General features: G+C 37.0%; 41 protein-coding genes. 15 read left to right on the top strand and 26 right to left on the bottom strand.

The window, feature by feature from the left end:
- Nucleotides 1-35: 35 nt before the first annotated feature.
- The 4 genes from IQ247_RS13355 to IQ247_RS13340 all read right to left on the bottom strand — a co-directional run bounded on the left by IQ247_RS13355 (nt 36) and on the right by IQ247_RS13340 (nt 4,170).
- Complete coding sequence (locus IQ247_RS13355; protein ID WP_193920709.1) at nt 36-845, bottom strand: metallophosphoesterase family protein; 810 nt, start codon at nt 843-845, stop codon at nt 36-38.
- Nucleotides 842-1,753 (bottom strand): GTP-binding protein, encoded by a 912-nt coding sequence (locus IQ247_RS32560; protein WP_228059717.1) that lies wholly within the window; start codon nt 1,751-1,753, stop codon nt 842-844. Before IQ247_RS32560 ends, IQ247_RS13355 begins: the two co-directional genes overlap by 4 nt.
- A gap of 259 nt (nt 1,754-2,012) precedes the next feature.
- Nucleotides 2,013-3,311 carry a class I SAM-dependent methyltransferase gene (locus tag IQ247_RS13345; protein ID WP_193920707.1) on the bottom strand — a complete coding sequence of 433 codons (1,299 nt, stop codon included), beginning with the start codon at nt 3,309-3,311 and terminating at the stop codon, nt 2,013-2,015.
- A gap of 40 nt (nt 3,312-3,351) precedes the next feature.
- On the bottom strand, nt 3,352-4,170 hold the full coding sequence (locus IQ247_RS13340; RefSeq protein WP_193920705.1) for an acyl-CoA desaturase: 819 nt from the start codon (nt 4,168-4,170) through the stop codon (nt 3,352-3,354).
- 1,049 nt (nt 4,171-5,219) lie between these two features.
- Here IQ247_RS13340 and IQ247_RS13335 point away from each other — a divergent pair.
- The 3 genes from IQ247_RS13335 (at nt 5,220) to IQ247_RS13325 (ending at nt 6,433) form a co-directional block, all read left to right on the top strand.
- Nucleotides 5,220-5,468: a hypothetical protein gene (locus IQ247_RS13335; RefSeq protein ID WP_193920703.1), complete on the top strand. Its 249-nt coding sequence runs from the start codon at nt 5,220-5,222 to the stop codon at nt 5,466-5,468.
- Nucleotides 5,437-5,709, top strand: a complete 273-nt coding sequence (locus IQ247_RS13330; protein WP_193920701.1) for a hypothetical protein — start codon at nt 5,437-5,439, stop codon at nt 5,707-5,709. The genes IQ247_RS13335 and IQ247_RS13330 overlap by 32 nt, the downstream gene beginning before the upstream one ends.
- A 94-nt stretch (nt 5,710-5,803) precedes the next feature.
- On the top strand, nt 5,804-6,433 hold the full coding sequence (locus IQ247_RS13325; RefSeq protein ID WP_193920699.1) for a metal-independent carbonic anhydrase: 630 nt from the start codon (nt 5,804-5,806) through the stop codon (nt 6,431-6,433).
- 141 nt (nt 6,434-6,574) lie between these two features.
- Here IQ247_RS13325 and IQ247_RS13320 read toward each other — a convergent pair whose 3' ends face one another.
- The gene (locus IQ247_RS13320) at nt 6,575-8,050 is read right to left on the bottom strand and encodes an iron uptake porin (protein ID WP_193920697.1); all 1,476 of its coding nucleotides are present in this window, start codon (nt 8,048-8,050) and stop codon (nt 6,575-6,577) included.
- 371 nt (nt 8,051-8,421) lie between these two features.
- Nucleotides 8,422-9,459, bottom strand: a complete 1,038-nt coding sequence (locus tag IQ247_RS13315; protein WP_193920695.1) for a metal ABC transporter solute-binding protein, Zn/Mn family — start codon at nt 9,457-9,459, stop codon at nt 8,422-8,424.
- 483 nt (nt 9,460-9,942) lie between these two features.
- Between IQ247_RS13315 and IQ247_RS13310 the strand changes: the two genes are divergently transcribed.
- Nucleotides 9,943-11,184, top strand: coding sequence for an FAD-dependent oxidoreductase (locus tag IQ247_RS13310; RefSeq protein ID WP_193920693.1), 1,242 nt, complete (start codon nt 9,943-9,945; stop codon nt 11,182-11,184).
- A 259-nt stretch (nt 11,185-11,443) separates the two neighbouring features.
- Here the strand turns inward: IQ247_RS13310 and IQ247_RS13305 are convergent, their stop codons facing one another.
- Complete coding sequence (locus IQ247_RS13305; RefSeq protein ID WP_193920691.1) at nt 11,444-12,517, bottom strand: WD40 repeat domain-containing protein; 1,074 nt, start codon at nt 12,515-12,517, stop codon at nt 11,444-11,446.
- 335 nt (nt 12,518-12,852) lie between these two features.
- A complete protein-coding gene (locus tag IQ247_RS13300; RefSeq protein ID WP_193920689.1) occupies nt 12,853-14,256 on the bottom strand; it encodes an energy transducer TonB in 1,404 nt (467 codons plus the stop codon).
- A 421-nt stretch (nt 14,257-14,677) separates the two neighbouring features.
- Between IQ247_RS13300 and IQ247_RS13295 the strand changes: the two genes are divergently transcribed.
- The 3 genes from IQ247_RS13295 (at nt 14,678) to IQ247_RS13285 (ending at nt 16,990) form a co-directional block, all read left to right on the top strand.
- A complete protein-coding gene (locus IQ247_RS13295) occupies nt 14,678-15,328 on the top strand; it encodes a MotA/TolQ/ExbB proton channel family protein (RefSeq protein WP_193920687.1) in 651 nt (216 codons plus the stop codon).
- Complete coding sequence (locus IQ247_RS13290; protein WP_193920686.1) at nt 15,315-15,719, top strand: ExbD/TolR family protein; 405 nt, start codon at nt 15,315-15,317, stop codon at nt 15,717-15,719. The genes IQ247_RS13295 and IQ247_RS13290 overlap by 14 nt, the downstream gene beginning before the upstream one ends.
- A 269-nt stretch (nt 15,720-15,988) precedes the next feature.
- Nucleotides 15,989-16,990, top strand: coding sequence for a FecCD family ABC transporter permease (locus tag IQ247_RS13285; protein WP_193920685.1), 1,002 nt, complete (start codon nt 15,989-15,991; stop codon nt 16,988-16,990).
- Between the two features lie 149 nt (nt 16,991-17,139).
- Here IQ247_RS13285 and IQ247_RS13280 read toward each other — a convergent pair whose 3' ends face one another.
- The 10 genes from IQ247_RS13280 to IQ247_RS13235 all read right to left on the bottom strand — a co-directional run bounded on the left by IQ247_RS13280 (nt 17,140) and on the right by IQ247_RS13235 (nt 25,840).
- Nucleotides 17,140-17,382, bottom strand: a complete 243-nt coding sequence (locus IQ247_RS13280) for a hypothetical protein (RefSeq protein ID WP_193920684.1) — start codon at nt 17,380-17,382, stop codon at nt 17,140-17,142.
- Between the two features lie 23 nt (nt 17,383-17,405).
- Nucleotides 17,406-18,359 (bottom strand): ferredoxin family protein, encoded by a 954-nt coding sequence (locus tag IQ247_RS13275; protein ID WP_193920683.1) that lies wholly within the window; start codon nt 18,357-18,359, stop codon nt 17,406-17,408.
- A 27-nt stretch (nt 18,360-18,386) separates the two neighbouring features.
- A complete protein-coding gene (locus tag IQ247_RS13270; RefSeq protein WP_193920682.1) occupies nt 18,387-19,682 on the bottom strand; it encodes an MFS transporter in 1,296 nt (431 codons plus the stop codon).
- Nucleotides 19,683-19,721: 39 nt separating this feature from the next.
- On the bottom strand, nt 19,722-20,513 hold the full coding sequence (locus tag IQ247_RS13265) for a TonB-dependent receptor domain-containing protein (RefSeq protein ID WP_322745500.1): 792 nt from the start codon (nt 20,511-20,513) through the stop codon (nt 19,722-19,724).
- A gap of 159 nt (nt 20,514-20,672) precedes the next feature.
- Entirely contained in the window at nt 20,673-21,662 is a 990-nt protein-coding gene (locus tag IQ247_RS13260) for a helix-turn-helix transcriptional regulator (protein WP_193920681.1), read from the bottom strand.
- A 235-nt stretch (nt 21,663-21,897) separates the two neighbouring features.
- Nucleotides 21,898-22,710 carry an ABC transporter ATP-binding protein gene (locus tag IQ247_RS13255; RefSeq protein ID WP_193920680.1) on the bottom strand — a complete coding sequence of 271 codons (813 nt, stop codon included), beginning with the start codon at nt 22,708-22,710 and terminating at the stop codon, nt 21,898-21,900.
- 135 nt (nt 22,711-22,845) lie between these two features.
- Nucleotides 22,846-23,892, bottom strand: coding sequence for a FecCD family ABC transporter permease (locus IQ247_RS13250; RefSeq protein WP_193920679.1), 1,047 nt, complete (start codon nt 23,890-23,892; stop codon nt 22,846-22,848).
- Nucleotides 23,893-24,101: 209 nt separating this feature from the next.
- On the bottom strand, nt 24,102-24,590 hold the full coding sequence (locus IQ247_RS13245) for a DUF2753 family protein (RefSeq protein WP_511023007.1): 489 nt from the start codon (nt 24,588-24,590) through the stop codon (nt 24,102-24,104).
- 172 nt (nt 24,591-24,762) lie between these two features.
- Entirely contained in the window at nt 24,763-24,963 is a 201-nt protein-coding gene (locus IQ247_RS13240; protein WP_228059716.1) for a helix-turn-helix domain-containing protein, read from the bottom strand.
- Nucleotides 24,964-25,129: 166 nt separating this feature from the next.
- Entirely contained in the window at nt 25,130-25,840 is a 711-nt protein-coding gene (locus IQ247_RS13235) for a histidine phosphatase family protein (protein ID WP_322745499.1), read from the bottom strand.
- Between the two features lie 238 nt (nt 25,841-26,078).
- Between IQ247_RS13235 and IQ247_RS13230 the strand changes: the two genes are divergently transcribed.
- Nucleotides 26,079-26,258 (top strand): hypothetical protein, encoded by a 180-nt coding sequence (locus IQ247_RS13230; protein WP_193920670.1) that lies wholly within the window; start codon nt 26,079-26,081, stop codon nt 26,256-26,258.
- 382 nt (nt 26,259-26,640) lie between these two features.
- On the opposite strand, the gene IQ247_RS13225 is transcribed toward IQ247_RS13230, so the two are convergent.
- Both IQ247_RS13225 and IQ247_RS13220 read right to left on the bottom strand, forming a co-directional pair.
- Nucleotides 26,641-27,579, bottom strand: coding sequence for an ABC transporter substrate-binding protein (locus IQ247_RS13225; RefSeq protein WP_228059715.1), 939 nt, complete (start codon nt 27,577-27,579; stop codon nt 26,641-26,643).
- Nucleotides 27,580-27,823: 244 nt separating this feature from the next.
- Nucleotides 27,824-30,148, bottom strand: a complete 2,325-nt coding sequence (locus tag IQ247_RS13220) for a TonB-dependent hemoglobin/transferrin/lactoferrin family receptor (protein WP_193920668.1) — start codon at nt 30,146-30,148, stop codon at nt 27,824-27,826.
- A gap of 954 nt (nt 30,149-31,102) precedes the next feature.
- Here IQ247_RS13220 and IQ247_RS13215 point away from each other — a divergent pair.
- The 4 genes from IQ247_RS13215 to IQ247_RS13200 all read left to right on the top strand — a co-directional run bounded on the left by IQ247_RS13215 (nt 31,103) and on the right by IQ247_RS13200 (nt 34,912).
- Entirely contained in the window at nt 31,103-31,912 is an 810-nt protein-coding gene (locus IQ247_RS13215) for a bacteriorhodopsin-like (protein ID WP_193920665.1), read from the top strand.
- Between the two features lie 531 nt (nt 31,913-32,443).
- A complete protein-coding gene (locus IQ247_RS13210; RefSeq protein WP_193920663.1) occupies nt 32,444-32,818 on the top strand; it encodes a FeoA family protein in 375 nt (124 codons plus the stop codon).
- Nucleotides 32,819-33,077: 259 nt separating this feature from the next.
- Nucleotides 33,078-34,088, top strand: coding sequence for a FecCD family ABC transporter permease (locus IQ247_RS13205; protein ID WP_193920661.1), 1,011 nt, complete (start codon nt 33,078-33,080; stop codon nt 34,086-34,088).
- Nucleotides 34,089-34,135: 47 nt separating this feature from the next.
- Nucleotides 34,136-34,912: an ABC transporter ATP-binding protein gene (locus IQ247_RS13200; protein ID WP_193920659.1), complete on the top strand. Its 777-nt coding sequence runs from the start codon at nt 34,136-34,138 to the stop codon at nt 34,910-34,912.
- 121 nt (nt 34,913-35,033) lie between these two features.
- On the opposite strand, the gene IQ247_RS13195 is transcribed toward IQ247_RS13200, so the two are convergent.
- Nucleotides 35,034-35,240, bottom strand: coding sequence for a hypothetical protein (locus IQ247_RS13195; RefSeq protein WP_193920657.1), 207 nt, complete (start codon nt 35,238-35,240; stop codon nt 35,034-35,036).
- A 418-nt stretch (nt 35,241-35,658) separates the two neighbouring features.
- Nucleotides 35,659-36,018 (bottom strand): hypothetical protein, encoded by a 360-nt coding sequence (locus tag IQ247_RS13190; RefSeq protein ID WP_193920655.1) that lies wholly within the window; start codon nt 36,016-36,018, stop codon nt 35,659-35,661.
- Nucleotides 36,019-36,807: 789 nt separating this feature from the next.
- Here IQ247_RS13190 and IQ247_RS13185 point away from each other — a divergent pair.
- Nucleotides 36,808-38,688, top strand: a complete 1,881-nt coding sequence (locus tag IQ247_RS13185) for a hypothetical protein (RefSeq protein ID WP_193920653.1) — start codon at nt 36,808-36,810, stop codon at nt 38,686-38,688.
- A 639-nt stretch (nt 38,689-39,327) separates the two neighbouring features.
- A complete protein-coding gene (locus tag IQ247_RS13180; RefSeq protein WP_193920651.1) occupies nt 39,328-42,411 on the top strand; it encodes a hypothetical protein in 3,084 nt (1,027 codons plus the stop codon).
- A gap of 510 nt (nt 42,412-42,921) precedes the next feature.
- On the opposite strand, the gene speD is transcribed toward IQ247_RS13180, so the two are convergent.
- The 3 genes from speD to IQ247_RS13165 all read right to left on the bottom strand — a co-directional run bounded on the left by speD (nt 42,922) and on the right by IQ247_RS13165 (nt 47,588).
- Entirely contained in the window at nt 42,922-43,359 is a 438-nt protein-coding gene (gene speD / locus IQ247_RS13175; RefSeq protein WP_193920648.1) for an adenosylmethionine decarboxylase, read from the bottom strand.
- A gap of 154 nt (nt 43,360-43,513) precedes the next feature.
- Nucleotides 43,514-45,682, bottom strand: coding sequence for a serine/threonine-protein kinase (locus IQ247_RS13170; RefSeq protein ID WP_193920646.1), 2,169 nt, complete (start codon nt 45,680-45,682; stop codon nt 43,514-43,516).
- A gap of 217 nt (nt 45,683-45,899) precedes the next feature.
- Nucleotides 45,900-47,588, bottom strand: a complete 1,689-nt coding sequence (locus IQ247_RS13165; RefSeq protein ID WP_228059714.1) for a serine/threonine-protein kinase — start codon at nt 47,586-47,588, stop codon at nt 45,900-45,902.
- A gap of 243 nt (nt 47,589-47,831) precedes the next feature.
- Between IQ247_RS13165 and IQ247_RS13160 the strand changes: the two genes are divergently transcribed.
- Nucleotides 47,832-49,382: a phenylacetate--CoA ligase family protein gene (locus IQ247_RS13160; RefSeq protein ID WP_193920642.1), complete on the top strand. Its 1,551-nt coding sequence runs from the start codon at nt 47,832-47,834 to the stop codon at nt 49,380-49,382.
- A gap of 68 nt (nt 49,383-49,450) precedes the next feature.
- On the opposite strand, the gene petJ is transcribed toward IQ247_RS13160, so the two are convergent.
- Nucleotides 49,451-49,780, bottom strand: a complete 330-nt coding sequence (gene petJ, locus IQ247_RS13155) for a cytochrome c6 PetJ (protein ID WP_193920640.1) — start codon at nt 49,778-49,780, stop codon at nt 49,451-49,453.
- Nucleotides 49,781-49,903: the final 123 nt, after the last annotated feature.

Here is a 49,903-nt window from a genome sequence, read left to right as displayed (position 1 = left end):
CTCCCCTTGTCTCCCCATCTCCCCATCCCTTTCAATCACCGAGTACAAACATGAGTTGGATCATCTGCACGTTCTGCAAATTCTATACCACGTGATAAACGCCAAGCAAAGATAGCTGGTAATCCTTTTTCAATAATTGCTGCACAGGTTTTTTGAAAATCGTAAGCAACTTCTCGCAACATTACTTCCTGATTATCAGTGTCATAAATTACATAAGTTGCATTAGGTCTCCCATGCCTTGGTTCTCCCACAGAACCTGCATTAATAATCTTTTTCAAGCTTGCTGTAAAGCTCTTTTCTTCAGATAAATTTTTGCTTTCGACTCGAACTTTTAACTGTCCCGAATCTAAATTACGGAAATAAGGTGCATGAGTATGACCGCAAAAAAGCACATCTGCACCTGATGAAATTACTCGTTCTAATGCCACAAATGCATCGAGTTCTGGTAATAAATATTCATGATTGCTGTGGGGACTACCGTGAACAAAAGCCAAATTATCTTCTTGAAGAATATGAGGTAATTGAGCTAAAAAATCACGATTTTCTGGTGTTATTTGCTTGTTAGTCCATTCATGGGCAATAATACCGCGTTTTTCTGCTAATAAAGAAGGATAACTACAATCACAAGCATTTAAACCTTCAACCACATCTTCATCCCAACAACCACCGCAGGTAGGAATTTGCAAAGAACGAATTTTTTCCACTACTTGATTAGGATAAGGACCATATCCAACCAAATCCCCTAAACAAAAGATTTTTTCCGCAAAATGTTGCTCTATATCTAATAAAACAGCATCCAAAGCCGTAATATTGCCGTGAATACATGAAATAACTGCTATTTTCATACCTGCATTCCCTCTAATAACATCTGTTTAACTTGTTGCTGGAACTGCTTAACTAGTAAATCTGATAAAAAACAATCAGATAAAGTTTGCTTGAGGGTAACTTCATCCAAACTTTCTCCCAGTACTTCAATACCACTAAAACGCTGTGGTCTACCTTCCAAATGACGAGGTAAATTTAATTCTAAAAAACCGGCTTGAGGTATACCCGCAACAAAATCACAGTAAATACTTCTACCATCATTAACATCAAAAATTGCCTTAGCACGGCTAACATTACCATAAGCACCATGAGTTAATTCATACCAAAACTCTTCTAAACTATCTTCATCAATCACCTGAGTATCAGTTCCAACTCTCCATAAATGGTTAGATGAATCGCTTTTATTCCTATTCCGGTCTAAAATGACTAATCTCTCTTTACCTCTTTCCTCCGTGTTCTCAGCGTCTCTGCGGTTTTTATTTTCTCCCTGGAGGGAGACGCTGCACGAACGGTAATTTTCTAAAGGCAAGGGAATAATCGGTACTCCCGAAATAACCTCATCAGCCCAAGCGTGATATTCAGAATCTTTGAGATGCGGTGGTAAAACAGCTACAGTACGGTAAGATAAATCATTTAATATTGCCGATAAACTTCCTAAATCCAAGTAAAAACCCAATTCTATATAAACTACTTTTGCTTCGGGTATTCGTTTGAGTAATTCAACTTCTTGAGTGTCGCTGAAAACCTGTATTCCCGGAAAATCGGCAGTCATTCGGTTTTTATCAATAGAAACGTTACCAGTACCCGGACTGAAATAAATAATATTATCATCATCCACAGATTTTGTATCTTGGATTTGCTGATGAATCCAAGCAGTTTTTCCCGAACCCGCAGGACCAGCAACAACCTTAATTAAAGGTACAGTCATAGAAATTTCATCGAAGTTTAAAAACCATAAGTTACTCCGCTAATTGTAACTTATATGTGAATGATAATCGTTTTCAGCTTATTTGGGAATGACTCTTATAGAAGTCGGGTTTTTCTGAGAATTTCGTGGGTATTAGAGATATTTGTCGTAAAAACCCGACTTCTTGCCCCAGGTTTTGATAGAAGTCGGGTTTTTCTGAGAATTTCGTGGGTATTAGAAATATTTGTCGTAAAAAACCCGACTTCTTACCCCCATTTGATCAGAATTTTGTGAATGTTAAAGGAAAGTCCAACTGCCATTGCTTACCTTTATAAAATAATAATTGATAAACGTGTAGACTACCGTATCTAAAAGAAACTTCAGAAGATTGGAGGTAAAGATACCACATACGCAAGAATCGCTCATCATAGGTTGTCCCTAATGATTTAATAGTCTCTCGATTTTGGGTAAAATTTTCCGCCCAGTGCTTTAGGGTTTCTGCGTAATGAGGCTTGAGATTCTCGCAATGAGCAACTGATAATTTTGCAGCCCAAAGTTCTTGCGTCAATTCGTGAAGCTGGGGTAAATAGCCACCAGGGAAAATATATTTAGCAACCCAAGCACCAAGTCGTTCTTTACTTTGGGTGGCAATTGTATGTAATAGACCTACCCCATTGGGAGTTAACAATTCTGATGCTTTGTGCATGAACGTGGCGAAACTGTCTTTACCGACGTGTTCAAACATACCGATGCTGACAAATTTATCGTATTGCCCTTGTATCTCTCGGTAATCTTTAATAACGATATTTATTTTATCACTAAGACCTTTTTCGGCAATTCTTTCTTTAGCCAACGCTGCTTGCTCTAAACTTAAAGTGATACCAGTTCCGGAAATACCGTAATTTTCAGCAGCATAAATCAGCATTCCACCCCATCCACAACCAATATCAATCAGTGATTCTCCCGGTTGCAGCGCTAATTTTTGACAAATTAATTCGTACTTCTGAAGCTGCATCTGCTCTAGGGAATCAGTTTCTCGAAGCCGATAACCACAGGAATAAGTCATGGTTGGATCGAGAAAAAGCTGATATAAATCGTTTCCTAAGTCGTAGTGATGCTGTACGTTTTTGCGACTATTTTGAATTGTAGTGGGGACTGTTCGTAAACGTTGAGTTATTACTTTGACCAACAATGGAATTGTTACCCGTTGGCTAGCTTTCGAGTAGATGTTATTACGAAAAAACAAGCCAATGAGTTCAGCGAGGTTATCGTTTTCCTCATCCCACCAACCATCCATGTAAGCTTCACAAAACCCAAGAGCGCCAAATGCCAAAATCCGGTCATAGGTATGAGGATTATGAATACGAAGACTCAGAGCTGGTGATAAATCTTCCCTACCAAAATGGAACACCATACCTTCAGGGTTGGTAACAGTAAGATTTCCCTCTTGAATAAAGCTAAAAAGTTGGTAGAGATAACGCTCTCCACTGGGTAAGCGAGAAATGCGATCGCTCCAATTTTGGCTTGAAGGGGTAATGATTTCTCGATTTTCTCGATTTGGCGCTTGGGTTTGAGTCATATCTTGAGCTTCCTTATAATTTTACTAAGTTTGCTTTAGACTACTTCTGCACAACTTTGACATTAGTTGCCAATCCGAGGAATTGTAGTAATCTAATGGTCATCCAAGTCACATCAATTTCCCACCATTGCAAACCATGACGGGCTGAATATTGAAAAGCATGATGATTATTATGCCAACCTTCGCCAAAAGTCAAGAAAGCAACCCACCAACAGTTAGTAGAGCGGTCTTTTGAATCATGACTACGATAGCCGATCATATGACAAGCACTATTCACGAACATAGTAGAGTGAAGTCCGACAAATAAACGTACAAAGATTCCCCAAATGACAAAAGACCATCCACCGATAAAATAGAGGATAACCCCTAAAGCAACTTGCAACTCGATGTAATATCTGTGACAAAAACGATAAAATGGGTCATCGGCAATGTCCTTAGTAAGACGGGGAAGTTCAGTTCTCATCGGCACCGAATGCATTAACCAACTGATGTGACTCCACCAAAAACCCTGGGTAGAATTATGAGGGTCTTTTTCCTGATCGGAATACAAATGATGCGCCCTGTGATATCCAACCCACCCAAGTACACCTCCCTGAAGAGCCAAAGTACCGCACAAAATCAAAAAATACTCCAGCCATTTAGGAGTTTGTAAACTGCGATGGGTAGCCAAACGATGAAAACCAAAAGAAATTCCCAAACCGATGGTTATCCAGTGTAAAAACACTGCCACCCCTAGAGCAGCCCAACTAAATGTATGGGGTAAAAATACTAACAATACTGCTAAATGCAATATACAAGTAAAAATAATTACTTTTGGTCTCGGAGAAGCTGGATTAAATTGAGATACATTGCTAGTCATAATTTTATTGAATTTTAACTTTACACTGGATTGGATTTGTTGCGGTTTTCATTTTAATCATGTCACCATCACTTGATGTTTTTAGGAAAGTTACCAGAAAACTTACCCCAGAATCATCTCCATTTGAGGATTATAACTATCAATCGCTTGTAAGATACTATTAATTGTTTGCTGTGCGACCATCCATTTATGTAAATAAGCTGAAAGTTGTTTTAATTTAAAAGTGGATATTACAGCATATTTATAGAATGTCAGGTACATTTCCACAAAAGTTTAATAAATTGATCGGTGCAATGGTATTGACTACGAACAGGATGAAAATGTTCACGAGGTAAATGAAGTTTCTTGATTTGACAACAAAACAGCCCCAAATCTCAGCTTTGTAATCAATTAGTCAAAAATATAACGGTAATAACTCCCCTAAATCTTCATCAAGATGAGTAGCCTTGAGTACCAGTAGTACAGTATCGTGAGGGGAGCAACTGCTCGATCGGAACGGTAAAAAATACCTGGGGTATCAATAAAACTATATTTATCATATTTGTAAGTATCAAAAATCACAGTCAAACCGCGAAAGTTAGACATTGATATAACTTGCAATTAAACAGCAAAAATCATCGCCTTTCTTAGGACTTGACTCGATCAATATATTCGATCGCGCAAAATTCCGAGTCGCAACGGCAGCAGTACGAAACAGATCACCGAACAAGGCAAAAGTAAAAAATAAAAAGGCAAAAGTAAAGAAAAATAAAAATGGTTTAAGCACCATTATTTATTTATGGAACGAAGTAAAAACATTTGTTTCGAGACACGTAGTGCCTTCAAACAATACGTCCTTATCAAATCCCCTTAATTTATTTATGGGGATTATCTTTTTACTTTTTACTTTTTAAGGGGTTCTGTAATCCCGGCAGTTTGTACTTGACAATCAGCTAAATATTTACCCCAAATCGCCAAAGCAACGGCTCGTCGCAATTCAAAAACTGATTCCCCCCAACTACGCTAAGGTTGAACGCAATCAAATTCAACAGTTCCCCAAAGGCACGAGTATGTTGACCGTGTACTTAGGATTGAAAGAGAGTCCGCAACAACTGGGCTTTAAGGGAGAAAATCACTGGATTTACACTACCTATGACCATAACGCGATCGCCCAAGATTCTCCCATCCCTGTTGACAAATCACCGAAATTTTACTATCTCTCATTTCCATCACTAAAAGACCCATTAGCACAGGGTCATACAGCAGAAATTATTGTCCATGTTGAGTATGATTTCTTCTCTAAGGGTAGAACACTTTGACGCTAGCGATCGCGGTGCTGTCTATGGCATTCCTTGCATTTTACAACGGCTGGATCAATCCTGGATAGGGGCTAGAACACCGATTAAGAATCTATACCTAACGGGAGCCGATGATGGCTGGAGTGAAAACAGCAGGTATTTTAAATGGAGGGTTTGGCTTTTATGGCAACGATTATGGGAGAGTCAGCTGTACCAAGACGCTCTGAAACAGCAACAGATTTTTTGTCTAATTAAACACTAATCAGATAATCATTTTTTATCTATATGGATATTATTTGAAATCATAATTTGTGCCACAATAAATAAGTAGACATTTTTTTTATTAATATCTTCTTATGAATCTCTTCAAACGCAGCATTTCAGTGTTGTTTGTTGCAGCTACAGTTATCTCTGGTGCTGTTGTGGTATCCAAAATATCTGTTGCAGACTTCCAGGAGAAAATCACGACTGAGAAAAATCAAAAAGTGGCATTTGTCAATAGAACAATTACTGAGAGCGAAGTGTTAGCTGCTCAAAAAGCTTGGGGAGATGCATTGGTAGCTATTTCTACAACCCATGATACAAAAGGTAAAGCAGCTGCTAAAGCCTTAGCTGGAAAGGTAATTGACGATGCTTACGGATATCAATTTGGTCCAGTGCTTTTTAAGCCAACACTTTCAGCTGCTCCGCAGACATTCCGTACCACCCGTGCAGGAGCTTTGTCATACTTTGTGGGTGACAATGCCAATTTCCCTACGGATAAAGGTTTTGCGTTGAAAAGCTGGCGCAAAGTAGAGATTCAAAATGCAGCAGTTTTTATCAATGGTAACACGGCTACTACCATGGGAAATGTGATGATAACTGACAAACAGGGTAAAACTACCACAGTGGACAAAACTTGGAAGTTTCTCAAGGACGATAATGGTAAGCTGCGTATTGTTCTACACCATTCGTCATTGCCTTATACAGTAAACAATAAACAGTAAACAGTTATCAGTTAACAATTAACCTTTAAAATTTAGGTTAATTCAACATAATCACAGAAGTCGGGTTTTTAAAATATAAATATCGCTAAAGAAAACAATCATAAAAACCCGACTTCTTAACCTGTTCCCTATTCCCTACTACTAGAAAGTAAAGGTAGTTCTAAGAGTACCAATTACCGCATCATCATTGCTACTATCGTTACCGGGTGCAGTTACCCAGATAACTCCTGGGGTAATGCTGATATTGTCATTGACTCTGTACTGATAAAATCCTTCGATGTGATAGGAGGTATCTTCGGCTTCATCTAAACCATCAATGCTTGAACTAGTCACTTTAGGGTTCATCCCAAAAATCACTCCAGCGACATTACCTTTTTTACCTAAATCGGGTAATCCTAAAGTCACAGCCCAATTCCAAATCTCTGCATCACCACTTGAAGTCAAGCTACGAGTATTTGTATAACCTCCCCAGCCTCCTAGGATAAAGTTATCGCTCAAACCGAGTGTTGCTTGAACACCGTAAGAATCGCTCTTATAAGCTGTCTCTAGTTCTACACCTTGAGCATCTATACCTTGATTATAAGCATTGATATAGGTAAGACCAACTTTAAAACGCTTGCTGGGTTCAAAGGTAAGTTGTGCTAAAGCACCGTAAGGACCATTAAATATACCATTTCCTGGACTCGGATCATTATTACTACTAGCTAAATAGCTCAAACTCAACGACAAACTATCCCCAAACGCTTGGGTAATTCCCAATCCAGAACCATCCATTTGGTAATAAATGGGGTTACGAGTCCCAAACTTAGATAAAGCGCCTTCGGCACCATCACCATCGAATTGGTTCACCGTATCTACCACATCATCCGCTGCACCTGCATTCGCGATCGCGATGACGTTGGTTGATTTAGTTAGAGGGAAACTATACCATAATGCGTCTAAATAAGCATTTGTATCATCATCACCAGCAAAAGCTAAAGGTACTTCGGTATCGGGAATATTATTAGCTTGAATACGGGTATAGAGAGTATCTTTACCACTAAAACTGGTAACAAAATTAATCCGCGCTCTTGTACCTAAAGTAGTGTTGTTGTCTGTTGAATTACCTTCAAAAGCATCAGTTACGGCTATAACTACTTCTCCCTCTAATTTGGAAGTTGTAGAGAATTGATTAGCTTCTAATTGAGCAGTTTTCGCTTCGACTGCATCTACTCTACCGCGTAATGTCGCCAATTCAGGAGAAAATTCTGATTGCAATCTTTTAATGGTTTCTAAATCTTCATTGCTAGTATTGCTTGTTGCTACAGCAATTAGTTCGTTAACTCGATCTAAACAAGCATTCAAACCCGCAGCAAATTCATACCTAGTTAATGCTCGATTACCGCGAAAAGTACCATTAGGATATCCTGCAATACAGCCGTAACGTTCTACTAAAGATTGTAATGCTTGAAATGCCCAATCTGTAGGTTGTACGTCAGAAAATTGAGATACAGAAGTAACTTGTCCTAATGCTTCTTCTTGAATTTCAGTTTCTGCAATAGCAGTGTTGTTAATGAATAACGATGTTGCAAAAACGACGGGACTAACTAGTAGAAACTTCCACAAATTTTTCTTCATGATGCTTAATTCTCTCCTCACACGTAAATTTAGATAAATCAAAAATACAGATATGTAGATGTTACGGGAGATGCTCAGGCACCTTTTTTTATCCCTGATATTTATCGACTACTGATTACGGATAAACTAGATATCGGAAACGGAAACGGAAACGAAATACACCCCAAACTTCAAAAATAAACAACCGGATTTCTAAACATTAACTAAATATTGAGTAAAGTAATTTTACTCAAAATGTAGCTTTCATGTGTTATAAATTACTAACAAATCCGGTTTTTTATGGCATACAAGGCATGACAAAAAAGTTACTAATACCATAACCATAAGTTAATCAGACTTATTATTAACTACTTAGCTTCCACTGTCAATTATTATTTCTGGAAAGCGGTATATTGACCTCCCAAACCTTCCACAATAGCTTTAGTATTAGCAATTAGCTTTTTTTGATAAGTATCAGCATCTGTTCCCGGTTCACCTAAACCATCAGCATATAATTTTTCCGGAGAAACTTTCACATTCGCTTCTTGAGCAACTCTTTCAATCAGTTTAGAACTATGAGTACTTTCAGCAAAAATTGTCGGTACGTTCTCTTGCTTAATTTGTTTTACTAGTTCAGCTATTCTGGCTGCTGTTGGTTCTGCTTCAGTACTCAAACCTTCGATAGCACCTTCGTACTCAATATTATATGCCTGAGTATAATAATTTAAAGCATCGTGGGTGGTAACTAATTTACGCTGATTCTCAGGTATTGTAGCTATAGTTTTTTGAATCCAGCTATCGATTTGTTTGATTTCGCCGGTCACTTTTTCCGCATTCGTTGCATACAATTGAGCATTATCGGGAGAAACTTTTTCTAAATTACTACGAATCGCTTCTACCATTTGAACGCCATTTTGAGGATTATGCCATACATGGGGGTCTGGCGCTTTTTCTTCAGAATGTTTTTCTTCTCCCTCATGTTCCTTGTGTTCATGATCGTGTGCTTCCCCAATAATTGGCTTGGGTACTGCAACTTCATGAACTGCTACTTTCGGGGCTGTATTACTACTCGCTTCAACTAATTTGATGATACTCGGTTCAAAATCATAACCACCATACAAAACTAACTTAGCCTGTTCAATTGCTTTACGGTCATCGGGTTTGGGCTGATATGTGTGGGGATCTGAACCTGCATCCACCAAGCACTTCAAATCAACTGTTTCAGCAGCTACTTGTTTGGTTAAGTCACAAAGTACGCTCGTAGTCGCTACAACTAGGGGACGTTCTCCCGTTGCTGTACTGCTGGTGTTCACCGCAGAATCATTTTCCGTTCCAGAGTTGGAATTAACTTGCTCGTTGCCACCACAGCTAATTATACCGACAGCTAAAGTTAATGCCGCAATTGCATTAAGAGGTAATTTTCTAAACATAACTTTTGACAATAGCACAGTAAAATGATAATCGTTATCATACAACAGCTATTGGACTATGTGAAGTAAGTTTTTAACATCGAATAATTATCATTATCATACAGGAAAAATTAATTTTTATCATAGTCATAGTCAAGGATGTGATATCAATATTTACCCATGTCAGAGCCGGACACACGCTCGCCGCACGCCCCCCAAGATGAGCGTCTGGGCGGCAGTTGCTACAACGGCTGTGTTCCCCGACGCGAGTTGTTCATGGGGGAAAACCCCAAGACCACACTCGCTCCGCAATGCACTGCCTCGGCTATACAAGCAAAGTTCACCGTTAAAGTAGGCGAAGTTATACAGTATAAACTATCACTTTACTATTGAAATATTAGTAATTTTCTATTACCCATTACCAATTACCATTTTTCCTAGATTCAGGGACACTTTTCTAAAATCAAATGCTATGATGATAACGATTATCATTGTAAAAAATGTATGGAAAGTAATCCACCACACCTTTTGAAGAAAATCGACTTAGCGATTATTGGTGCTGGACCTCATGCTTTGACTTTGGTTGCTCATTTACTACAAAAAAGGCAAAAAATCCATTCCAAAATTGCGGTGTTTGATGCTAGTGGGAAATGGATGAATCAGTGGGAGCATCAATTTGCTGCATTAGAAATAGCGCATTTACGTTCTCCAGCAGTTCACCATCCAGATCCGAATCCTTTCGCATTACGTAAGTTTGCTGAGTCTCGCGGAAATGAATTTTACCCTCCCTACGATTTACCGGGAACTCGGTTATTTAACGATTTTTGTGAGGATGTAATTCGTCGTTGCGATTTAGAGAATATAGTTATAGGTGAAAAAGTAACTCGAATTCAACCATTGCGTAATCCCTTGTTGTCGCGGTTTCGTTTATGGTTGGGTTCAGGGGAATCAATCCTAGCGCGTCGGGTGGTGTTAGCAACTGGTAGTAGTCAATTACAAATACCAGATTGGGTAAATCAGATAAATACAAAATATCCCGAAGATAAGCTAATTCATTCTCATCTGATAGATTTACGGAAATTATATTTAGCTGGTGAAAGAATATTGATTATTGGTGGAGGATTAACCAGCGGACATTTAGCAGTAGGTGCGATATCTCGTGGAGCAGAAGTGCAGATATCCATACGACGACAATTGCAGGAAAAGATATTTGATGCAGATGCTGGTTGGTTAGGACCGAAATATCTCAAAGGATTTTTTGCGGAATCAAATTTTGAACAACGTTTTCAAATGATTCAACAAGCACGTAACGGTGGTTCGATGACACCTGCAATGGGAATCAAGCTGCGACAACAAGTGCGTCATGGTAAGCTGAAAATTCAGGAAAATATTCAAGTAGTTAAGGCTGAATGGACGGATAATCATTGGTTGGTGAAATTTACTGATGGAAGCGAATATGAATGCGATCGCATTTGCTTATCTACCGGAACCCGTTTTGATGTCAATTGCGAACCTTTATTAGAAGAAATTGGCAATTCATATCCAATTCCTGTGGTGAACGGTTTACCTGTTTTAGATAGTAATTTACAGTGGAAAGGTTGCTCATTATTTATTATGGGTGGTTTAGCGGCTTTACAGGTTGGACCCACAGCCCGAAATTTATCGGGTGCAAGAATGGCTAGTGAGAAAATGCTCAAAGCAATTATTAAATCTAATGTTGTTCAAAGTCAAGCGAAGTCAGCGTAAGCAGTTGATGGTTGATAGTTGATAGTTGATAGTTGATGGTTGATGGTGGTTAGTTGATGGTTGATGGTGGTTAGTTGATGGTTGATGGTTGATGGTTGATGGTGGTTAGTTGATAGTTGATGGTTTATGGTTGATGGTTGATGGTTGATGGTTGATGGTTGATGGTTGATGGTTGATGGTTGATGGTGGTTAGTTGATAACTGATAACTGTTAACTGTTCACTGTTAACTGATAACTGTTCGTTGGAGAAATTTAATTTTCAAGAAAAACCAAGCCCACGACTAGCTTTAGACCAAATTATGACTTCTCCATTTTGACCTCCAGCAGCAATTTTACTTGCTTGGGGATGCCATGCAACACAAGAAAAGCCGTTATTAGCACCTTGGAGAACGATTGATAGTTTCTTGGCTTTCTTCCATAAACAAAGCCAACCGTCAGCAGCAGCAGAAGCAAGCGTCAAGCTATCGGGTGCAAATTCTATTGCTTCGACAATATCGCTGTGATTGCTTAATACAGTCGCACCCCAACCCAAAGATGTGTCATCTTGTTTTTCCCATACAACTATACCTTCGGCGCTAGAAGATGCTAATAACGGTTCTTTTTTAGATGTACTAACTTTTGACCACGCTAAATGACGAATTTTACCAGGAAAACCATGCATTAACCAAGGTTCGGCTTGTTTGGCATTAATAATAAAATCTGTTTGCAATACACAAATAGTTCGATCCATATTACCCGAAGCAATATATTTACCATCTTGAGACCAAGCCACAGTGAGACTAGCGGATGGTACACTAAAAAAATATGGGTCTTCATCCCATTGATGAGAACGCCAAATTTTCACACCTTGATAACCAGCAATTGCGAGAAATGTACCATCATGACTCCAGTCAATACTCAGTACTGAAGAATTATCAAAATTTAAGGTGACAACGATTTCTTGAATGTCTGCATCCCAAACCTGTGCGTAACGTCCCAAACTAAAAGCTAGTAAATTTTTGCGGGGACTCCATGCTAATTTATCTACCCAAGCCGGTGCATTTTCCAAAGTCGCAACAACTTGATTATTAGAACTACTCCAAATTTTTACTTTACCATCCTGTCCGCCAACTGCAAGAAATTGTCCATCCGCAGAAAAACTCATTCCATCAATAGATGTATTAGTTACTTCTTGCAAAGCTATTAATTCTTTTTCTACTAATAACTTGACTTCCCCAGCCGCAGAACTCATCGCGAAAGTATTACCGTCAGCAGACCAATTTACAGCGGTTACATAATCAGAAAGTGTACAATTCCACTCTAAGTCAAAGTCAGTAGATTTAATCGTTTTCATTTTATTTTAACTTTTTCAATCAATTTTATCTGCTTATATCCTTTAAGCTTACATTGGGATGATAAAAAGTATGTGCAAAAAAACTCTGCGTTCCTCTCTCTTGAAAAGTTACTCATGGGGGGAACCCCCAAGACCGTACTTTTCGCTGCGCTTACCTCCGCGTCACTTTGCGTTTAAAAATATATAATTGACATACAAACGGATTTGATATTTATTTTATTTTTGCGTTTTCCCTTTTTTCCATAAATTGTAGAGTTGGCGATCGCCAGTGGAATTTGATAATTTGGAGTCGTGAATCACACTGGCTTTGTTTAAAATGAGAAATGTAATTGACTTTATTGAATTTCGTATCTCGTAATAATTGTTACTCCTTGTCTGCCATTAGAACTGGGTTTGAGTTTCCATTTACGGGCTAAACTCAAATGGTAATTATCTAATCTGCTGTTTCCGCTACCACTAAGCAAGTCCACATTAATCACATTACCTTGAGCATCAGTATCTACAGATACCGTTACATTACCTTCTATTCCATTTGCTTTTGCCCAAGATGGATAGTTTGTATTACATTGCCGACAGGCAGCACGTCCGTCGCCATCACCAACTGAATCACCCGTCCCTTTACCTAATCCATTTCCATTATTAGTATCATTAGTACTGGGTGTAGTTGCAACTTGATTACCTCCAGTAATAGGTCGTTTTCTTCTAGGAGCATTATCGCTACTTTCGCCAATAGAAGAATCAGGTAAGGAGGGTGCTGTATCTCGGTTTTTTCTAATTCCTGAAAGAGTATCTCTTAAGTTCTGATCGTCTTGTTGAGTTGCTTGGGGTGATTCTATGGGAGGATCAACAGGAGCCGGAATTTCTCGTGCTGTTCTAGAATCTCGTTGTTGTTGTGCAAGTAGACGTTTTAAATCTTCGGAGGCTTGACTTGGCTGTGTTGGTGGTTCTATGGGAGGTTCAACAGGAGCCGGAATTTCCCGTGGTGTTCTAGAATCTCGTTGTTGTGCAAGTTCACGTAAACGTCTTAAATCTTCGGAAGTTTTCGGTTGCGGTATTGGTGGCTCTGGAGGAGTAACGGCTGTTGTAGAATCTCGTTGTTGTGCAAGCAAACGTCTTAAATCTTCGGAAGCTTGACTTGGCTGTGTTGGTGGTTCTATGGGAGGTTCAACGGGAGCAGGAATTTCCCGTGGTGTTCTAGATTCCGGTTGCGGTTGTGTAGGAATATTATTCTCAGGGATTGGTTCTGGCTTTTGTTCCGGAATAACTGGTGATAATGGTTCTTTGAATGGTTCAAAAGGGACTAGTTTTGGTTTTGGAAGGGGTTCTGCGATGGATGGTGCTTCGGGAGTGATTCTCGGTTGTGTTGGTATAGGTTCCGATAAAGAATTTGGACTTCCACCGCTAATTTGAGAGTCGCGGTTAAAGTTTTCTAAATCCGGTTCAATTTTAGTCGTGTCGGGAACAGGAGGCTTTATTTCTGCTTCTGGCTCGATTTTTTGCGGTTCTGGTTTTGGTTTTATTTCTTCTTTCGGTTCAATTTCTTCTATAGGAGTATCAAGAAGAGTGATTTCAACTGGTTCCTCCTCAACTTGGGGAATCCTGTTTAACAGCCTGCCAATACCCGAAGCTAACAACACAATATGAAATAGTAGCGAGCCGACTAAACTACACGCTAAAAAAATTCGTAGAGCTTTTAATTCTCTCTCTCGCTGTTGTAGCACTGTATTTGCAAAGCTCATGGTTAAAATCTACTAATAGTTGATATACTTTTGCATTAACTCAAGATTTTACAATAATTAATGATAAAAGTCAACCAATTTTTTCAATTATTACTTAATAATCTGTTGCAATTATCGGATGAAATATACCTTTAACTTCAAGTTCAAATTACATTGCGATCGCAAATACCCTTGTCAGAATAAAAATGCTCAAAGTCTTGATATTTGATTTTTTGAATATCTGTAACATTGATAATTGTCTTTAACTAGCACGTTTTTTTACTTTGTAAAAATACCTTGAGACTCAATTCTCTGTTGATTTTTAATACCTGAAATAGATTGACATTTATTATCATCTGTTATAAGTTGATTTGATAAGTTCTGTCATCTGCACCAAAAGATCGGTAGTAGTGACTTTTATTAATGCACTTGAGAGCTATACATGGGAATACAGAATCTATTCTCGGCAGGTGGCGTTGTCATGATACCGCTGCTGGGTTTTTCAATATTGGCATTAGCGCTGATTGTGGAAAGAATAAGGTTTTGGCTGAAAATAAATAATCGTCAAACTAAAGTAGTACGAGATGTTTTAAATCTCTATCGTCGGAACAATATCGTCGGTGCAATTGATGGATTGAGAAAGAACGCAGATTTACCTATCGCTCGGATGTTTCTGACTGCTTTAGAGTTAGAAGAACCGACTCCGGAAGAGTTTCGTTTAGCATTGGAAAGTGAAGCACAAGCGGAAATTCCTTTACTCAAACGTTTTCAAACTATATTTGATACTATAATTTCTCTGGCACCGTTATTAGGTCTTCTTGGTACAGTATTAGGACTAATTGGTTCCTTTGCTTCTTTAAATCTTGGTAATGTGGGTGGTTCTCAAACAACGGATGTCGTTGGTGGTATTAGTGAAGCTTTGGTTTCCACTGCTGCGGGATTGATTGTAGCAATTTTCACGCTTTTATTTGCCAATACCTTTCGAGCAATGTATCAAAGACAAATGGCATTGATTCAAGAATACGGTGGAGAATTAGAATTGCTTTACCGTCGTCGTTACGAACGAGGAATAAAAGATTATGCGTCTACCTGATGAAGCGGATGTACCAGCGCAAATTAATATCGTCCCAATGATAGATGTGATATTTGCGATTTTGACATTTTTTGTGATGTCAACGTTGTTTTTAACTCGTCAAGAAGGATTACCAGTAAATTTACCTCAAGCATCCACTGCAAAACAAGCAGCTGAACCAGCAAGAGTGACTTTGACAGTAGACAAGACTGGAAATTTATTTTTGAACAAGCAACCGATTACTTTGGAAGCATTAGAAGCGGGGGTGAAAGAACAAGTCAAACCCGAACAGCCTTTAATGGTGGTATTGAATGCTGATGAAGGGGTGAATCACGGCAAAATTGTTGAGGTGATGGATAAAGTGCGACGGGTGAAGGGTGCATCTTTAGCGATCGCCACTCGTCGAGATTAATTGAATCAACCTTACTATTATTGGTTTTATTGTTATCAAAATATGCATCCGTGAGTACCCACTATCAGTTAACAGTGAACAGTTAACAATCGACTTGCCCGGTGATAACTGTTAACTGATTTTAGGGGCTTGATACTAAGTAAGCTGGCGCAAATAAATGTAAATCAATCTTAAACTCTCTTACCTGTTACCTGTTACCTGTTAACTGTTGCCTCTTGCCTTTTGCCTCTTGCCTTTTGCCTATCCCCGAAGACTAATAAGCAAACCCTATGTATATATTATCAAACCGAAAACCTGTAATAGGGTTAATAATCGGATGTTTGGTGCTTTTAATCTGTGTTGTTTTCAGCGTCACTTTGGGTGCGGCAAAAATTCCTCTGGATACGATTTATCAATCATTTCTGTCTTTCGATGCTTCCAGAGAACATTTAATCATTCATAGTGTGAGATTACCGCGATCGCTATTAGCAATCTTAGTCGGTGGATCAATATCGGTTGCAGGTGCTTTGATGCAAGGTGTGACACGCAATCCCCTAGCTGATCCAGGAATTTTGGGAGTAAGTTCCGGTGCAGCTTTTTCGGTGGTGATGGCAATTTTCTTGTTTGGTGCCTCTTCTCCGAGTATCTACATTTGGTATGCCTTTTTGGGTGCGGGTGTGGCTGCTTTTAGTGTTTACTTTCTGGCTTCTTTAGGACGAGGTGGAGCTACACCATTAAATCTTACCATAGCCGGGGCAGCAATTAGTAGTTTACTTGCTTCATTGACTTCGGGAGTATTAATTGTCAGTCAACGCACTTTAGAAGAAATTCGTTTTTGGTTAGCTGGTTCTTTAGCAGGTACAGATACAAGTGTTATTCTCCAAGTTTTACCTTATATTTGTATCGGCATGATATTGGCTGTAATAATCTCCCCCCAAGTGACGATTTTGAGTTTAGGGGAAGATATTGCTTCATCTTTAGGACAAAAAACTGTAGCTGTAAAAATTGCGGCGGTTATCTGCGTTTTATTGTTAGATGGTAGTGCGGTAGCGGTAGCTGGTGCGATCGGATTTATTGGTTTAGTGATTCCCCATATTGTCAGATTTATCGTCGGAGTCGATTATCGTTGGATTATTCCCTATAGTGTATTATTTGGAGCCATATTACTATTAGTTGCCGATATTTTTGCTCGATTGCTTATTCAACCGCAAGAGATTCCTGTGGGGATTATGACAGCTTTAATCGGTGCGCCATTTTTTGTTTATTTAGCTAAAACCAAGGTGAAGAAATAAAACTTGTTGACTAGCCAACAGCAAATCCATCAAACTGTCGCATAAATGGTGAATGAGAATTTATAGCTAGCATATTGCTCTAAAACTTGTTTTACTAAAAGTCAATATTTTTCTAGTTTTTTCATTCGACAATAACCTCCTTTTTCGGATCAAAAATTAAAAGTTTCAACTGATACTTCACCCATAGCGTGTTTAACAACTCGCGTTTGAGAAGTTGTATAATCAGAATTGGAACTAATATTTTGAGTAGTACTCACTCCACAGCCAATAATGATAAAAGCTGTGATGATACTGAATAAAATTAATTGGATTTGACGAGAATTGAAAATAGGAGTGAAAAAACTCCGCGTGACTCCGCGTTTACCTCCGCGTCCCTTTGCGTTAAAAAACATAATATAGCTACTACTACTAATAATTAAATTTTCAATAAGTTTGTAATTTTAAATTGTGGAATTTTAGTTAATTTACTATTACAGCATTCACCTTTTGTATATATAGTTTTTGTTTTATCTTCAATAACGTTACATCTATAAGTATTAGTCATGCAGTCTGGTGTTTTAAAACATATTTCTACTTGATTAAAAGTTTCGTCTTCATTGTGTTTAATTACCCAACCTTGCACTTGATAATTAAACCATTTCCACCCATAATTTAGCATTAACTCTCTTTCTAAAAACTGAACTTGCCAAGGCAAAACTCCCCAACCGCGATAGACATTTTTGAAGCATTCAATATCACCAGTTCTAGTCAAAATAGCAGCAAAGGATTTTGGCTCAAGTCTACCGTAATATCTTGCTTCTGGAAGGTCTATCATAGTTGGTGCAAAACGATGTCCGCCAAAATGACTGCTTTGCCAAACTCGAACATCAGATAATGATAAATCTTCTACTGTAGCTAAAGCTTGGCGAAAAAAAGGATTGCCATATTTAGCACAACATTTATCATGACTTCCATGAGTACAGACTAAAATATCTCTAGTTTGAATATTGTTATCTGAAGATTCTAGAGTCTCACCTTTGATGCACTTTTCAATTATCGGTACTGCATCATTAATATCTGTTAATAGAAACTCTTTCTTAACATAATTTGAAAAAATCTCTTCTTGATGATAATATATAATTAAACGATTATATCCAGTTTCGTGGTAATTAGGATTATAAATAAATACTAGCCTTAAAAATAATTCCACTTCTTCATTAATAACTGCTTTTAAACCTTTTAATTTACCAGAAAGGGCTTTTTTATCTAAGGGGTCAGATGTCCAAGGTGGTGGAAATTCGAGTAAGACATAATATCGACGGTTTAATGCACAGCCAATCGGGTCTTCTTTTACTTCACAAGATTCTTCTGCACAGAAAAAATTGTTCATAATCTAAAAAATTAAATATTATTTATATCAATAATCTTCAGCATCATGATCTGGCACAATAGTTTCCACGTTCCGCAGTCGTGGAACAGAATAACCGCTCAAACCAATCAACAATAAACCAATAGAAAAAAACACATATAAAATTGCCATTCCCGCACCTTTTCCAGTACCAAATAAATTACCAAATAAAGGTACAAGATTACCTCCTGGCATCATAGCAGGTTCAAAAACATGGTCGGCAAGTAAAGCAGCAATAAAAACAGCGATCGCCGAAACAATCTGTTGCATAATAGACTCGGTGGCAAAGACTCGTCCTTGTATATCCGGTCTAACTTTACTCAGCAATATAGCCCTTGAAGAACTTGTCAACATGGGAAAATTGAGAGAGGAGCAAAATTGAGCAGGTAGCCAAATCATTAACCCTTGTCCCAAACCAAATATTGTTTTGCTCACTCCAGCACCCATCATTCCCAAAAGAAAACCATTAATCCGTCGTTTGGAACCACCCCAAATACTCAAAATAATAGTTCCCGTTACTCCCCCCAATCCAGCCGCAGAGGAAATACTACCTAATATCCTGGTGTCATTATTTGTACGTGCCAAAATCATCGGTGAATGTAAGGTTGCACCAATGTCATGAGCAAACCAAAATAAAGAACCAGTAACTACCATCGCTAAAAGGCTTTTTTGTCTTATAAGATAGCGAAAACCGAAAATAATCTCTTGCCAAATCCCGATACTTTTCTCAGATTGAGTTGTTGTTTTTGGTTGAGGAATACGTACCTTCAAAATAGTCGCGATCGCAATTGTGAAACTAATAAAGTCAATCAATAAGATGCCACCCAAATCAATTATGTAATAGAGAAAACCTGCTAATGCTGGAGCAATAATTATTGAACCGTAATGAATTGCAGAATTCATACTAGTAGCCCTTTGGTAATGTTGTTTGGGTACTAACATGGAAAGTGAGGACGAATAAGCTAGGGCTTGAACTTCGCTAAATGCTCCATTTACCGCACCAGTTGCGTAAATATGCCATATTTGTAATTGGTTGGTTAAATACAAATAGCCGATGACTATAGTAGATATTGCCGCTACACAATCAGCAATTATCAACAAAAACTTGCGATTTACACGGTCTACAATTAATCCTGAAGCTAAGGTAATAAAAATACTGGGAATGAGTTCAAAAAAACTCAATAAAGCAATTGTAGTTACCTGATTTGTCAGTTGCCATGCCCAAATTTTGATTGCAAAATAAGTCATATAACTGCCAATATTTGATACTAACTGACCAAACCAAATAATGATAAATTTACGCATTTTAGGTGAATAAGAAAGATACCTGTTTTCCCCTATGATTTACCAAGAAATCCGATATCCAACGCTGAGAGTTCTACCTTTACCTGCATAGTTGGCACTATCAAAGAATGGTGCAAAATATTGGGAATAAACCGGGAAATATTGGTTATTAAATAGGTTTTGAATGCCTATTTGTAATTCCCCTTGTCCTAGTTTAATACTGCTTAGGTAGTCTACGGTTAAGTAACTGTCGATTCCAGCATCTTCTACAGCATCTTCAAAAGCGCGATCGCGATTACCTGAATACAATAATTGCAATCTATTACGCCATCCTTTGAGGGTTTGATTTTCTACATAAGCCGTTAATTTCAACGGAGGAACGGTAATGCTATTAAGCGCTAAATATTCACCATCATCGTCTTCATCATTTTCACCTTCCGTCCAAGTCAATGTACCACCCAATTTCCAATTTTCGGCAGGTTGTACATCAACTGCTGCTTCTATACCATAGATGCGTTGGGGAGCGCGGACAGTTTCTAAAAAGTCGTCATCTGTGACTGTAAAATCCGAACCCAAGTCTGAAAAGTTATAAAAACCAGCTATAGAAGCTTGTAAATTATTCCATTGACCCCGAATTCCAATTTCATAGTTATCTACTTTCTGTGGTTCTGTAAGTTGTAGAGAGTCTAAAATGTTCACCGCTCCTGCTGGAGGTCTGCGGAAAACACGACCCAAATCGGGAACTGAAAATCCTTGAGCAAAGTTAGCGAAAACGTTCACTTCGGGACTCAAGCCATAGACAATGCCTCCATTAAATACTGTAGAATCAAAATTGCGATCGCCACCTTGAATATTGCGCCGATTACTCGTAACCAGCCAAACAATAGATGCTCAAATAATTTTTTCTGACTGCAAAATACAGTCTTATTGGTAACTCTTCTCAGTAATTTTACGAGACATGAGGGGAAAAATGAAGCGCGAAATCTTCTTCAAACGGAATTATTACCTTCTCTAAACGGAATTTTTCCGGGAATACACGCTGGGATTAACACCAAACTTTTTGCGAAAAGCAGTCATAAAAGCACTGTAACTTGAATAGCCGACAGTTCGTGCAACTTGATTTATGGTATTTTTTTCTAAAAGTAATTCTTTGGCTCGTTCCATGCGATAATCATGTAAATAACCAAAGACAGTTGTACTAAATATTTGCTGAAACCCTTTTTTTAAAGTGCAGTCATTGAGATTTACTTGCCGCGCTAATGCTAATAATGATGGTGGATTGCTAAAGTTACTAATGATAATATCTCTCGCTTGGTAAATACTATCAATTTGTTCTGACTTGAGATTCGTAGTTGAGTTTAACGGTTTAGAATCTTGCAAATCTTCTAAACGTAGCGCCATTAATTCTAATACTTTAGCTTCTAAATAAAGCTGTCTTGTTAAACCTTGATAAGGACAATTTAAAATTTGCTGCAAGATAGTTTGCATTTGCGGTGTTGTCCTACCAACTTGAAAATAATTTGTATCGATATTTGTTTTATCAATAATATTTTGGAAATTGTCAGGTAATTTATCGTTAGGAGACAAGACCAAACTTTCAAATAACGAATATTCGATATGAATATCTAATTTTAAGATTCTTTCTTGTGCTTGCCATTCCTTTGTGTTACTTTCATCTGCATCGGTATCTAAGTCAAGTGATATAAAATTTTGTCCTGAGTTTATATTGATACCACAACCATGACCAAAAATACTAAAACCTAATTCTAAAGAAGTATAAGATTGAGTTGGGGAAGTTTCAATAACTAAGTTTTCTTGTAATTTATAATCTTCTACCAAAAGAGAGATTCCCGGACGCAGGTGAAACCAATGTCTCTTACCATGACTGATTCCTTTGGGATCATGCAGTTGAAATTCGTAAGTTTTTGGTTGAAAATAACTGTTATTAAGTGGAATTGATAAATGGCGGCAATCCGGAGGTTCTTGTAAAACAAGGGTCATGGAATTTTAGATTTTGGATGAGCTATTGAGATAGATGAGAAATAATATCATTAATTTGTACTTCAAATAAGTATCGTCAATTACAAGTATTTTTCAGGGAAGTAGGAAATTAGATCATGTCCGGTTAAATACTTATAATAAAGTGGGTTCGGGAACAGTCAACAATTACCAATTAGCAATTACCAGTCATAGAATAGGGACAGGCAAGGATGCCCATCCCACACACAAGAATGTATCAAGCTCTTCCCTTTCTTCCGATGGGAACACACATTGGTGTACCAGCAACAGGATCGGGAAAAATTCGACATTCCAACCCAAATACTTCCCGAACCATTTCTTCTTTCATTACCAATTCCGGTTGTCCAGCGACAAAAACTTTACCTTCCTTGACTGCAACTAAATAATCAGCATAACGACAAGCTTGGTTTAAATCATGCAACACCATCACCAAAGTTCGTCCTTGATTTTGATTTAATTCCCAGAGTAAATCCAACACTTCAATTTGATGAGCTAAATCTAAAAAAGTTGTCGGTTCATCTAATAATAAAATATCCGTATCCTGTGCCAAAGCCATCGCAATCCAAGCTCGTTGTCGCTGTCCCCCAGAAAGAGTATCTAATTCCCTTTCTGCTAACTCTTTCATGCGGGTAATTTCTAAAGCTATATCGACCAATCTTTCATCTTCTTTTGTCCATTGTTGCAGCCAATTTTGGTAAGGGAAACGTCCACACGCGACTAAATCTTTTACTGTTAAGCCTTCAGGAGGAACAGGCCCCTGAGAAAGAATTCCTAATTTTTGAGCAACATCTTTTGTAGATAATTTAAAGACATCTTTGGCATCTAAATAAACAGTTCCTTTGCTAGGTTTGAGTAATCTCGCTAATCCTCTTAACAACGTAGATTTTCCACAACCATTTGCACCGACTAATGCTGTAGTTTTTCCCTTGGGTATAGTTAAATCTAGGTTTTTAACTATCGTCGTTCCTTCATAGCCTAAAGTTAAGCCACGTGTTTCAATTTGTGAGTGTTGGTGAGTGTTTAATTGCATTTTTTTAGATATTTTATAAAGTTTAATCTATTGAGATTCAATAGGGTTGTGGTAATACTCACTAATCACTACTACTTCCAACTTCCTTCTTGTTTGTGAGAAATGCGGGTATACTATAGTGAACTAATAACCAGGTTATTTTTTCCGGGTTTGTATTAATAAATAAATAAAATAAGGCGCACCGATTACCGCAGTGACAATACCACAGGGAATTTCTATTGGTGCAAAAATAACCCTTCCTAATAAATCAGAAATAGCCACCATCATCGCTCCTAAAACTCCAGAGACTGGTATCAAACCGAGATGATTTCCTCCTACTAATTGACGGGCTATATGAGGTGCAATTAATCCTACAAAACTAATTGTTCCTGCCGTTGCAACTGCTGCACCTGACAACGCAGCACTAATTATTAATAATAAACCCCGTTGCCATTCAATGTTACTTCCTAAACTTTGGGCAATGTCATCTCCTAAATTTAAAGTATTTAATTCGGCAGCTTTAATTAAAGCTAGAGGAACAAATATAATCAACCAAGGTAGAAAAGCAAAAACCTGTTCCCAAGTTCTTCCATAGACACTTCCTGCTAACCAAACTAATGCCTGATTGACTTCATAAATTTCCCCAAAGGTGACCATGAAGCTGGTACAAGCTCCAGCAACCGCAGAAATTCCCACACCAATTAAAATCAATCTGACTGGGTGAGTCCCTCTATCCCAAGCAAAAATATAAATTAATAAACAAGCAATTAAAGCACCCAAAAACGCTGATACAGGTAAAACTCCAGCAGGTAAGTTTGGTAGTAAGATAATGAGACTAACTGCTGCTAAACTAGCTCCGGCATTAATACCAATAATTCCCGGATCGGCAAGAGGATTTCTGGTTAAACCTTGCATAATTGCACCGGAAATTGCCAGTGCAATACCTACTAAACAAGCTGTTAATGTTCTTGGTAATCGTAAAGTATTAATCACAAAACCATAATCCGGATTTCCCGTATCGATTCCCAATAGGGTTTGTAAAACTACAAACGGTGGAGTCGGATATTCACCGACAGAGGTGCTAATAATAAATGTTGTCAAGGTAATGACACAAATCAGTAGTAAGACTGACGGGATGCGTCGGTGCAGACGAAAGGATATTGGTGGAAACTTTGAGCGGAAAATAAATGTATTATTCTTCACTTGGTACCTGAGTTTGGGCTAAGTCAACCCAGAATGTTTGATTTTCTCACATTTATTGAGAATAATTGACAGTATAATCTAATTTTCCTGAATGCGATAGCTTGCGCTGACTTGTCAGTTCACCTATTTTTATATTACAAAATCAAGTCCGTAATCTGGGATTTAAGTAGCTAGGCACAAATATTTAGCCTGTATTCCTTCCCTAACAATCAGTTGCTTGATAGAGCTTCTTCCCCTTGCCCAAAAAACTTAAGTGCCTGTTCTTTGGATTGCATGATGATTTCACCTAAAGCATCTTGCCGATTAATAGCTTGATAAAACCGGACTAAATCTTGAAATGTTGTATGGAACGCATAATATGCTTGTGTGCGAAATTCCATTGGTAACTTACTAGCGCCCATCATACCGGATGCACTGCTTTGGGCTTTGAGCAGGCAAGTTTCTGCTTTCATTACCTCTCCCACCGCCAAATGACAATTAGCAAGATTCTGACATGAAAGTACATAGATATGAATTGCCTCAGAATTACTTAAATGGGAAGTTGCTTCCTGCAATAATTCCTGTGCAACAGTCAATGCTTTTGGATAGCAAGCGATCGCATCGTGGTACAACTTTAATTGCATTTTACTGTTTCCTTCCTGGATGTGGTTTTTCCATACCTGATCGACTGCCTTGAGGTTTATCGGAGTGTTGCACATGGTAAGTAAGAATAAGAATCTGTTTGGTAAAACCTAAAAATCTTGATTCTTTGCTCCTTAGTATTTCTTTAAGGGCATCAATACTCACAATTTACAATAAATGCAAACTTTTATCAATAAATAGCAAGATTATAGACGAAGACACATAGGAAGAGTAATTAGTCATTCGTGACTAATTACTATTGACACAAACACGATAAGCGCAGCGGCGATCGCCATTTAAAATATGTTCGACTCGTTCAATGGTAAGTGTAGAACCAAGTAACCCGGTGAAGACTTGTAATTCTGAACTGCACAATTGGGGACATTTTCGGGCAGCAATGCAAATTGAACGTGATCGCTGATCAACCATCCAACCCCGACAACCAAGCATCCAAATCAGCCATACTGGTAAAATTAAGCAGCTTCAGGGGATAAACTGCAAGTTGCCAACCGCAGTATGTATTATGACCCAATTGAGTTGGTAGTAACGAGGCTCAACAGCTTATCTCTGCAATACTTGTACTGATTGCTTTAACTTGATACTCGTAATCGGGTATTTACTTGTCTCCTAATTTCGCCCATTCTTCAGGAAGCATATTGGCAATCAACTCGAAAGCACCTTTACCATCAGGCTTCACAACATAAGCCATACCCTGTGGATCTGGATAAATCCCTGTTGCGGCTTCAAACAAGTCATCATGACCGACAATTACAGTATTACTTCCTTTTGTTGGTATAGTTGTTAACATTGGTGTTAGCTGAGCTTTCATCTGAGCCGTTTGTTCAGGTGTATAGTCTTCAGCTTTGGGAAAGTTGAGGTCAGCATTTTTCTCGTATTTCCCGAAAGCTAAGTCTGCGGTCTGCCAAGCCCGACAATACTGACTAGAAATCACTTTATCGAAAGGAATGGTATATTTGCGAAACCCGAACCCAATCGCTTTAGCTTGTTCCCATCCCGCTTCACTGAGCATCCGTTGAGTTGAACAATCACCCATTACCGCTTTTACTTGGTCAGCATAATCTTTTTCTGTTTGGGCATGGCGAAAATAAATTACATGACCCCCTTGTTTTAAAGCATTCAGAAGGGCTTTGCCACTGAGTTTATCCTGAAAATCCGCATTGGCTTTTTCTCCCTCACTAATTTTTTCCTCACTTGCGACAGGTTGAGCAGTGGTTTCAGGTGCTTTTGTGTCACCACTTATTGGCTCGCTAGGAGTAGAATTACATCCAGCCAGAAGCGCGATCGCAGCGATAACAGATCCACTCACAACGACACTATATCTAGTTTGTAGCGATTTCAACATTTGATGTTTTAGAGATATTGCGAATATTTATTAATAATACGATAAATAAATACAATTACAAGAATTTTCAATACATATATGAAAGATTAAATAAATTAACTGTGCATCAGGTTATAAGCTAATGTGCAGCTAGATTGTATGAGAAGAGAATATCAAACTCTTGTAGTGCGGGCTGTTAGCCCGCTACTCAAATACAAATTAAATGCCTAGCAGCTTACTCACTCCAACTTCCTTCTTGTTTGTGAGAAATGCGGGTTTAGATGTATCCACAGCCCTTAATCAATTAAATCGTTCTTTAGAAGCTTATATTGACAACTCTGGCGTTGCTGAAAATATCTATGAAAATCATTTGGCGCGATTTTTAAAACCTTGGGAGACGTGATATAATTCCCTTCGGACACTTTCTGCCCGCAGGCTTTCGCGTGAACGCCCTCCACGTCTCTACATTTAAAATTCATACTTGGATTCAGCAACGCCACAATTTTACACCCTATTGCTGATACCGTTTCTGTATGAATATGCACGCTCACCACCTCCGGTGGGCTTTGCTTGTATAGCCCCAGGATGACCGTCTGAGGCTATACTAGTACAGCGGGCGCGTAAATAAATATACTACTGTAAATACTTAACCCGCTCTTAGACTATAAGTCCCTGTCTAATAGTGAAAGTCCTCTTAAGAGGACTAAAATTTATGTTTTAAATAGTATAGATATTTACGCCATATTGTACTAGTGTTAGATTTGAATTTTAACTGCATCTCCGGACTATTCTAATATTTTCTTCAACTGCTTACAAGTTTCTTCGATTTTATCAATACTACCAGGATTTACCAGTCCATAATAATCAAAAACATAAACTTGTTCCTTTTGAGTCGCTTTAAGTTTATTCCAGAAATTCTTTGATTTTAATTGTGTAATTACTCCTGCATTAGCAGGGTCTACTACTAATAATATTTCTGGATTTTGTTGCACTATTTTTTCTTCTGAAAGTGTGACATAACCTTGTCCTATAGATTCTCCCTGCAAATTTGCTGTTAAATTATTCGCATTAAATTTCGATAATAAATCTCCAGTCCAACTATTTTTATTGGGAGATAAAACTGGTTGACTGCTAACTAATACAAGAAGAGAATTATTATTTTTTGGTATATCATTTATAAATGAACTGTATTTTTCTAATAAAAGTGCTGGGTCTGTATTTATAGCTTGAGCGAGTTCTTGTGTATGTTTAATTAAAGCATCCCAACTGTTTGTTTCACTGGCTAAAGTTGTAATTCCTAAATCTTTTAATTTTTTAAAAGTTTGCTCATGAAATCCAACCGCACCAATCACTAAATCAGGTTTAAGAGCAACTATTTTTTCGATATTTGGAGGTGTTCTGCCTTCACTGACTGCTGGTAGTTTTGCAAAACGTTCATCTTTTCTGAGCAAACTACTACCGGGAATCCCAACTAGTTTTGTAGCATCAAGTCGGTGAATAATATCAGCAGATAATGATGTTAAAGCAACAACTCTTTTAGCATTTTCAATTTCAGGCTTAGAGACTTGATTTTCTTTTATTTGAGTTACATTAGTTGAAGATTCAGAACTATTTTTAGTAGTTGTAGAATTACAAGCTATTAAAAGGAAAGTTAATAAAATAGCAATAGTACGAGTTTTAGAAATATTATACATATTTATGATCATCAGATATTCTGCTATCAATTAGGTGAGTAGAAAAATTGATCGTTATGACAAGAGAGTAGGGTTGGGGGAATAGGAATAAGCTGTTCGGGTTGTTTACATTTTGTGACATAGAAATATTTATTTATGCCCACATACTTATATAAGAATCCATTTTGATTTTGCATAAGTTGTAGGGATTTTGACTGTTTACTGCTCCCTGTTCCCTACTCCCTACTCCCTTTATTACAAGTGTTTAACCGGACATGATATTACCAATTAAAAACTAAAATGCAACTTTCAAGCCAATCGTGGCATTGAAACCGGGTAATGTCCGACGTGCAATTTCTGGAGAATTATTTGTCAATCCCCTTACATCTTGCCAGCGCCAATATTTCTTGTCTAGTAGGTTAAATAAACCAACATTCAAAGAAACTTTATCGCTAAATTTATAGTACCCTAATAAGTCTAAATTAAAGTAACTATCAGGGATAAATAAATCAGTACCACTTTCAGCAGCACGTTGATTAGCTGCAACAAATGTAGTCACCAATTCGCTTCCCCAACGGTCTTCTGGTGCGCGATAACGCAGTCCAACAACTGCTTGAAATGGGTCTACAGTGTCCAAGGGTTGATCATTTTGTAAATTATTACCTTCAGCCCAAGCTAAACTACCAATTAAACTCAAGCCATATTTAGAAGGACTTAAACGATATTCAGCTTTTGCTTCTAAACCATAAATTTCTGCACCTTTAATATTTTGTGATTGGAATTGTTGGAAATCACGACCTCCGATAGATGTTACACCAACCAACTCTGTATCAATAAAGTTGTTGTAGCGGTTGTAAAACCCACTTAAACCAAAATCAAACTGAGAATAACTACCCTTAATTCCGATTTCATAACTGTCGCTAGTTTCAGGTTTTAAGTTATTATTGGGAAGAACTGTATAACCAAACAAGAAATTAGTAAAAGCGATATTTGCATCGTCGTAAGGAGGACTACGAAAACCACGGGCATATTGAGCGTATGTTGATAATTCTGGGGTTATTTTGTAGACAACTCCCAACTTAGGAGAAAAAGCAGAAGCATCAAAATCTTCTACTTGGTAATTACTGATATTTATATTCTGAAAATCTTGGTCTGGATTAGCTGTAAGTTTATAATAATCAAAGCTTAATCCCGGAATTAAGCTAAGACGACTATCAGCAAATTCAATTTCATTTTGTACATAAAGACGAAATCTTAAGGTTTCCGTGTCGGGAAAAGTTTTGTTGGGATAGGTTTCACCACTTACAAACTTGTTTATCGCACCTGTTCTTAAATCTGTTTCTGTCCTATCTCTTGGGCGGGAAGTATCGGTGTTAAATAGCTCTAAACCGTAAACTAAACGATGGTCTATTCTACCCGTTTGAAAATTGCTCTCAAACTGGATATCTCCACCAAAAACGCTTTGCTCAAAGCTATTGATATCTTCTCGTGAAGTTGTCGCTACAGCACCTCTACCGAGTAAGCTGTTAATTTCTTCGGAGGCTTGTGCATCCTGATAATAAACTTGCCATCTAAATTTCTGCAACCAGTCATTGTTAGGATTATCGTACTCCTGTCCTAAACTGATACGATAACGTTGGTTTTCATAGTTAGCAAAACTATCAAAAGTAGTTGTACCACGTGATGTTCCCAAACTGCTAAGTAAATTCGTATCGGATTTGCTATTAAATCTTTCTCCAGTCAACTTAAAAGTATTACTTTCGTTAGGTTTAAAAACTAATTTACCGATAAAGTTTAAATCCCTGTTATCTTGAGGGTCAACTATCGCAGTACCGTAATTTTTAAACTCGGAACCTGTAACGTTAGTTAAAGCGGCTGAAATCTGAAGTTTTCCATCCTCACTTTCCGCTGCAATCACTCCAGCTAATTTACGACTTTCATCGGTACTGTCATAAGTATATTTAACACTAGCATATGAGGGTCCATCGCTGTTCAATAGATAGTCATCAGGGTCTTTAGTGATAAATGAAACTGCACCCCCAATAGCATCACTTCCATAAAGAGTAGAAGCTGGACCGCGTATGATTTCGACTCGTTTGAGAGTTTCTAAATCAAAGTAATTGCGTGAAGTACTTGTAGGAGTGTAATTATCGGGGATGCGTATTCCATCCACTTGAATCAATACACGATTACCACCGATACCGCGAATGCTAAAGTCTTGATTCCCACGGTTACGACTATTTCTGACAGAAACCCCCGGTTCGTAGCGAATTAAATCTGCTAAATCGTTTATTAACTGTCTATCTACATCCTCTGATTGAATTACAGTAATGTTTCCAGGAGTATCTTTGACGGGGCGTTCACTCCTTGTCCCTGTAACAGTAATATCAATATCAGCTTCTTGTTTTTCTGTTTTTTGATCGGATTCCGCTTGGGCTAGAGTTTTACTTTCTTTGCTTTGCGGTTCCCGAAATAAATCTTGAGCATTAGTACTGAATTGTTCTACTTCCTCTAAATTTTTGATTTCGGGTGATGCAGATTCAGCCAGCGTCGCAGGTAAGATTCCTAAATTCAACAATACAAGATTGAAGAGCAATACGTACAAATTTTTGAGATTCATTTTTATCAAGACCTAATGGTAAGAATAGCTACAAACTTTTCAGCCACAGTCACCCGTCATGCTTTCGCTACAACAATCGTTATACTCTCTTCAGGACTTATACAGAAATATTTGCATTAAGAGAGTGGTGAATATTACTTTAGAGTTATTGAATAGATTTGTCAATAATTTTATAAGGTAAACAAAATATTTCTCAAAAGTAAAAAAACTAAAAAAAACTTGTAAATTCAGCAACAGCAAACTTACAAGTAAATGCTTTGATTAAGGATTAAGCAGCATCAATAGCGAATCGAGGCTATCTGCAATATGTAAAAATGCAAATATCCATGATGTTCTTAAATCCGGGAGCAAAAGTAAAGGTTAGGTTAATTAAGTGAGAATTATGTGCCGACTGCTGATGTCAACACAGAGTTTGTAAAAAAAAATGCCCTGATGTATAAAAAATATAATTTAATTGCAATTCTTTGTCAACTATTTTTTTGTATACTATACTAGTTCGCAAGACACACTTTTTGCACCATTCTCAACAAAACCCGTTTTGCTCTATATTCTTTCAGGCTGAGTCTGGGAACTAGTTTTTGGAGTTTACTCTTAGTGATGGGAGCAACTTGTGCATTCCGGTGAAGCAGATCAACTTGCGTCATTAAAAATTAATTATGCGTTGTTTATAGCTAACTCTTGAAAAACAGAGAATATTGCGAACTATTTACATTTTTGTCAAAAATTTTGATGATTTTTTGGTTTATTTAATTGATGGGTTGCGGGGATATGAAACTGAGAATAAATGTAGTCTGAGTAACTTGTTATTTACAGTGCTTAATATGTAATATCTATAAGTAAAACGGTCAATTTATTGATTTAGAAAATTTTGACCCTCTTTAAATTAAATGCTCACTTTTTTGGTATTTAATTGTTAATCCAGACATAACACATATTGAACAACTAGAATGAACAATGGTTAATTATTTAGCATATATTCCTCCTTCACTTTCACCAACTCAATTTAATTTGGTTTACAATGCCTTATCTTTATGCATCGCAGCGATGATTGGGGCAGCTCTATTTTTCTTTAATGCTAAGTCTTTAGTCGGTGATAAATATAAACCAGCCATATTAATTTCAGGTGTGGTTGTTAGTATCGCGGCTTATCACTATTTCCGGATTTTTAATAGTTGGGATGCGGCTTATACTCTAAAAGAAGGGGTGTATTTGACAACAGGTGAAGTGTTCAACGATGCTTACCGCTATGCTGATTGGATACTCACAGTACCACTGCTTTTAACTGAAGCGGTTGCAGTGTTAGCTCTCTCTAAAGAACTCGCAAAACCACTGTTAATTAAGTTGGTTTTAGCATCTGTATTAATGATTGCGACAGGATATCCTGGTGAAATTTCAGACAACGTAATTACTCGTATCGTCTGGGGAACTATTAGCACTATCCCCTTCGCCTACATTCTTTATTTACTGTGGATACAACTGGGTAAATCCCTCGAAAATCAGCCAGAACAAGTGAAAACATTGATTACACAGATGCGTTTGCTTTTGCTGTTATCTTGGGGTGTTTATCCAATTGCTTATCTGCTTCCTGAATTAGGCATTTTTGGTAGTCCAGCAGCAACTGTTGGTATTCAGATTGGATATACCATTGCCGATATATTAGCCAAACCCATATTTGGTCTATTGGTTTACTCAATTGCAAAAGTTAAAACTCAAGTTGATGCGACTGAGGCTGGAGTTGGCTTACCTATTAGTAGCGAAAACTAGTAATTTATTCTAGGCTGTTGGCTTAGTTAGATACTAATGTAGAATTACCAAGAACAATTCCTATTTAACATGGAATTCAACCCTGGAAGTCAGTTGCAGATTATTGACAATACTGTAACTGATTCTAGGGTTGTTAAGCTTTGGTAATAATGTTTTTTAGATTGGGTGTAAATAAGCAACAGTTTCTAACCTGTGAAACAAATAATTAATTGTTAGGACTTACGCAACCGGCACATTTTTCTTGTAGGGTGCTGTGACACTTTGATCAAGTTTGAACGTAGTAATAAGGTTTTTAGTGTCACGCACCAACCGGATATTGTGACAATTGCGTAAGCCCTGATTGTAATATTCAATACTTACTTCTATTTGTATTCAAGGAAAATAATGGATATTCTTTAGAGTATTATTTCATGATTAGTGATTTAATTACTACAAATTGAGAATTATTAGTGATAAGTTATTAGAGGAATGGTAAATTCAGATGATGATTCAAGTGATTATTAATATATTTTATTAATAAGGGGGTATGTTTTGCAGAGTGATGAGAATTTAGATAATAGTCCGGAAAAATCAGAATCTGAACAATGGGACAGATTTAAATTTTTTTGTGGAAATTCGACTGGCGAATTGAATCAGAATTCTAACTTGTCAGATTTTTTAGATTCTGATGATATTATTCCTCTTTCTGAGGCTAGAGCGGGTGATATTGTCTCAATTGTAGAACTACTTTCTATAGATTGTGCTGAAGATTTGCGAAATATGGGCTTAATTCCTGGGGCAGAAATTCAGATAATCAGTCGTACTACCACTGGTTCTGTCATTATTGTTTTGCAAAATCAACCTATAGGTTTGGGTAAAGATATGGCTAAGAGTATATTAGTGAGAAAAAATAGTGATAAAAATTAGTGATAAATATTGATTATATATAATATGCGCTAAGCAATTAATTGTTTTGATTTTGAACTAAAAACTAAAGCTAATAATATTAATTATCGTCCTTGGTGGAAATTGTGGAAATTAATTTAAAGTATAGCCTCAGACGCTCATCCTGGCGCTATACAAGCAAAGCTCACCGGAGGTGGTGAGCGTGCATATTCATACAGAAACGGTATTAGTCTTTTATACAAAATTCAAATAAGACTCCCATATAATAGAATTAAACAAAATGCATAAAGCTAATCAAAATATAATTAATAGTCGCTTAATTTTAGCTGTTGCAATATTAAGTATTGCCCTAATTCTAACTTTAGCGCTATCGATATCTCAAGGTGCAGTTGCGATGAGTTTATCAGATATTTGGCAAGCATTATTACATAAAGGCGATCCTCTTAAACAAACAATTCTTTGGGATTTGCGAATGCCGCGCATTCTTGCCTCTATGTTAGTAGGTGCAGCTTTAGGGATGTCTGGTGCATTATTACAGGGAATGTTGCGAAATTCACTCGCAGACCCATTTATTCTTGGTATTTCTGCGGGTGCGGGATTAGTTGCGATCGCGATGATTGTTTTGCAAATATGGACGGCATGGATTCCTCTTGCAGCATGGGCTGGAGCGATATTAACTGCGATTATAGTGATTTTTCTGGGTCGGGGACAAGGAGGAATTAGGGTTGAAAAATTAATACTAGGAGGAGTTGCGGTTAGTTCGTTGTTAGGTGCGCTTCAAAGTACATTGTTACTCTTAGCGGAGGATGGTAGGGTACAGCAAGCATTAAATTGGCTAATCGGTAGTTTGAACGGACGCGGTTGGAGTGAAGTGAAAATGGCTGCTCCCTATATGTTGATAGCATTAATTTCAGGATGTTTGTTAGCACGATGGGTAAATGTACTGGCTTTAGGAGATGATTTAGCAGTAGGTTTGGGAGTATCGTTAGTACGTAGTCGGATTTTAATTGGTGCAGTGGCGACACTTTTAGCGGCGGGTGCGGTGAGTATCGCTGGATTAATTGGTTTTGTCGGTTTAGTAGTTCCCCATGGAGTACGCTTGCTTGTAGGTAACGATTATCGTTTGTGTTTACCACTTTCAGCTTTGGGGGGTGCATGGTTGCTAACCTTTGCAGATTTACTGTCTCGTCTGGGAGCAGTAGAGTTACCTGTAGGTGCGGTGACAGCTTTACTCGGTTCTCCTCTATTTATTTGGTTATTGTATCGTGGTTCTGGAACAATCAACAGTTGACAGTTATCAGTGAACAAAGCCGTTTTTGATTTTAAGCAATAAATATTATGTCACTAAATGTTAATAATCTGACTGGTGGTTATTCTAAAAAAGCAATTGTTCGTAATATAAATTTTGATATTGCTCGTGGTGAGTGGTTGAGTTTAGTAGGTGCAAATGGTTCTGGTAAATCAACTTTGCTCAAGCTTATTAGTAGAATACTGGTACCACAAAAAGGAAGAATATTGTTAGATGGTAAAGCAATTCATCATCAAAGTGCCATAGAAGTAGCGCAAAAAATGGCATTATTACCGCAACAGCAAATCGTTCCTACGGGTTTAACTGTTTATCAATTAGTAGGTTTGGGACGTAATCCCCATCAAAATTGGTGGCAATGGGAATTAGATGCTCAAGATAGGGATAAAGTAGAGTCAGCAATTGATGCGGTTGGAATTGAAAAATTTAAAAATCGTCCGGTAGAGCGATTATCGGGTGGAGAGCGGCAAAGAGCTTTTTTAGCTTTAGCTTTAGCTCAAAATCCCCAAGTTTTATTATTAGATGAACCGACTACATATTTAGATTTACGTTATCAATTACAATTATTAGAATTGCTAAAAAAATTAAATTTAGAACAAGAATTAACAATTATCACCGTATTGCATGAATTGAATTTAGCAGCTAGATACAGCAATCGTTTAGCAATGCTATTAAACGGTGAAATTTGGGTTGATGGAGATACCGATACCGTGATAAATCCAGAAAATATTCGAGAAGTTTTTGGCTTAGAAACAGTCGTGATCGATACTCCTGTTGGTAAGCAAATTTGTCCTTTGAGAGCGATTTGATATCCGTTTATCTTTTGAGTTTAAATAATCGACAATAATAAAAAAGTATTAGGAGCCTTAATCTTTAACTCATAATTTTAGAGTTTCCAAATAAGGCTCGGATAAAACATTATCGATTTTATTAAAGTGAAGGAGTAACTTCGTTATCTTCTTCTTCTTCTTCTGTATCTTTGCTCATGTTCCCAGTGTTATATTGCTGAGATGCTTCATAATCTTTGTCAAAATCAACATTAGTAGGTTTTTCTTGTTCTTCACTAATAGCTTCTTTTGTTAATTCAGCATCTTGATTTGGTTGGCTATCAGTTTTTGGAACTTTTGCTTCTGTCATTTTAAATGTCCTATTTTTATTATGTTTTGATCTACAAACCTTATGATACAAAAATACCGACTCTTTTTAACCATTCTTACGGTGTAATTATTGTTTATATCTATAGGTGAATTTAATTTTGAAATCAAAATCAATAAACCATCCGAAAAGAAGATGCTCTATCTGAATTTCTCACAAGTAAGTGGTAAGCGTTGAGTGACGGATTGATTTTCCTACTCCTCACTCCAACTTGCTTCTTGTTTGTGAGAAATGCGGGTCTAACAGTTTTTTGGTGGTAAAATATTTTCACTAAAAAAATATAAATGAAATTAAAAATTAAAAATCAATTAACTTGTTTTTGATAAAAATTTTGGTCAAGTTAGAAATCTACCCTTGACCAAAATTTATATTTTATGTTTTAAAGCATTTAACTAAATTACTACTTATCACCTGTAATTTTTTCGAGAAAATTCTCTACTTTGTCTTCTACAGTTACAGCACTTTGACTGTTGGATGGATTATTCATATTTTCAGCGTTAGCAGCCCCTTGAACTTCGTTCAATCCTTTATTCGATTCTTCAATCACTCTTTTGTTTGAAGGAGCATTGTTTTCAGTTAATTCTTCAGTTTTTCGTTGAATCTCATTTAACTGCTCTGCTCCTTTGTTAGGAGAACTTTTAGAAGCACCAATTGCAGCAGCGGGTAGTGCGCTGGACAATAACAGCATTATACACATTAATGCTGTAACGACAAAACGCAATGGACGCACTGAGGTTAATTTAAAACGAGTAAAATTCATTGTATCTCCTCTAAGGTTACGAAACTTTTATTAATTGGGGATGAAATAACGTCTTCCCTATCAATTTTTCTAATTTACTATAAAACAATAAATCTAATAGTTGCATCAATCTTCAGAACAAACTTATTAGTTAATCAATTAAAAAAAATTACCCTTTAGACAGTTTTTTTTGAATTATTAATCATACTTTTGGTAGAAGAATTAATAAAGGTATTGACAGGTATCGGCAAGTATTTTATTAGCTAATTAATTATATAGTTATCAAAAAAAAATGAATTATTAAATTCTCCAAATTGACAGTCGTAAATTTACTTAATAAGTCAAATCTTTGGTTTATTTAAAGTTATATTAAGTCGGACTCAAATACATTTCCCTATGACTTGACATCTGCATAGTTTATTTGTACTATAGGGCTATGGGGAGTTTATAACTGGCAAGGTGTGCTGGTGTAAAGATATCGACAAATAAATAATATTTTTACGCCGCAAATGTAATCATCTGCTATGGAGTCACAAATGTGCGATGATGCGTTGTAATTTGTTGAATCCAGATTTACCTCTACGGCGTGCAGAGTGCTACTACTCGGAATCTTCAATCGTTTTTGCCTAGGGGATATGCTGTGAAACCTTTATTTTTCGTGTTAGTGAGAAGTCGGGTATTACAGATATTTCTAAAAATCCGACTTCTGTAGTTTAGAGTTCACATACTATTAGCAATATTTTTAATCAAAGTAAATCGTCATCTTTTGGATGAATGAAGATTTTATGGATATTAAAGGTAGGTATAAAGATGAAAAATGCTGTTGAAAACAAAATTAAGTTTATTATTTACAACTTTTTAGGTAAAGAGAAAGCTTACTATGTTGTAGATAAAATTAGTTTAGAAAATTTAAAATTATTAAGCAATTCCGCGACTAAAATCGAAGAATCTTTAGCGATAGATTATAGTTATCAAGTTTTTCTATCTGAAAGTCGAAGGAAAATTGAATGTACTGCGGGAATCTTAAAAATTGACGACTTGCAGCTAGAAGAGACGGGAATCATTTATAAGTATAAGCAGATTAATCAAGAGACTTACGCGCAGTTACAAATACCCGTTGAGCAAAATCATCAAGCAGTTTATGCATTCGTAAAAGCTAATTTAGTAGAAGGTAATTTAAACTTTGCAAAATATGTTTTGTTGAGTACTGGCAACAAAAATCTCATAGCAAAACATAGAAAAGCATTGATTAAATCCCAACTTTTGAAGTTTCAAAGTGATGTTGAGCTAGCAATATTTGATTCTGAAGAAATCCGTAGATCGCAATTTATTCATATGGAAACAAACAAGAAAATTTCGTTGTTAGAACTAATCAATATTTTGTCAGAGCATCGTCATCATATTATTATTAATCTCAAGGATTTGCGAGATAATTATCAATACAAAAGCGTTAAAAATTTGAGAGGCAGTAGAGATATAAACGGTAATTTAGTTGAACCTTGGCTGACGACAGAATATATCGATGATGGTGAATATGTGAGAATGGGTTGTTTTGAAATGAACCGGAATACTGCGGCGATAAATATGCTTATCACTCGTAAGGTAAAACTGATCAAAATTGAAGACAAAACGCCGATTATTGAAATTGCCGGTTTATTAGCTAATGATTTAAAAAGTTATAACAGTTATACAATAGTTAGTGATGGTGAGTTAAATATAAAATCACTAAAAGTAAAAATTAGTAGTAAGAAAACCTTTGATGTATTGAAACAAAAAGGTGTAATTGCAGATGAGATATTTGATTTTCGCTGTTGCTATACAATTGATTTAAATTTACCGTTAGTACCATTGGATGGTAAATACAGCAATATTGATGGTTTATTCGCTCAAATTGCAGAAATAAAAATCCTTGCGAGTATTATTTCCGCGCATTTAAAAGAAGAATCTGATACCTTTGTACCCGAACAATTGGATGAATTGAAAACGCATTATTTATCGCAGCATCTTTACCTCAACTTTCCTAAAATGAAAGCTAACGATACAATTGATAGGCGAGTTAGATATAAAATTGATATTGGTAGTAAAGATATTCTCAACTTAGGTAAACTGTATTCAGCAAATAAATTCTTGGAAAGAAGATATGAGGTTTACGATACCGAAACTGGGGAAATTTTCAGCAAACCTAGCTTTGAAATGACTTTGAGAGAAAATATAGCCGCTCGTCAAAAGTTACTTTCCCCTAGAATGAAAATTACCAAAGTCGATGAATTGATGAAACCGATTTTTGATGACTTTTTAGGTATTCAACATAACGGTAAAGTTGCAAGTATTTTAGCAAAAGTTGAGGAGGTTAATAACAAGGAATATTCTCACATTACAATTACAAAATTAGGAAAACAAGAAAGAATTACAGCATTAACCGCAGCAAAAATTAAATTAGATGAATATCTAGAAAACATTTACCGAGATAAAATTTCACCTTTAGTATTTTATGTCGGTTGCACCGGGCTTTTACCCGATGGTATGGAAGGGAAAGCAATGAATGCAATTCAACTTGCAGAGAAATACCCCAATTTGCATTTTTCTAAGGATGAGGAAAAAGGGTTATTTTTTGAAGTTGGTGAAAGTATTATTGGGGTTTATGAGAAGCTGGAGTATTACAGTAGGAAAGAGTTGGTAGAGGCTAAGTAAATTGAGTTAGTTAATGCTAATACCATTTATCAAGTAGAGACGTTGCACTGCAACGTCTCTATACTAGAAAACAAGTTAAACCCTATCTTCAAAAAATCTTTGTTTTTAGATAAATAATTATAAATATAGTCTATATAAAGTTGTTTTTAAATCAGTAATTTCACTGAGTAAAAGTTAAAATTGCTGATTTCAAGCTTTTAAAATAATCGTGTTTTGATGCTTAATGATTTAAGTTATACAACTAAAAATCGATGAAATTAGGTTTTTTTACTTATTAAATATAAAAAATCATCAAAACTTATTTAAAATTTAGGTTTTTAACTGTTCGTCTATTAAGCTTCAATTAAGTGCTTGTTCTGAAGAAATATCTGATTCAAGTGGTTAAGATTGCCTTAATCGTCTGAATAAGAAATTGATTTTTCCTTGGTTAAATATTTTTTTGATACCATTTAAATCAATAATTATTCCTAGGATTTATTTGAATATAAATTCGGACAAAAAATTTAATTTAAATTAGTCATAAACAGCCATGCGATTTTTTCTAGATATCGCTACCAATTCGTGTTGACTAATTAATTTTTTTAAGTCACGTCAAATATTTATCAGGATTTGTATCTTTCATTTTTGGAGTAGATGTAAATGAATAGCGATAACTTGGGTTTAAAATTTTCTAATTTAGATAGTGATAATCAGTCAACAATAGAAGAAGATAAACTGTTTTCATTGCAAGATTTGCTAGCAAGTCACAATCATGGCGATGATGAAGAACATGATCATGGTCATGATTATGCTGGTAGTACTTCTACTTTAAGTCAGAATAAAACTTTTGTATCTGCTAGCTTTATCAATCCTCCAACTTCAACAATAAATGTTAATTATCACGGCTTTTCTCAGGAAGCTCAAAACGCTTTTGAATATGTAGTAAATATCTGGGAAGGATGGATAAAATCGGACATTCCTATGCAAGTTAATGCTTACTGGGAAGATTTGAGTCCATATGGTTCTGGTATTCTGGGTGCGGCTTCACCATATAGTTTTACCAGAAATTTTTCGGGTGCAACCAAAGACAATACTTACTACCCCATCGCCTTAGCTAATCATTTAGCTGGTAAGGATTTAAACGGGGATAAACCCGAAATTGAAATTTACTTAAATAGTAATTTCTCTAAATGGTATCTTGGCACTGACGGTAATACTCCAACTAACCAGTACGATTTTACAACTGTTGTTTTGCATGAGTTTGTACACGGTTTCGGATTAACGGACTTTATATCCTACAACAGTGGAAAAGGTAGTTATGGAAACACAATTTTTGAAACCTTTGTAGTTAATGGGAATAATCAAAGTCTTAGTTCATTTCCTAATCACTCGGAAGAATTAGGAAAGCAATTAACTAGCAACAACTTATTTTTTAATGGTGTTAACGCAACAGAAGCAAATGGTGGCTTATATCCAAAATTATACGCACCTAGTACTTGGCAATATGGTTCAAGCGTAGCGCATCTTGACGAAAAAACATATCCTAAAGGTCATGTAGATTCTTTGATGACACCTTTATTTGTCTCAGGTGAAGCAATTCACAATCCTGGTGGGATTACTTTGGGAATTTTAGAGGATTTAGGTTGGGATATTAATCAAGTTAATACTGCACCTGCTGAGACTCAATCAACTCCAACTCAACAACCTGTTGAGAATAAATCTACCTCAGAGATGCCAACATTAAGCTTCGACTCTTTAAGCTCTTACGCAGATCAAGATAAGACTGGGATTTTGAATATTTCAAATGATGGTAAAGAATTTGAAATGCAAGGTAATTCTTGGAAAAAGCTATCTATTAATTACAATATCACCGTAGACACCATACTTGAATTTGAATATAACAGCACTGTTCAAGGAGAAATTCAAGGTATTGGTTTTGATATCGACAACAAATTAACAAGCACAGATGCTAAGAATATATTCCAACTAGCAGGAACTCAGAAAGGTTGGGGTATCCCTGGATTTGAATATCAAACTAACTCTGGTTGGAAATCTTATCAAATCCGTGTCGGTGACTATATAAGTGGTAACTTCAATTCTTTGGTATTTGCTAATGACCACGATGTCAGCAATGCTAATGCTCACAGTCAATATCGCAACTTGAGATTATATGAATATGGTCAAATTCCCACTGCTGAAACTCAACCGACTCCAACTCAAGAACAACCTGCTCAAACTCAACCTCAACCTACTCCAGAAATACCAACATTAAGCTTCAACTCTTTAGACTCTTATGCTGACCAAGATAAGACTGGAATTCTGAATATTTCGGATGATGGTAAAGAGTTTGAAATGCAAGGTAATTCTTGGAAACAACTATCTATTGATTACAATATCACCGTAGACACCATACTTGAATTTGAATATAACAGCACTGTTCAAGGAGAAATTCAAGGTATTGGTTTTGATGTTGACAACAAATTAACTAGTACAGATAGTAAAAATATATTCCAACTAGCAGGAACTCAGAAAGGTTGGGGTATTTCTGGATTTGAATATCAAACTAACTCTGGTTGGAAATCTTATCAAATCCGTGTCGGTGACTATATAAGTGGTCAATTCAATTATTTAGTATTTGCTAATGACCACGATGTCAGCAATGCTGATGCTCACAGTCAATATCGCAACTTGAGGTTATATGAATATGGTCAAATTCCCACTGCTGAAACTAAACCAGTCCCAGAAATACCAAGATTAAGCTTCGACTCTTTAGACTCTTATGCTGACCAAGATAAGACTGGAATTCTGAATATTTCGCATGATGGTAAAGAATTTGAAATGCAAGGTAATTCTTGGAAAAAACTATCTATCGATTACAATATTACCAAAGAAACCATACTTGAATTTGAATATAACAGCACTATTCAAGGAGAAATTCAAGGTATTGGCTTTGATGTTGACAACAAATTAACTAGCACAGATCGTAAAAATATATTCCAACTAGCAGGAACTGAGAAAGGTTGGGGTATCCCTGGATTTGAATATCAAACTAACTCTGGTTGGAAATCTTATCAAATCCGTGTCGGTGACTATATGAGTGGTCAATTCAATTATTTAGTATTTGCTAATGACCACGATGTTAGAAATGCTGATGCTCACAGTCAATTCCGTAATTTGAAATTATATGAATATAGTCAATACGCTCAAGCTGTAGCTCAGACAAACAATAATAAGTTAAGCATCGCTGAAAACCAAGAAAATTTAAATTCAGATGTTGTACTTTTTGTCAAAGATAGTACTAATAATTCCACTCTTTCTTCCTACGGTGGTCTAAATCAAGATAAAGGTACATTTACTATTTCTGATAATAGAACCGAAGTTGAACTTAAAGGTAACAGTTGGAAGAAGTTAGATATTAATAACTACAACGTTACCCAAAATACCGTTCTCAAATTTGAATTTCAAAGCAATGCCCAAGGAGAGATACAGGGTATTGGTTTTGATAATGACGATATTATCAGCGGTGGTGATGCTAAGCATTTATTCCAAGTTTCTGGAACTCAAGATTGGGGAATAGAAATTGAAGATAACTATACCCTTGGTTCTGGATGGAAAACCTATGAAATGAATGTTGGAGACTACTTTACAGGTAACTTTAATTATCTCACTTTAGCGTCCGACGATGATATTTCTAATTCAGTAGCACAAAGTCAGTTCCGCAATATTTCACTTTATGAAATGTAATTCATAATAAGGGTCTGATGAAAGGGTAGGGGATTACCCTGATAATCACAGAAGTCGGGTTTTTATGAGAATTAGAACCGTGTTACAGATATTCATATTCTAAAAACCCGACTTCTTACCTCACGTCTCATTAAGATTGCACTTTTTTCTTATTTCTTAAAAAGTTCCAATAGGGAGCGTCTCAGCTTTTTGTCCATAAATTCGTAGTTCGTAGTGCGAGCTTCTAGCTCGCTAGCCAATAGCGAGCTAGAAGCTCGCACTACAAATTACCCACCAAAATTAATAAAATTAACTACTAGTACTCCGCCACATTAATTTTGATGGGTAATAAATTTGTAGTGGGAGCGTCTCGCTCCCTGGTAGTAGCTAGCAACCTTTTCGGATCGCACTACCTCTACCCCTCAAAACTTGTGTGGTCAAGTACTAGTTTCAGATTTCTAATTACGGTAAACTGGGGAGTGAGTAGTAAATAATTATTTACCCTCGCTCCATCTGTCCTTATCTCTTATTTTACCTTTCAGAAGCACCAGCTAATAAACTTTCTTCGAGTTTCTTAAGCTCTGGTGTCAGCCGACCTCTAGGAATTTTCAAAAGTATGTGATTTTTAGCTTGAAAAGCTTTGACTAAATACTTGCAGGCTTTTTCTGGCTGTGCGTGTTCGCCGCAAGTAAACATATCGATCGCAATATAACCGATTTCAGGCCAAGTGTGAACCGAAACGTGAGATTCTGCTAAAAGCGCTAAAGCCGTCACTCCGTAGGGTTCAAACTGATAAGTTAGCTCTTTGAGTAAAGTCGAGTCAGCTTCTTTGACTCCTTCTTCCAACGCTTTTTTGATGAAATCAACATCGTTGAGCAAATCCTTGGGACATTCATACAGTTCCAAAATACAGTGGCTGCCCACTGGTACCAAAGGAGTATCTTTATCTAAGTATGATTGATCTGCCAATTTATTGTACCCTCTAATTAACCAAACAATTATTATATCACAAATATTTTATTAGGCAACAGTTATCACCGATTAAAACGGATGGAAGGGATTTCACAGATTTAATTACCAATTACCAATTACCAATTACCAATTACCAATTACCAATTACCAATTACGGTGTCGATTCTGGTACGGGTTCTTCTGTTGGTGTAGGAGTGGGTTCTGGTGTCGGTTCGGATGTGGGTTCGGATGTAGGTTCTGGTGTCGGTTCAGATGTGGGTTCGGATGTGGGTTCTGGTTCTACTGTGGGTTCCGGTGGTGGAGCCGCATTTTCTACTTGTAAACCCAGCCGATAATCTTCGGATTGCGATGATGTGGAGACGATGACGAATTCATAATACCCATTTTCGTCGAGAGTACCCGACCAAGAACGTCTTGTCGAATCTTCTAATAATACTGTTTTACCAGAAGGCGAATAGATAGACAATAATACCTTGGGAGAAGCCGTTAAATTGACTTCCATTTCTTGTCCTTTGCCGAGTTGAGCAATGAAGATTTTACCTTGCCGATTTCTAAAATTACCGCTTCTATTAACTCCCGTATCACCGCTGGCAAATTGCAGTTTCTCAAAGGCACTACGTGCAAGTACTGCATTTAGTTTATCAAATACGAATCCATGCCAAACTTGTCCTACAGGTTCGTTAATAAAATTTCTACTTTTTTGCTCAGGGAAATTACTGTAAAACGGTGCGTCAGCTAAGTCGTATACCGAACGGCTGCCAACATTAATATTATTCACCTGAACTTTCCAGCGATCGCGGTCTGCTGCGGTGAAGGTTCCGAGTCTACGACGAGCGTCGGAACTCAGTTGTGACATCTTGTCGAGCAATTCATTAGCTGTTTTATCCCATTGTTCGCGGAGTTCTGCATCTTGGGATTCGTCGCTCAAGGTGCGTCCATTTAAACTGGGATTTCGATTCCAAAATATTTGATTAACTAGTCTGACATAAAAGTTATAATCTATACCTAGTCGTTCTCGTTGTGATTTGAGTTTTTCTTTACGTTCTCTTTCTTCTGGAGAAAATTTCGGGTCAACTGGAGGCTCTGTTGATGTGGGCGTTACTGTCGGTGTGGAGTCTTCTCTAGATGTGATTTGAGATACTCCAAAGTACGTTACACCGCCTAAAGCGATTGTAGTTAAAAATATCGCGGCGATTTTTCCCGGTGTCAACCAAGTTGTAGATTTGGATTGAGGTTCGGGGAAACCGGGTGCTGCAAAACTAGGTGATTGTACAGCAGGTGCGACAGCAACAGTTTGTTCTGTTTGTTGCGGTGGTTGTAACTGGGGAGGTAGTGTTTGTAATACTGGATTATTATTTGTAAAAGCAGGGTTAAGCGCTTGTAAAACTTGATTGGCATTTTGATAGCGTTCCCTTGGTGCAGTAGACAGCATTTTATCTAACACTACCCCAAATGCGGGACTCAGATTAACTTCTCGCCGCCATTGCCATTGCAAGTTATAGTTATCAATTAATTCTGCTGGTTGTTTACCTGTAAGTAAAACGAGTACTGTTGCAGCCAATGCGTATAAATCACTGTGGGGTTCCACTAACCCAGTTTGCATTTGTTCTGGGGGAGCATAACCTACTTTTCCGAGTAAAGTTGGCATTGGGGTTGTAGGTGTACTACCCGGTGCATAATATTGGGAAGCTACCGTTGCGACTACTTGCTTTACACCACCAAAATCTATTAATACTGGCAACTGGTCACTTTTACGAAGAATCAAGTTATCTGGCGAAATATCGCGGTGAATTACACCTAGGGAATGAATATAATCTAATACTGGTAATATTTGCTGTAATAACTGCTTGACTTCTGTTTCACTAAATTTCATTCCTTGTTTGAGACGGTTATCTAGTAAGAAACGATAATTTTCTCCCTCTACATAATCTTGGACTAAAATTAAGTATTCTTTATGATTAATTTTTAAACGTAAAAGTTCGCGGAAGCGGGGTATTTGAGGGTGTTGCAGTTTGTAAAGAACGCTTGCTTCTCGTTCAAAAAGTTGTTCCGATTTTTGCAAAACGTATTCGGTTTGAACTTGGGGAGAAAATTCTTTTAAAACGCAAAGTTCGCGAAAACGGTTGACATCTTCTGCTAAATAAGTTCGTCCAAATCCTCCCTGTCCCAGTTGACGTACTATTAAATAACGTTCACCCAAAGTTTGCCCTGGTTGTATACTTTGACTCATTGGAGAATCATGCAACATTTCGCCGCAGTGTAGACAAAAGCGGCTTCCAGGTGGATTTTCATGTCCTTTCGAGCATTTAATAAATGTCATGGGAGAGGTAGGAGTTAGGAGTTGGGAGTTAGGAATTGTAGAGACGGGGCGTATTGCTACGTCTGTACGGGAGTTAGGAGTTAGGAGTTAAGAGTTAGGAATTGGGATTTATGAACAGATTAAGTTTTTCTAATCGCTACCGATAAAATAAGACTACACTTGTATTAGCACAGCTTAGATATTTAGTAAATTACACTTGATTATTGAATCTTAAATATTAACTTCCTCGTTTGCTAACTTCTTCATTACCCAACGCATACCAAATTTGACCAAAGGTTTGCTGTGTTAGGTTCCCCTGTCTTTCTCCAGGAAACAATTGATCGAATTTACGGTTGGTATCTCTATTTAAATCTTCAATAGTATAATTACCGAATTCTCCTGCTTGCGATCGCCGTTCCCAACTTTGATAATCTTGTCCAGTATAGCCTCCTAATTTTTGGCGAGTTTCCTTACTGAGATTAGCTTTTTCTAGCTTATCGAGCAAGTCTTGGGCAATACTGTACCACTTCTTCCGTAAAGCTTCATCTTCTGGACTGTTGGTTAAAGTACGTCCGCGAGCTTGGGGATTTTGGGTATAAAATATTTGATTTACCGTATTATTAAAAAATAATTCGGGAATTTCTAACCCCTGACGACGCTGGATAATTTTTTCAATATTGTTTGTTTCACCGCGACTTAATCCTGTATTGGTATTATTATCATTTCCCGGAAAATCAGGTAGTTCAACTGATGGTAATTGTGGTAAAGAAACTGCGGGAAGAGAAAAGGAAGTGACAGCATTAATAACTCCATTAATTACAGCCCAAGTACCCGCAAAAACTAAAACCACAACACTTGTACTTACCAAACTGACGAAAAAAGGACGCAACCAAATCGGTAAATGGATTGCAGTTGCAAAAGCGTTAGTTTTGTTGTGAAATTTAGTTGCGATCGCACCAGCATTTTTGCGTCCCGGAGCCACCACCATTGTATTAATCTTAGTGATATAAGGATTTACACTTTTAGGTGAAGCAGAAGCCGCATAAGTGGGAGCAGAAGTCGGAAGATTAGAAACGGGAGTCGAAGACTGTAAATCTTTTAAAACTTGTTCGGCATTTTGGTATCTGTCGCTGGGTTTATAAGCAAGCATCCTTTTCAAAACTGCTTCAAAATTCGGACTAACTTTAATTTTTTCTCCCCAACGCCAATTTCCTTGATAACTATCGTATAATTTTTGTGGTTCTTCTCCGGCAAGTAATACCAAAGCAGTTACCGCTAAGGAATACAAATCGCTACTGTGAAACGCTTTACCCTGACGTAATTGCTCTTCAGGGGCGTAACCTTTTTTACCCAACAAAGTCCGATTTGCGGGTAATTGCGTAAACCATAATCCTTGAGAAGCCGGTAATTGCTTTACACCACCAAAATCAATTAAAACTGGTACATTATCACTCTTCCGCAAAATTAAATTATCCGGTGAAATGTCGCGGTGAACTACATCTTTAGAATGGATGTAATTTAATACTGGTAAAATTTGTGTTAATAAGTGAAATACTTTTTCTTCACTAAAACATAGTCCTTGATCGAGAGATTTTTCTAATAAATCCTGATAATTTTCACCTTCAACATAATCTTGCACTAAAAAGAAAAAATCTTTATTGCGTAATTTTACCTGTAATGAACAGTGTAAACGGGGAATTTGCGGATGTTGCAACTGTTTGAGGACATTTGCTTCTCTTTCAAACAACTCTTTGGCTTTTTGTAAATCCTTATCTTCTTCAACTTGGGGTGCAAACTCCTTGAGAACACAGATTTTATCTGACTGCTGCATATCCTCAGCCAAATAAGTACGTCCAAAACCTCCTTGTCCAAGTTGTCGTACAATTTTATAGCGGTCAATAATGATTTCCGCAGAAGGAAGAGGCAAAGGTTCGCCGCATATAGTACAAAAGCGGTTATGTGGAGAGTTTACGTGGTTTTTAGTGCAATAAACCTGCATGATGCCCAAAATTTAAAGGGGTTTTTGTTAATAACTACAATGCATTCAGAGCAATTTACGTATAATTTCTAATTGGGAATGGGTAATTGGTAATTGGTAATTGGGAATGGGTAATTGGTAATTCCCAATTCCAGGTTATAATAATTCGTTTTTTTAACGACAACAAGCGCTATGAACTACGAAAATCAAAGTCAACGTGCAATTCAAGGATTTAAGGACTTTTTAGATACTCCTTTGGAAACTGTGTTACAACAGCATCTTGATAAGAATCCCGCTGCGGAAATAATCAAGTTATTTCAGGATGTCGCGACAAATGTACCGGCTTATCAAGCTTTTTTGAAAGAACAGCAAATTAATCCCGATACTATTCAAAGTTTTGATGATTTTCAAAAATTACCACCACTTACTAAAGATAATTACCTCAAATGCTATCCCTTAGCTGATTTCTGCCGTGACGGGAAAATAGCAAGTTGTGATACAATTGCTGCCTCATCAGGTTCAACAGGTAAACCTACCTTTTGGCTACGTTTCTTTACGGATGAGTTACAAATTGCTACTCGGTTTGAACAGATATTTTACGATAGTTTTTCTGCGGATACCAAGTCTACTTTAGCTGTCGTTTGCTTTGCTTTGGGTACCTGGGTGGGAGGAATGTTCACCACTAATTGCTGTCGCTATCTTTCTAGTAAAGGTTATCCCGTTACCGTAATTTCACCTGGTACAAATAAAGCGGAAATTTTAAGAGTAGTATCGGAATTAAGTCCCAATTTTGAACAAACTGTTTTATTAGGATATCCACCTTTTCTCAAAGATGTTATTGATACGGGTATTGCTAATAGTATTGAATGGCAGCAATATAATATCAAATTCGTGATGGCGGGTGAAGTATTTAGCGAAGAATGGCGAAATTTAGTCGGGGAAAGAGTAGGTTCTCAAAACCCCTGTGATGATTTTGCATCGCTTTATGGTACGGCTGATGCGGGTGTTTTGGGTAATGAAACACCGTTAAGTATTTGTATACGGCAGTTTTTAGCAAAAAATCCGGAAACTGCGCGTAATTTATTTGGAGAATCCCGTTTACCTACTTTAGTTCAGTATGACCCTATGAATCGCTTTTTTGAAGTCATACCAAATTCAACGGATTCTAATTCTGTTAACCTCAACAAAGGAATTTCTAGAGGTACGCTATTATTTTCTGGAGATAATGGAATTCCCTTGGTGCGTTACAATATTTTAGATAATGGGGGAATAATTACTTATGATGCAATGTTGGAATTTCTAGCAGAGCATGGATTTAGCCCTATAAAAGCATTATCAAACCAAAGAGGTATTCGTAATTTACCTTTTGTTTTCGTTTTTGGACGTTCCAACTTTACAATTTCTTACTTTGGTGCGAATATCTACCCGGAAAATATCAAAGTTGGATTAGAACAACCTTTAATCAGCGACTGGGTAACTGGTAAATTTGTGATGCAAATACAAGAAGATGCCGATAAAAATAGTTTTTTATCTGTAATTGTAGAATTAGCACCTCAAGTTGAAGCCAGTGAAGAGAAAAAACAAACTGTAGCGGATTCTATTCTCACTCAACTTAAAAGACTTAACAGCGAGTTTGCAAATTACGTTCCCTCAGAATATCAAACACCGCGAGTGGAATTATTACCAATGGGAGAATCGGAATACTTTCCTCAAGGTGTTAAACATCGATATACACGAAAATAGAGTAATCACAGAAGTCGGGTTTATTAAAGAAACCCGACTTCTAAGTCTTTAGACTTCTAAGTCTGGAATTACCAGCCAGCGTCAGCTTTTGATAAAACGTAAGCAGCTACATCTTGAATTTGTGCATCACTTAAACGTCCCTTAAAAGCAGGCATAGCATTCTTACCCTTGGTAACTTGGTTAGTAATGGCTTCTATGGAATGCATTTCATACTTTTCCAAATCGGCTTTGCTCAGGCTCTTATTTGCTTGAACCAAATTTCTACCACCTGCATGGCAAGAAGCGCAATTAGCATTAAATATAGTACCACCAGCAGCTGCATCTGCTAAAGCAGGACGAGTAAAAACAAAATTGAAAATTGCTACACCGAGTAACAATATCGAAACAATCTTTTTCATTACGTGTTCTCTCTACAAGTCAAGGGCGATCGCATAAAATATCCCTATGATTTATTCTCCGACTCACACGTTATATCGTCAAATGACAGGCTGTCATAGTTGAGAGGGAGATGGGGAGATGGG

The sequence above is a fragment of the Plectonema cf. radiosum LEGE 06105 genome, assembly GCF_015207665.1.
GTDB classification, from domain to species: domain Bacteria; phylum Cyanobacteriota; class Cyanobacteriia; order Cyanobacteriales; family Nostocaceae; genus Rivularia; species Rivularia radiosa_A.
The sequence above is the reverse complement of the archived record's forward strand: the minus strand, read 5'-3'. Positions and strand labels throughout refer to the sequence as shown.

Excerpts from the sequence above, each read along its gene's own strand:
- IQ247_RS13220 (WP_193920668.1), bottom strand. The coding sequence starts at position 30,148 with ATGAATCTCAAAAATTTGTACGTATTGCTCTTCAATCTTGTATTGTTG.
- IQ247_RS13340 (WP_193920705.1), bottom strand. The coding sequence starts at position 4,170 with ATGACTAGCAATGTATCTCAATTTAATCCAGCTTCTCCGAGACCAAAA.
- IQ247_RS13170 (WP_193920646.1), bottom strand. The coding sequence starts at position 45,682 with ATGACATTTATTAAATGCTCGAAAGGACATGAAAATCCACCTGGAAGC.
- IQ247_RS13305 (WP_193920691.1), bottom strand. The coding sequence starts at position 12,517 with ATGAAAACGATTAAATCTACTGACTTTGACTTAGAGTGGAATTGTACA.
- IQ247_RS13310 (WP_193920693.1), top strand. The coding sequence starts at position 9,943 with ATGGAAAGTAATCCACCACACCTTTTGAAGAAAATCGACTTAGCGATT.
- IQ247_RS13320 (WP_193920697.1), bottom strand. The coding sequence starts at position 8,050 with ATGAAGAAAAATTTGTGGAAGTTTCTACTAGTTAGTCCCGTCGTTTTT.
- IQ247_RS13240 (WP_228059716.1), bottom strand. The coding sequence starts at position 24,963 with ATGCTTGGTTGTCGGGGTTGGATGGTTGATCAGCGATCACGTTCAATT.
- IQ247_RS13345 (WP_193920707.1), bottom strand. The coding sequence starts at position 3,311 with ATGACTCAAACCCAAGCGCCAAATCGAGAAAATCGAGAAATCATTACC.
- IQ247_RS13185 (WP_193920653.1), top strand. The coding sequence starts at position 36,808 with ATGAAAAATGCTGTTGAAAACAAAATTAAGTTTATTATTTACAACTTT.
- IQ247_RS13180 (WP_193920651.1), top strand. The coding sequence starts at position 39,328 with ATGAATAGCGATAACTTGGGTTTAAAATTTTCTAATTTAGATAGTGAT.
- IQ247_RS13200 (WP_193920659.1), top strand. The coding sequence starts at position 34,136 with ATGTCACTAAATGTTAATAATCTGACTGGTGGTTATTCTAAAAAAGCA.
- IQ247_RS13260 (WP_193920681.1), bottom strand. The coding sequence starts at position 21,662 with ATGACCCTTGTTTTACAAGAACCTCCGGATTGCCGCCATTTATCAATT.
- IQ247_RS13190 (WP_193920655.1), bottom strand. The coding sequence starts at position 36,018 with ATGAATTTTACTCGTTTTAAATTAACCTCAGTGCGTCCATTGCGTTTT.
- IQ247_RS13290 (WP_193920686.1), top strand. The coding sequence starts at position 15,315 with ATGCGTCTACCTGATGAAGCGGATGTACCAGCGCAAATTAATATCGTC.
- IQ247_RS13215 (WP_193920665.1), top strand. The coding sequence starts at position 31,103 with ATGGTTAATTATTTAGCATATATTCCTCCTTCACTTTCACCAACTCAA.
- IQ247_RS13275 (WP_193920683.1), bottom strand. The coding sequence starts at position 18,359 with ATGAACAATTTTTTCTGTGCAGAAGAATCTTGTGAAGTAAAAGAAGAC.
- IQ247_RS13205 (WP_193920661.1), top strand. The coding sequence starts at position 33,078 with ATGCATAAAGCTAATCAAAATATAATTAATAGTCGCTTAATTTTAGCT.
- IQ247_RS13160 (WP_193920642.1), top strand. The coding sequence starts at position 47,832 with ATGAACTACGAAAATCAAAGTCAACGTGCAATTCAAGGATTTAAGGAC.
- petJ (WP_193920640.1), bottom strand. The coding sequence starts at position 49,780 with ATGAAAAAGATTGTTTCGATATTGTTACTCGGTGTAGCAATTTTCAAT.
- IQ247_RS13255 (WP_193920680.1), bottom strand. The coding sequence starts at position 22,710 with ATGCAATTAAACACTCACCAACACTCACAAATTGAAACACGTGGCTTA.
- IQ247_RS13285 (WP_193920685.1), top strand. The coding sequence starts at position 15,989 with ATGTATATATTATCAAACCGAAAACCTGTAATAGGGTTAATAATCGGA.
- IQ247_RS13315 (WP_193920695.1), bottom strand. The coding sequence starts at position 9,459 with ATGTTTAGAAAATTACCTCTTAATGCAATTGCGGCATTAACTTTAGCT.
- IQ247_RS13330 (WP_193920701.1), top strand. The coding sequence starts at position 5,437 with ATGATTTCTTCTCTAAGGGTAGAACACTTTGACGCTAGCGATCGCGGT.
- IQ247_RS13280 (WP_193920684.1), bottom strand. The coding sequence starts at position 17,382 with ATGTTTTTTAACGCAAAGGGACGCGGAGGTAAACGCGGAGTCACGCGG.
- IQ247_RS13195 (WP_193920657.1), bottom strand. The coding sequence starts at position 35,240 with ATGACAGAAGCAAAAGTTCCAAAAACTGATAGCCAACCAAATCAAGAT.
- IQ247_RS32560 (WP_228059717.1), bottom strand. The coding sequence starts at position 1,753 with ATGACTGTACCTTTAATTAAGGTTGTTGCTGGTCCTGCGGGTTCGGGA.
- IQ247_RS13245 (WP_511023007.1), bottom strand. The coding sequence starts at position 24,590 with ATGTGCAACACTCCGATAAACCTCAAGGCAGTCGATCAGGTATGGAAA.
- IQ247_RS13355 (WP_193920709.1), bottom strand. The coding sequence starts at position 845 with ATGAAAATAGCAGTTATTTCATGTATTCACGGCAATATTACGGCTTTG.
- IQ247_RS13325 (WP_193920699.1), top strand. The coding sequence starts at position 5,804 with ATGAATCTCTTCAAACGCAGCATTTCAGTGTTGTTTGTTGCAGCTACA.
- IQ247_RS13230 (WP_193920670.1), top strand. The coding sequence starts at position 26,079 with ATGCCTAGCAGCTTACTCACTCCAACTTCCTTCTTGTTTGTGAGAAAT.
- IQ247_RS13295 (WP_193920687.1), top strand. The coding sequence starts at position 14,678 with ATGGGAATACAGAATCTATTCTCGGCAGGTGGCGTTGTCATGATACCG.
- IQ247_RS13335 (WP_193920703.1), top strand. The coding sequence starts at position 5,220 with ATGTTGACCGTGTACTTAGGATTGAAAGAGAGTCCGCAACAACTGGGC.
- IQ247_RS13270 (WP_193920682.1), bottom strand. The coding sequence starts at position 19,682 with ATGCGTAAATTTATCATTATTTGGTTTGGTCAGTTAGTATCAAATATT.
- IQ247_RS13300 (WP_193920689.1), bottom strand. The coding sequence starts at position 14,256 with ATGAGCTTTGCAAATACAGTGCTACAACAGCGAGAGAGAGAATTAAAA.